General features: G+C 32.0%; 41 protein-coding genes and 1 rRNA gene (1 of these 42 running past the window's edge). 39 read left to right on the forward strand and 3 right to left on the reverse strand.

The features are described from left to right. Positions 1-263, reverse strand: the beginning of a protein-coding gene (locus UF10_RS08835) for a D-alanyl-D-alanine carboxypeptidase family protein (protein WP_106777433.1). 976 nt of this gene lie to the left of the window's left edge; only the first 263 of its 1,239 coding nucleotides appear in the window; it begins with the start codon at positions 261-263; its stop codon lies beyond the left edge, outside the window. A gap of 352 nt (positions 264-615) precedes the next feature. Between UF10_RS08835 and UF10_RS08840 the strand changes: the two genes are divergently transcribed. Then, positions 616-1,146: a DUF4364 family protein gene (locus UF10_RS08840; RefSeq protein ID WP_106777434.1), complete on the forward strand. Its 531-nt coding sequence runs from the start codon at positions 616-618 to the stop codon at positions 1,144-1,146. 276 nt (positions 1,147-1,422) lie between these two features. On the opposite strand, the gene hflX (UF10_RS08845) is transcribed toward UF10_RS08840, so the two are convergent. Continuing rightward, on the reverse strand, positions 1,423-2,715 hold the full coding sequence (gene hflX, locus UF10_RS08845) for a GTPase HflX (protein WP_106777435.1): 1,293 nt from the start codon (positions 2,713-2,715) through the stop codon (positions 1,423-1,425). A gap of 31 nt (positions 2,716-2,746) precedes the next feature. Further along, entirely contained in the window at positions 2,747-4,060 is a 1,314-nt protein-coding gene (gene hflX, locus UF10_RS08850; protein WP_106777436.1) for a GTPase HflX, read from the reverse strand. A 389-nt stretch (positions 4,061-4,449) separates the two neighbouring features. On the opposite strand from hflX (UF10_RS08850), the gene UF10_RS08855 reads away from it, so the two are divergent. The 38 genes from UF10_RS08855 to UF10_RS09040 all read left to right on the forward strand — a co-directional run. Next, positions 4,450-4,716 (forward strand): cysteine-rich small domain-containing protein, encoded by a 267-nt coding sequence (locus UF10_RS08855; RefSeq protein WP_106777437.1) that lies wholly within the window; start codon positions 4,450-4,452, stop codon positions 4,714-4,716. 37 nt (positions 4,717-4,753) lie between these two features. Next, positions 4,754-6,298, forward strand: coding sequence for a cardiolipin synthase (gene cls / locus UF10_RS08860; RefSeq protein ID WP_242969091.1), 1,545 nt, complete (start codon positions 4,754-4,756; stop codon positions 6,296-6,298). Positions 6,299-6,676: 378 nt separating this feature from the next. Continuing rightward, on the forward strand, positions 6,677-7,282 hold the full coding sequence (rpsD, locus tag UF10_RS08865) for a 30S ribosomal protein S4 (RefSeq protein ID WP_106777438.1): 606 nt from the start codon (positions 6,677-6,679) through the stop codon (positions 7,280-7,282). A 234-nt stretch (positions 7,283-7,516) separates the two neighbouring features. Further along, positions 7,517-8,194, forward strand: coding sequence for a HEAT repeat domain-containing protein (locus tag UF10_RS08870; protein ID WP_106777439.1), 678 nt, complete (start codon positions 7,517-7,519; stop codon positions 8,192-8,194). Positions 8,195-8,244: 50 nt separating this feature from the next. Then, the gene (locus tag UF10_RS08875) at positions 8,245-8,667 is read left to right on the forward strand and encodes an NUDIX domain-containing protein (RefSeq protein ID WP_106777440.1); all 423 of its coding nucleotides are present in this window, start codon (positions 8,245-8,247) and stop codon (positions 8,665-8,667) included. A 506-nt stretch (positions 8,668-9,173) separates the two neighbouring features. Further along, on the forward strand, positions 9,174-9,818 hold the full coding sequence (locus tag UF10_RS08880) for a YigZ family protein (RefSeq protein ID WP_106777441.1): 645 nt from the start codon (positions 9,174-9,176) through the stop codon (positions 9,816-9,818). 113 nt (positions 9,819-9,931) lie between these two features. Then, on the forward strand, positions 9,932-10,690 hold the full coding sequence (gene nadE, locus UF10_RS08885) for an NAD(+) synthase (protein WP_106777442.1): 759 nt from the start codon (positions 9,932-9,934) through the stop codon (positions 10,688-10,690). A gap of 343 nt (positions 10,691-11,033) precedes the next feature. Continuing rightward, positions 11,034-11,756 (forward strand): YebC/PmpR family DNA-binding transcriptional regulator, encoded by a 723-nt coding sequence (locus UF10_RS08890; protein WP_106777443.1) that lies wholly within the window; start codon positions 11,034-11,036, stop codon positions 11,754-11,756. A gap of 20 nt (positions 11,757-11,776) precedes the next feature. Beyond that, positions 11,777-12,031 carry a hypothetical protein gene (locus tag UF10_RS08895; RefSeq protein ID WP_106777444.1) on the forward strand — a complete coding sequence of 85 codons (255 nt, stop codon included), beginning with the start codon at positions 11,777-11,779 and terminating at the stop codon, positions 12,029-12,031. Between the two features lie 314 nt (positions 12,032-12,345). Beyond that, positions 12,346-12,750: a large-conductance mechanosensitive channel protein MscL gene (gene mscL / locus UF10_RS08900; RefSeq protein WP_106777445.1), complete on the forward strand. Its 405-nt coding sequence runs from the start codon at positions 12,346-12,348 to the stop codon at positions 12,748-12,750. Between the two features lie 74 nt (positions 12,751-12,824). Beyond that, entirely contained in the window at positions 12,825-13,289 is a 465-nt protein-coding gene (bcp, locus tag UF10_RS08905) for a thioredoxin-dependent thiol peroxidase (protein ID WP_106777446.1), read from the forward strand. Between the two features lie 141 nt (positions 13,290-13,430). Next, positions 13,431-15,503: an NAD-dependent DNA ligase LigA gene (gene ligA, locus UF10_RS08910; RefSeq protein ID WP_106777447.1), complete on the forward strand. Its 2,073-nt coding sequence runs from the start codon at positions 13,431-13,433 to the stop codon at positions 15,501-15,503. A gap of 26 nt (positions 15,504-15,529) precedes the next feature. Continuing rightward, positions 15,530-16,912 carry a ribonuclease PH gene (gene rph / locus UF10_RS08915; RefSeq protein ID WP_106777448.1) on the forward strand — a complete coding sequence of 461 codons (1,383 nt, stop codon included), beginning with the start codon at positions 15,530-15,532 and terminating at the stop codon, positions 16,910-16,912. 72 nt (positions 16,913-16,984) lie between these two features. After that, a complete protein-coding gene (locus UF10_RS08920; RefSeq protein ID WP_106777449.1) occupies positions 16,985-17,458 on the forward strand; it encodes a metallophosphoesterase family protein in 474 nt (157 codons plus the stop codon). A gap of 341 nt (positions 17,459-17,799) precedes the next feature. Next, complete coding sequence (gene tig, locus UF10_RS08925; protein WP_106777450.1) at positions 17,800-19,083, forward strand: trigger factor; 1,284 nt, start codon at positions 17,800-17,802, stop codon at positions 19,081-19,083. Between the two features lie 234 nt (positions 19,084-19,317). Next, a complete protein-coding gene (gene clpP, locus UF10_RS08930; RefSeq protein ID WP_106777483.1) occupies positions 19,318-19,902 on the forward strand; it encodes an ATP-dependent Clp endopeptidase proteolytic subunit ClpP in 585 nt (194 codons plus the stop codon). A gap of 105 nt (positions 19,903-20,007) precedes the next feature. Next, positions 20,008-21,270, forward strand: coding sequence for an ATP-dependent Clp protease ATP-binding subunit ClpX (gene clpX, locus UF10_RS08935; RefSeq protein WP_106777451.1), 1,263 nt, complete (start codon positions 20,008-20,010; stop codon positions 21,268-21,270). A gap of 504 nt (positions 21,271-21,774) precedes the next feature. Continuing rightward, the gene (lon, locus tag UF10_RS08940; RefSeq protein ID WP_242969096.1) at positions 21,775-24,087 is read left to right on the forward strand and encodes an endopeptidase La; all 2,313 of its coding nucleotides are present in this window, start codon (positions 21,775-21,777) and stop codon (positions 24,085-24,087) included. Positions 24,088-24,246: 159 nt separating this feature from the next. Beyond that, positions 24,247-24,900: a ribosome biogenesis GTP-binding protein YihA/YsxC gene (yihA, locus tag UF10_RS08945; protein ID WP_242969097.1), complete on the forward strand. Its 654-nt coding sequence runs from the start codon at positions 24,247-24,249 to the stop codon at positions 24,898-24,900. A 143-nt stretch (positions 24,901-25,043) separates the two neighbouring features. Further along, entirely contained in the window at positions 25,044-26,288 is a 1,245-nt protein-coding gene (locus tag UF10_RS08950) for a GspE/PulE family protein (protein WP_106777453.1), read from the forward strand. A 30-nt stretch (positions 26,289-26,318) separates the two neighbouring features. Continuing rightward, entirely contained in the window at positions 26,319-27,371 is a 1,053-nt protein-coding gene (locus UF10_RS08955) for a type II secretion system F family protein (RefSeq protein WP_106777454.1), read from the forward strand. Between the two features lie 198 nt (positions 27,372-27,569). Next, the gene (locus UF10_RS08960; protein WP_106777455.1) at positions 27,570-28,067 is read left to right on the forward strand and encodes a type II secretion system protein; all 498 of its coding nucleotides are present in this window, start codon (positions 27,570-27,572) and stop codon (positions 28,065-28,067) included. 261 nt (positions 28,068-28,328) lie between these two features. Then, on the forward strand, positions 28,329-30,203 hold the full coding sequence (locus UF10_RS08965) for a hypothetical protein (RefSeq protein ID WP_106777456.1): 1,875 nt from the start codon (positions 28,329-28,331) through the stop codon (positions 30,201-30,203). An 80-nt stretch (positions 30,204-30,283) separates the two neighbouring features. Next, entirely contained in the window at positions 30,284-30,796 is a 513-nt protein-coding gene (locus UF10_RS08970; RefSeq protein WP_106777457.1) for a hypothetical protein, read from the forward strand. 143 nt (positions 30,797-30,939) lie between these two features. Beyond that, positions 30,940-32,121, forward strand: a complete 1,182-nt coding sequence (locus UF10_RS08975; RefSeq protein WP_106777458.1) for an SEC-C domain-containing protein — start codon at positions 30,940-30,942, stop codon at positions 32,119-32,121. Between the two features lie 25 nt (positions 32,122-32,146). Then, positions 32,147-32,521 (forward strand): hypothetical protein, encoded by a 375-nt coding sequence (locus tag UF10_RS08980; RefSeq protein ID WP_106777459.1) that lies wholly within the window; start codon positions 32,147-32,149, stop codon positions 32,519-32,521. A 302-nt stretch (positions 32,522-32,823) separates the two neighbouring features. Further along, a complete protein-coding gene (locus tag UF10_RS08985) occupies positions 32,824-34,428 on the forward strand; it encodes an NAD(P)/FAD-dependent oxidoreductase (RefSeq protein WP_106777460.1) in 1,605 nt (534 codons plus the stop codon). A 255-nt stretch (positions 34,429-34,683) separates the two neighbouring features. Continuing rightward, entirely contained in the window at positions 34,684-36,030 is a 1,347-nt protein-coding gene (locus tag UF10_RS08990; protein ID WP_106777485.1) for a glucose-6-phosphate isomerase, read from the forward strand. Between the two features lie 425 nt (positions 36,031-36,455). Further along, positions 36,456-37,526, forward strand: a complete 1,071-nt coding sequence (locus tag UF10_RS08995) for a S1C family serine protease (protein WP_106777486.1) — start codon at positions 36,456-36,458, stop codon at positions 37,524-37,526. A 249-nt stretch (positions 37,527-37,775) separates the two neighbouring features. Further along, positions 37,776-37,997, forward strand: coding sequence for a DUF1659 domain-containing protein (locus UF10_RS09000; RefSeq protein ID WP_106777461.1), 222 nt, complete (start codon positions 37,776-37,778; stop codon positions 37,995-37,997). A gap of 289 nt (positions 37,998-38,286) precedes the next feature. Next, entirely contained in the window at positions 38,287-38,514 is a 228-nt protein-coding gene (locus UF10_RS09005) for a DUF2922 domain-containing protein (protein ID WP_106777462.1), read from the forward strand. A 91-nt stretch (positions 38,515-38,605) separates the two neighbouring features. Continuing rightward, positions 38,606-38,752 carry a YvrJ family protein gene (locus UF10_RS09010; protein WP_106777463.1) on the forward strand — a complete coding sequence of 49 codons (147 nt, stop codon included), beginning with the start codon at positions 38,606-38,608 and terminating at the stop codon, positions 38,750-38,752. Positions 38,753-38,813: 61 nt separating this feature from the next. Continuing rightward, the gene (locus tag UF10_RS09015) at positions 38,814-39,629 is read left to right on the forward strand and encodes a hypothetical protein (RefSeq protein ID WP_106777464.1); all 816 of its coding nucleotides are present in this window, start codon (positions 38,814-38,816) and stop codon (positions 39,627-39,629) included. A 367-nt stretch (positions 39,630-39,996) separates the two neighbouring features. Beyond that, positions 39,997-42,369 carry a cell wall-binding repeat-containing protein gene (locus tag UF10_RS09020; protein ID WP_170062474.1) on the forward strand — a complete coding sequence of 791 codons (2,373 nt, stop codon included), beginning with the start codon at positions 39,997-39,999 and terminating at the stop codon, positions 42,367-42,369. A 165-nt stretch (positions 42,370-42,534) separates the two neighbouring features. Next, complete coding sequence (locus UF10_RS09025) at positions 42,535-44,592, forward strand: cell wall-binding repeat-containing protein (RefSeq protein ID WP_106777466.1); 2,058 nt, start codon at positions 42,535-42,537, stop codon at positions 44,590-44,592. A 429-nt stretch (positions 44,593-45,021) separates the two neighbouring features. Further along, the gene (locus UF10_RS09030) at positions 45,022-45,663 is read left to right on the forward strand and encodes a glycoside hydrolase family 25 protein (RefSeq protein WP_170062475.1); all 642 of its coding nucleotides are present in this window, start codon (positions 45,022-45,024) and stop codon (positions 45,661-45,663) included. A gap of 443 nt (positions 45,664-46,106) precedes the next feature. Further along, entirely contained in the window at positions 46,107-46,319 is a 213-nt protein-coding gene (locus tag UF10_RS09035; protein WP_106777468.1) for a helix-turn-helix domain-containing protein, read from the forward strand. A gap of 836 nt (positions 46,320-47,155) precedes the next feature. Continuing rightward, a 16S ribosomal RNA gene (locus UF10_RS09040) occupies positions 47,156-47,579 on the forward strand; the annotation flags it as partial.

The following is a 47,579-nucleotide window of genomic DNA, read 5'->3' on the forward strand; positions in this document are numbered from 1 at the left end:
ACTACATCATTTGGGCTAACCTTTTTTTCTTTTATAGCATCAAATGTTAAAAGCAGGGTCATAATCTTTGTCATACTTGCCATAGCTGATTTTTCATCAGGGTTTTTCTCATAGATAACTCTTCCTGTATCAAAATCAGAAATAATAGAAGACTTAGAAAATCCATCACTAAATCTTTGGGAAGCTCCAAATGCCACATTTGGCAAGAGCATAACTATGGAAAGCCCTATAGCAGTTACCTTTTTTATAAATTTAATAATCATCGCAAATAACTCCTTAAATATAATATATTAAAATTTTAAATTAAAATTATCCTAGTAGTTCATATTTTAAGTGCATATTTAATTTTAATTTTTCTCAACGTCCACTCTTATTTTAGCACTTATTTATAAAACTTCAATTTATTTTGCGTTATTGTTATAATTTGTTAATGTTTATAAGTGAAAAATAATCTATTTGTCATAAATATGTATGAAAAAGATATATTATATCAAAAAATAATTTTAAAAACTTTGACATATTTGCAAATTTCATCTAAAATTATTATTAGAATATAAAATTTCTCACTTTGTGTTGGGGAAGATACATTGCTTATAGTATAGATAGGAGAAAGATATGTTTCAAAATAGTACAGATGATTTGATACTTGAAAAACTAGTTGTGTTATACACTTTAAACAATCTAGAAGAAGATGTTACAGATTCACAACTTACACAGATAATATTGGAAACAGATGTAATGAATTATTTTACTCTTATGGTATTGCTACCAAAGATGATAGAGTCAAAATTTATAATGAGATATAATAAAAATGATACAACGCTCTATGCAATAACTCAGAGTGGACTAGAGGTACTTATATACTTCCAAAATAGAATACCAGAGTTTTTTAGGGAAAAGATAGATGAGTATCTTAGAGAAAATAGCGATGAAATATTTTCTTCTGTAATAAAGAGACAGTCTAGCTATTCTGTTCAGGGGGATTCATCGTATGTAGTCACTTTAATTGTTATAAAGGGGCGTAAAAATATTATGACTCTAAATCTAAATGTAGATACAGAGATAGAGGCAAAAGAGTTGTGTAGAAAATGGAATTATTCTTATAAAGATAGATATTCCATGATATTAGATATACTTAACTCTTAAAACTATGTTATACTATATTATAAAATTAGTTGCAATAAATTCTATTATAGTTCTAATTTTTTAAAAATATAAGCTAGCAACTATAAATTAAGATATAAAACTATATTCTTAAATATAGATTAAAAGTGAGCTGATAGAGAAGTATTTATTTACTTTGTGGTATGAACAGGCTTGCTTATACCGCTATTTGCTGTGTTATCCAATAAAAATGTGATGGTCAAATTGACCATCACATTTTTATTTTATATTGAGTTTGATTATAAAAATAATCTTAGATTACTTTATAAAATTTTTGTACTTTTCAAATTCATCATTGTTTAAAACAATGTTAAGTTCTACACCGATATCATTTAAAGTAAAGTCTTCTATTTCAATTACTTTCTTTTCCTTTATTTCATTGAATATATCAAATTTTGAATATGGTATTAAAAGAGTAACTTCTTCTTCGTTTTCAAAAAGAGTTTGCTCAATAACATTTATAAGGTGATCAAAGTTATATCCTGTTTTTGCAGAAACATAGATTTTTCCATCAGTGCTTTCTGGAATATTTTCAATTTTATCTACCTTATTTAGTATACTAATATTTTTCTTTTTTGTAATTCCGATTCTTTGCATAGTGTAGTCCATAATATTTTTTTGAATATCCAAATCATATGAACTGGCATCATATACAGTAAGTATAAGGTCTGCATAGCTTAGTTCTTCAAATGTAGATCTAAATGCAGCTCTCATAATACCTGGTAGGTCGCTGACAAATCCAACAGTATCAACTAGCAAATATTCCTTGCCATTTGGTAGTGTAGATTTTCTTAAAGACATATCAAGGGTAGAAAGCATCTTATCTTTTACAATAACAGCACTTTCTTCTGTATGATCAGGGTCTAGCTCAAGAAGTTTATTCATAATGGAAGACTTGCCTGAATTTGTATAGCCAATGAAAGCCACTAAAGGAAGTTCGTTTCCAACCTTTTTTGATCTTTGTACAAATCTATTTTTAACAGTAATAGCAAGTTCAACTTCTAGTGAATCTAGCTTTTCTCTTATTTTTTCTTCATCTGTAAGCAGTCTTCTGCCATTAGGATTATTTACACAAATTCCATTACCGTACTTATATATTCCCTGAAAACCTTCAAGTCTAGTAAGACGGTATCTCAGCTGTGCCTTTTCTATTTCAAGCTTAGTTTCTCTTCTATTGGATCTAGTTGATAATATATCAAGAAGAAGCATAGTTCTATCAACTATTTTTTTACCAGTTAAATCTTCAAGATTTTTAATCTGCATTCCTGTTAGTTCGTCTATAAATACTAACATATTGACATCTAGATTTTTGATTTCAGTCATTAAGTAATCTAGAGCTTCTTTATCTAAATAATAGTCCTCATCAATCTTTTGGTGAAGTGTAATCTCAGCTTTTACTTCAGCACCTGCTGCTTGAACAAGTTCCTTTAGCTCTATCATAGAGTCCTCAACGCTTGTAGCATGAATTATTTCCCCTTCAGCCACGGCTATTGTTACTGCAATTTCATCAAAGCTATTTACATTTTTATTTGATATTATTAGTCCTTCCATATTAACCTCCTAAATAAACTGTACACCTATACTAAATTTCTTTAATGTATTTTTTATATATATTGTAGTCAACTTCATCAAGAGATACGACCAAATCAATTCCTTGGTCTGTATATTCAAATGTATCGATAGGATATTTATCCTTAATAGCACTAAATATATCTCCCTTATCAAAAGGTATTAATAGGTTGACTTCATAGCTGTCTTCCATAAGAAAGTTTTGAATTTGATTGACTAGCTTGTCCATATTGATTCCTTTTTTTGCGGAAACATATACAAGGTCATCTTGATTCTTTGGATAGACATCTAAGTTTAACTGATCGATTTTATTGTATACTGTAATTGTCTTTTTATCATCTGAATTCAGGTCTTTTAAAACGCTTTCAGTTGTCAGTTTCTGAATATCAGAGCTTTCGTTAGTAGCATCAATAACGTGAATTATTAAATCAGCATATTGAACCTCTTCTAAAGTTGCCTTAAAGGCTTCTATTAAATCGTGAGGTAGTTTACTAACAAAACCAACAGTATCAACTATCAAGAATTCTCTTTTATTTGGAAGTAGGGCCTTTCTTAGAGTTACATCAAGTGTTGCAAAAAGCATATCCTTAACGAAAACTTCCTTCTCATATTCATAGTCAGGATGAGTTTTTATCAGTTCATTTAGCAAAGTAGACTTACCAGCATTTGTATATCCTACCAAGGCTACTATTGGAATCTTATTTTTTTGTCTTTGTGCTCTTTGTACATCTCTATTTTTGGCAACTTCTTTTAATTCTTTTCTTATATTGTTTGCACGGCTTAAAATATGTCTTTTGTCTTTTTCTAGTTTTTGTTCACCTGGACCTCTTGTACCTATACCAGCTCCAGTTTTACTCATTTGCCCTCCCATACCGTACAATCTAGGGAGTCTATATTTCAGTTGAGCAAGCTCTACTTGTAGCTTACCTTCCTTACTTCTAGCTCTTTGCGCAAATATATCTAGAATTAAAGTTGTTCTATCGATTATTTTCTTACCGACAATATTCTCTATGTTTTTTATTTGAGCTCCAGATAGTTCATCGTTAAATACGACCATCGAAGCGTCTAATCCCTCGGCGTAGTTTTTTATTTCATCAATTTTACCACTACCCAGATAGGTAGCAGTATCTACAGATGAACGGTTTTGTACTATTTCACCCACAACTTGAGCACCAGCAGCTCTGACAAGCTCTTTTAATTCATCCATAGATTCCTCTATAGATATTCCTTCAGTGTCTCTGTTTGATGATGTAAGGTTAAGACCTACACAGAGTGCTTTTTCTTGAAGATTCATAAGATCTTCATTATTAATATTCAAATCACTCATTAAATTTTAAAATTTATTCTTATTATCAAGATAAAACCTACACCTATCTTAATATAGAATATCTCCTTTCCTAAATATTCTTTACTTTCTTTATACTATAATTATACCATATTTTTAATATTTTTATTAGCAATTAAATAAACATACTTTGACAAATAATAATCTAAAGTCAGTAAGACAGAAGCTTTTTATAGCCGGATTTGTATGGTATAATAAAATGATAAAAATAACATAATGAAATTGTTTTTAAAGAAAACAGAGCTTTTTTACTAAAAAATATATTTATTATAAAGTGATTATTTAATTTATTAAAAATAGAAACTTTGATATAAGTAATGAAGTTAAAGTTATGGAGTATTTTTTAACAAAGAAATGAAAGGAGTGCTTGTATGAGTGATAATTATAAGTTTTTTAGTCATAAAGAATGTGAGTATTTTCCATGTCACAAAGTAAAAGATACAGAGAGTTTCAATTGTTTGTTTTGCTATTGCCCCTTGTATGCTTTGGGAAATAAATGTGGAGGGAACTTCAGGTACAATGATAGAGGAATAAAAGACTGTACAGGCTGTATCCTTCCGCACAAAAAAGAGAATTATGAATATATTGTCGAAAAATTTGGTGAAATATCCAAAATAGCTAGACAGAATAAAGAATAAAGTGTTAGATTAGACAGTAGAAAAGGAGTGATTGTATTTGGAAGAAAGAAGCAAAAATAGCATTGGACGTGCTGCAATAGCCGCCCTTGGTTTTGTACTTCAAATAGTTTGGATTATGTTTCAGGTATATAAGATACAAGACTACTATCCTATTACTGCAGGTATAACTAAGGCAATAGCAATACTTGTAGTTCTTAGAATATACGGAAGACATACGAAATCAGATATAAAAATCCCTTGGATGGTTTTATTACTGGTATTCCCAGTAGCTGGATTAATTCTTTATATATTATTCCAAGGAGATGCATCTTTATACTTTACCAAAAGGAAATTTAGAAATATAGTTGGTAAAATAGGCAATAACTTAGAATCTGATAATGAACTACTTGATGAAATATCCAAGGAAGATCTGGGTTTGTATGGGCAGAGCTATTATATATCAAAAGTAGGAGGCTATCCTGCTTACAAAGGCTGTCAAATAGAGTATCATAAGGATGCAGATATAGGTATAGAAGCTCAAAAAAGAGAATTGAAAAAAGCAAAAAGTTTTATATTTATGGAGTATCATGCAATAGAAGATTCGGTATCTTTTAGAGATATAGAGGATATACTTGAAGAAAAAGTAAAAGAAGGCGTAGATGTAAGAATATTATATGATGATATAGGTAGTATAGGATTTATAGGTAAAAGCTTTCGTAAGAGACTTGCTGAAAAGGGAATTAAATGCTTAGTGTTTAACCCAATGCTTCCCTTGTTAAATGTTTTTATGAACAATAGAGATCATAGAAAAATAACTGTCATAGATGGTAAAGTTGCATTTACAGGTGGATATAATATAGCTGATAGATACTTTAATATAGGCAGTCCATATGGATATTGGAAAGACACAGGAGTAATGATTAGGGGTAGAGCTACCGACAGCTTTACTGTAATGTTTTTAAAGATGTGGTATGCTATTGAACCTAGCTACATGGAAAAAGAAGATATAAAAGATTATATAAATCTAGCAGATGAAAGCTACTCAGAAAACGGGGGAGTTGTACAACCCTATGGAGAAAATCCTCTAAAAGAAGAGTTGCTAGCAGAAAACGTATATTTAAATATGGCAAAAAATGCTAAAAAATATCTTTATATAATGACACCATACTTGCTAATAGATGATGCTACAAATGATGAATTGGTACTTGCTGCCAAGAGAGGTGTTGATGTTAGGATTATTACACCTGGAATCCCAGACAAGAAGCTAATATACAAGATGACTAGATCATATTACAATGCTTTAGCAAGAGGTGGAGTAAAAATATATGAATATACTCCTGGTTTTATGCATGCAAAGCAGTATGTATGTGATGATAGTGTTGCAGTAGTAGGAACAATAAATATGGATTATAGAAGTTTGTATCTTCATTTTGAAAATGGAGTACTTATGTATAATATGGGAGAAATATTTAAAATTAAGGAAGACTTTGATGAGGTACTTTCTGAAAGTGAGGAAGTAACTAATGATTATCTAAATGACAAAAGAAGTCTAACAAAGAGAGTTATTCAATGTCTACTTAGATTCTTTGCACCACTTTTATAGACTTATAAATTGATAATTTTAAATAGCGAAAATGGTGAAAACTAGAAAAATTTTAAGGGTTAAAAACAAGAGAGATTGAGTTATATTTAGTACTTAATAGCAATAAGCCAAGTATTATACATAGAGAAAAATATGAAGAAAACCATTAAAAACAAAAAAGGCTTTACAAAACGAAAAACAGATAGTATAATAGAACAGTCGTATAAACCCAATATGACAAAATCCTTTAAATGGACAATGTAGTAAAGCAAGGTATGTGTATAAATCAATTGACAGATTGTTTATACGGGTTGTTTGCTTCACACATCCATCTTAAAGCGGACAATGTACAAAATTGTACATCCACAAAATATTTTTAAATTAAAAAGGAGAAAAATTATGTCATCAATTACAAGAGGACCAAAGTTCAAGTTATCTAGAAGACTAGGACTAAACGTATGTGGCCATCCAAAGGCTATGGACAGAGCTGGAAGAGGAACTGCAAGAAGCGATAAGAAGCTTTCACCATACGGACAGCAGTTACTTGAAAAGCAGAGATTAAGAGCTTACTACGGTGTAGGCGAAAAGCAGATGAGAATCTACGTAAGAAAGGCTCAGAAGGCTCAGGGACCTACTGGTACAGCACTTGTTACTACTTTAGAATGTAGACTAGACAACCTAGTATACAGAATGGGACTAGCTAACTCAATAAGACAGGCTAGACAGATGGTAGGACACGGACACATTCATGTAAATGGAAAGAAAGTTAATATACCATCATTTATAGTAAGCGTTGGAGATGAAATATCTCTAAGAGAAAAGTACAGAACTAATGAACTTTTCAAGGCTAACTTTGAAGCAGCAGCTTTAAATGAACATTCTTATATAACTAAGAATCAGGATAACTTCTCAGCTGTATTAACAAGAATGCCTGAAAGAGAAGAAGTGCCAATCGAAATAAATGACGCACTAGTAGTCGAATTCTACTCTAAGTCATCTCTTTAATAAAAACTCTAATTTTAAAATTAGAACTAAAGAAGATTATAAACCACTGCAAATTTTGCAGTGGTTTTTTTATTATTTAATTATACTTTTCTCTAAAAAAGATGATTTTATACTTATAAAGTGATATAATAAGAATAAGAAGTACAAAAATTCAAAAAATTATTTATGGGTTTTGTATATAGCAAGTTTCTTTTAAATAAAAGCTTGCTATGACAATAGTTGTAGGGGGGAAAGATGGTAATAGGATGGGAAAATTTAGATAGCCTTGAAGATTATTTTATTACATATCTCCTTTATAAGAAGTCTCTTACAGTTCCACAAATATCAAGAATCAGAAATAAATCTATTGAGGATATAAATGATGACTTGATAAAAGCAAAATTATCGATAAGAAAGCACAATAGAGTTAGCCAGTCTGAGGAAAAGGATATTATGAAGTTATTTTTATCTTTAGCTAAAGAAGAAAGGCTAGTATTTTTAAATCAGTTGGGAGAAGGGTCTTTGACTGATTTTAAGAGAAAAATCTATAAAGCTATTCTTACTATGGAGAATGTAGATGATTTGATGGTTTTAGTTTGGGCAGCTGGAGAGTTGAAGGATAGTAGGTTTTTGAATATAATATATCCATTAACAGAGAGAGCCCACTCTAATCTGAGAAGAATTTCCTATTCAGCAATAGGTAAGATTGGATCAGAGGATAGCAGTCACATTCTTGAGCTTGGTCTTTCTGATCAAAACCCTCAAGTTAGGCAGTATTGTGCAAAATATCTTGGCAACATCGGTAGTAGGGAAAGTATAAGAATTCTTGAAAATCTTGTTAAGAACAAGGCTGGATTTGAGAAAGAGTATGTTATTAGAGCTTGTGAAGCTTCTATTGAAAAACTCTATTTAAAATTCAGTATCAACAAATAACTCGCGTAGGTGCGCAGAGAAGAGTATTTATGAAAATGGAGGGATTCTAAATGATAGTAAGACGTTGTTCTGGCGGTGTAGTATTTTATGCAAATAAGGTTTTATTAGTTAAGAATGATAGAGGTGAGTGGACTTTACCCAAGGGGAAAATAGTTGGTGACAGCCTTCCTCATGAGAGTGCGATTCAAAGGGTAAAACTCGAGACTGGATCTAATGCAAGGATACTGGATATTGCAGGTGATACTATATATGAATTCTTTTCAAGAAGTAGAAATCAGAGAGTTTGTAATGCTATCATGTGGTATGTAATGGAATCAGATTCTGACTTATCTGATATGAGTGGTGAATTTTTAGATGGCGGATTTTATAAGGTTTCTGAGGCTTTAGAAATGCTAACTCATAGTAAAGAAAAGTCTTTAGTAGATGTATCATACAAAAAATACAAAAACTATAAGATAGCTGATCAGGGTTAGTTAAAGAAGATATGAATTAAATTTATATACATGGTGCTATTTTAGCACCATGTTTTTTTATGAAAAATAAAGAAACTAAGAGTAGATAAAGAAGCTAAGAACATAAAAAAATAATATATTAATATAAAAAATAAGATATAAAGTAGCTAATATACTAAAGGATTTATAAGATATTAAAGAAAGGACAAAGAAAGTAAGCTATATAGAGCAAAAATATATTTATAAAAAGTAAAATATTGCTTATAGACAGTGAAATATCTGAGTTATAAGCAGTAAAAACTAAGCTTGTAAAAAATAAAATGCTAGATTATAAGTAATAAAAAAGTAAGTTATATAGAGTAAAAATATATTCTAGAATCTACTTTCAAGAATCAACTCCAAATACTGTATATTAATCTTAGTGATAAAGTTGCAAAGTTGTAGAGATATAATGTAAAATAATAATTGTAAAATATATTCAATAATAAATAATAAGTTGATATAAATAAAGAAATGGGGGTGAATTTGTGAAAGCATATAGAACACTCCATAAATATGGTATAGATGAATTCACAATAGAAAAATCGCTTTTTATAGGTCAGGCAAAGCCAGTAGAAACCGAAGAAGAGGCGAGGGAATTTATAGACGAGATGAAGTCCAAGTATAAGGATGCAACTCATAATGTCTGGGCTTATACTATTGGAGAAAATATGAATATCCAAAGATATAGTGATGATGGTGAACCTCAGGGAACAGCTGGAATACCAAGTTTGGAGCTTATAAAAAAAGAAGACCTAAGAAATGTAGTACTAGTAGTTACAAGATATTTTGGTGGTATAAAGTTGGGTGCAGGTGGACTAGTTAGAGCATACTCAAAGGGAGCGAAAATAGCCCTAGAAGCAGGTAAAATAGTTGAGAAAAGACCTTTTAAAGAGATTGATATATCTTTAGAATATACACTTTTAGGGAAAATGCAAAATGAATTAGCTAATAGATCTTATACTGTCAAAGACATAGAATATACGGATAATGTAAAAATAATAGTGTATTGTGAAGAAGAGAGGATAGAGGATCTGAAATCTTTGGCAACAGAATTTAGCAGTGGAAATGCAGAAATAGTAGAAGGGGAAGAATTTTACTTATCTGTTTTAGATGGTAATATATTAGCATAGAAGATAGTTCAAATCACAAATACTATGATATAATGCTAAGCATAGACGTGTCTTAATATTTGACATAGATAATAAATTAATTTAGTAATACAATTAAGAAAAGGGGAAACTAGATGTTGACTAGAAGAGAACAAATTGACAAGACTATAGAGTGGATAAAGGAGATGGTAGAAAAAGCTCACTGTAAGGGTGTAGCAGTAGGCGTATCTGGCGGTATAGATTCTGCAGTTGTTGCCTACTTGATAAAAGAAGCTTTTCCAGATAACTCTGTTGGAGTAATAATGAATATTAAGAGTAATCCACAAGATAAAGAAGATGGAATGAAAGTTATAGATGGCTGTAATATAGAGTATCTAGAACTAACATTAGATGAACCAGAAAAATTAATACTAGATCAAGTAACTGATCAGTTGAAAGAAAAAAATATATACAGTGAAGAAGCACTTAAAATGACAGATGCAAATCTGAGAGCTAGAGTAAGAATGGGAGCTTTATATGCAGTAGCAAATAATCTGGGGTACCTAGTAGCCGGAACTGATAATGCAGCTGAAATGTATACAGGATATTTCACAAAATACGGAGACGGTGGAGTAGATATGCTACCTATAGCAAATCTTCCAAAGAGCGAAGTATATGAATGGGCAAAAGAGCTAGGTATACATGAAGATTTAATCAATAAGGCACCTTCAGCAGGTCTATGGGAAGGTCAGACTGATGAAAATGAGATGGGAACAACATACAACTACATAGATATGGTAGTTTCAGGAAATAGAGAAGATGTTCCAGAGAAAGATTTAGAAATTATAGAAAGACTTCATAGAGTAAGTGAACATAAGAGAGTCCCAGTTCCAAAGCCTCCTATATTCAAGTAAATTATAGAGAATAAGATTTAAAATAGAGGCTAGATAGGTCTAATTTAATAGATCATATAAAATTTATAGATAGATTTATACTATCTAGGTAAGTGACTATTTTAAAGAAGTTTTAAAGTATGAAATAGAGTTTTGCTGAATTTCTTGAATATTTACTTATAAATAAATATATGATAAAATATACTGTTGTGACATCATAGATGGAGTTACATGGAGATTAGATACTAATTTTGAAAAAAATTATTTAGATAGTCTATATAAATATGTAGAATCTACATATATTATTAAATATTTAAGAAACAGTGCAAAGGCACTAAATGATTAAAATATAAGGAGTGAAAATATGGGTCGTATACACAATATTGAGGCAAGAAAAGGTAAGCAGGATGCAGCAAGAGCAAATGTCTTTACAAAACACGCAAGAGCTATTACAGTAGCAGCAAGAGAAGGTGGCGGAGATCCTGAATACAATGCAACACTTAAAACAGCTATAGCTAAGGCAAAGTCTGATAATATGCCTAATGATAACATTGATAGAGCTATCAAAAAGGGTGTTGGAGCAGGAGAAGGAGAGAATTACGAGTCAATAGTATATGAAGGATATGGACCAGGTGGGGTAGCAGTAATAGTTGATACTCTTACTGACAATAAAAATAGAACAGCTGGTAATATAAGATACTACTTTGATAAGAACAATGGTAACCTTGGAACTCAGGGCTGTGTTGCTTTTATGTTTGATAGAAAGGGTCAGATACTTATATCAAATGAAGGTGCAGAAGAAGAGGCGCTTATGGAAGCTGCACTAGAGCTAGGTGCGGAAGACTTTATACCAGATGAAGACGGTTTTGAAGTAATCACAACTCCAGAAGATTTCAATGATGTAAGAGACGGACTAGAAGAAAAGGGATACAAGTTTGTAGTAGCTGATGTTAAGTTGATACCTCAAACTACAACTGCCTTAGATGAAGAAGGACAAATAAAATCAATGGAAAAACTTCTTGACGTTTTAGAAGAAGATGACGACGTACAGAATGTTCATCACAATTGGGAAATGCCAGAAGCTTAATTTTGTAAAGTAGGTGTGAAATGGAAAACAGAATAGAAGTAAATGAATTTAACTTAAGTGGATACCAAATAGGTTCATTTATGTTTGTTTACAGACTGATTGAAGAAACAGAAGAAAAAGAAATAGAATTGGATGTTTATAAGGTAAGTGGTCCTGTGGTTCTTTATATTAAGACTTACAAGGCACCTTTTATACCAGAGGCAACTCCAGTAGATATGTGTGAAGCATTATATGAAGAGTTCTTTGCTAAGGAAGAAGATTCTTCAGAAGAATAGAAAGTTATATATGGATACTTTGAGATAGGCTTTTAAAAGCCTATCTTTTTATTATGCAATTGTATTGTCAACAAGCGAAATAGTATGTTATATTATATCTGAAATATAATATAGAAGAAATTTTCTAAAAATTATTAAAATAAAATGAAATTCATAAAACAAATCTATTTTTAATTCTAAATAAATATATGTATTTTCATAATAATATTGAAAATATAGAATTATTTTAATAAATAGGGGTATACAATCAATATAATTTATTTTAAAAACAAATAAGGAGAGGAGGATGTGGCGCATAGGTGTCACAAAGGTTTATGAAAAAATTTATTGAGGAATTTAAAGCATTTGCTATGCAGGGAAATGTTCTTGACTTGGCAGTCGGTGTTGTTATAGGTGGTGCTTTTTCAAAGATTGTAACATCTTTGGTTGAAAACATAATAACACCATTTATAGGAATTATTACAGGTGGTACAGACATATCAGGTTTGATGATCGAGTTTGGGAATGCTCAGTTCAAATACGGAGCTTTCTTACAGTCTATTATAGATTTTTTAATTATAGCACTGTCTATATTTGCATTTATTAAGCTTATAAATGGAATAAAGGGCAATATAGTAACAGAAGAAGAAGTAGTTGAGGAAGCTCCAGCACTTACTACATCTGAAGAACTTCTAGTTGAAATAAGAGATTTATTATCTAAAGAAAAAAAGGAATCATAAAATCAACTTTAAAATTTTAAATTACTTATATCTGGGTATAAAGATAACATAGAGAAATTTAAGGGAGGTAATTTATGAATATAGGAGATAAGGCACCAGATTTTACTCTTCAAGATAAAGATGGCAAGAGTGTCAGCTTATCAGATTACAAGGGTAAGAAGGTCATATTATACTTTTATCCAAAAGATAATACCCCAGGCTGCACTAAGCAGGCTTGTAACTTTAGGGACAATTACCCTCAGATAATTGAAAAGGGTGCAGAGGTCATTGGAATTAGTAAGGATGGAATAAAATCTCATACTAATTTTGCAAATAAGCATGAGTTACCATTTGTATTACTCTCTGATCCAGAGACTGAAGTAATCCAAAAGTATGGTATATGGAAAGAAAAAAAGATGTTTGGAAAGACTTATATGGGCGTAGTTAGAACAACTTTTTTAATTGATGAAGAGGGTAACATAGTCGATATAATGGACGGAAAGAAAATGAAAGCAACTACAAATGCAGATGATGTAATAAAATCTGGATTTTTAGAATAGACTATTCAAAACTAATATTTACTCAATAGAAATGCTGTTACTCTGTAACAGCATTTTTCGTTGCCTATAATGTAATAACTATGGAAAGGCAATGCTAAATTGTGATAAAATGAAATGTAAGACTATTTTTAGGAGATGATTATGAAAGAATTAAATTATGACGATATAATAAATGCAAAATTAGATGAAAAAGAAGCAAAGGAATTAATGGAAGTTATTATAGAAAAGTTGGATTATCACAGCAATCTCTATTACAATGAGGATAATCCTGAGATATCAGATTATGACTATGACAGAATAATGAAGTCTTTGATATATCTTGAAGAGAGCTTTCCAAAGCTTAAAAAGGCAGACTCACCATCTTCAAGAGTTGGCGGAGCAGTTCTTTCTAAATTTGAAAGCTATACACATAAAAATCCAATGTTGAGTCTTTCTAATGTATTTTCAGAGAGTGAAATTAGAGACTTTGACAAAAGAGTGAGATCAAACTGTTCTGGTGAAGTGCAGTATGTAGTTGAGTTTAAAATAGATGGATTGTCAGTAGGCTTGACATATGAAGACGGATACCTATCAGTAGGGGCGACTAGAGGGGATGGTTATATAGGAGAAAATGTTACGGAAAACATAAAAACTATAAAATCAATACCTATAAAGATAGATGAAAAAAGAGAGCTAATAGCTAGGGGAGAGGTATATATATCTAAGGAAAGTTTTGAGAAGATCAATAACTATCAAGAAGAACATGAGCTAGCAACATATGCAAACCCAAGAAATCTTGCGGCAGGCTCACTTAGACAGCTAGACTCAAAGCTTACGGCTAAGAGACCTTTAGATATATTTATTTTCAATCTAGAAAATATTGAAGATTTAGGGCTAGAGTATCATAGCCAGTCCTTTGAATATATGAAGTCCCTTGGATTTACTGTTAGTGAAGACTATAAAGTATGTAAGAAGATAGACGATGTGATAGAGCATATTAATTACTGGACTGAACACAGAGATAAGCTAGGATTTGATATAGATGGTATGGTTATCAAGGTAGATTCAATAGAACAAAGAGAAGAGCTAGGATTTACAGCTAAGAGTCCGAGATGGGCTACTGCATTTAAGTTCCCAGCAGAAAAGAAGAAGACAAAGTTAAAAGATATAGAAGTAGAGGTAGGCAGAACAGGAACTATCACACCTACAGCAATACTAGAACCTGTAAGATTGGCAGGAACAACTGTAGCTAGAGCGACTCTTCACAATGAGGACTATATCAATGAAAGAGATATAAGAATCGGTGATATGGTAATAGTTCAAAAGGCAGGAGAGATAATACCCCAAGTAGTAGAAGTTTCAAAAGAAGATAGAACTGGCGAGGAAAAAATATTCACTATGCCGACAACTTGTCCAGTGTGTGGTGAAGAAACAGTGAGAATAGAGGGTGAGTCTGCTGTAAAGTGTATAAATATATCTTGTCCTGCACAGATAAGAAGAGGTATAATACACTTTGTATCAAGGGATGCTATGGATATAGACGGTATGGGAGAGTCTATTATTACTATGCTTTTGGATAAAAAAATAATAGAAAAAATGGAAGATTTATACTATATGAATCCAGAGGAGCTAATTCCAATTAAGGGAATGGGAGAAAAATCCGTAGAAAACCTTATGAATTCTCTTGAAAAATCAAAGTCAAATGAACTTTGGAGACTAATCAATGGATTAGGAATTAAGTTTGTAGGAGTTAAGGGAGCTAAACAGTTAGCTGCCAGCTATAATAACTTAGATGAAATAATGAATTCCAAAAAAGAAGAACTAGTAAACATAGAAGATTTTGGAGAAGTGATGAGTGATAGTGTTGTTAAGTTTTTCCAAGAAAATAAAAATATAGAAACCATAGAAAAGTTACGCCAAGCAGGTCTTAACTTTGAAGCAAATCATAATAAATATGATGATATAGCTAAAATATTTGATAAGATGAAGATAGTTCTGACAGGAACGCTTCCAACTATGAAAAGAAATGAAGCAAAAGAGCTTATAGAAGCTAGAGGGGGAAAGGCAACTTCCAGTGTAAGTAAGTCTACAAGTTTTGTTTTGGCAGGCGAAGAGGCTGGCTCAAAGCTAGAAAAGGCAGAAAAACTAGGAGTGAGTGTAATAGATGAAGACACATTCAAGTCTATGCTTGATATGAATACTCAAGAAGAGATATTGGATATTCTTAATAAATAATTGAAAATGGGGTGTAGTATATAATAATGGGAAATAATAATTCAGTAAATAGTGTAAGACCTGATGGAAGAGAACTTGACGAAATTAGAGATGTAAAAATAACTAGAAACTTTACAAAATACTCTCAAGGGTCTGTGCTTATAGAAGTAGGAGAAACAAAAGTAATATGTACTGCTAGTGTAGAAGATGGAGTACCACCTTTTCTAAAGGGTACAGGAAGTGGTTGGATAAGTGCGGAATACTCAATGCTTCCAAGTGCAACTCAAAAGAGAAAAAGAAGAGATTCTAACAAGGGAAAAGTAGACGGTAGAAGCCAAGAAATCCAGCGTTTAATAGGACGTGCAATAAGATCGGTAGTAGACTTGAATTCTTTAGGTGAAAGAACTATTTGGATAGATTGTGATGTAATACAGGCTGATGGTGGAACTAGAACAGCATCTATCACTGGAGCTTACGTGGCACTTGCGGATGCTTTATACACTCTATACAAAAATAATGAAATTAAAAAAATGCCAATTCATTCAATGATGGCAGCTATCAGTGTTGGAGTTGTAGATGGTGATGTCAGACTAGATATTTGCTATGAAGAAGACTCAAACGCAGAGGTTGACACAAATGTAGTAATGAATAATAGAGGCGAATTTATTGAAATACAGGGAACTGGAGAAGAAAGACCCTTTACAAAAGATGAGCTAACTAAGATTTTAGAATACGCTGAAAAGGGTAATAAAGAGTTAATGAGAAAACAAAGAGAAATTCTAGCAGAAGTAGCAGATTCTATCATAGGGCGTGAATATGAAAGAGAAGCTGTAATAGCAACTGGAAATGCACATAAGCTTGAAGAAATCAAAAAACTTTTGTCTGACATTGATTTTGAAATCAAGTCTTTAAAAGATCTTGGTCTTGAAAATATAGAAATAATTGAAAATGGAAAGACTTTTGAGCACAATGCTCTTATAAAGGCTAGAAGAATAGCAAAAGAAACTGGAAAAATATCTATAGCAGACGATTCAGGTATAGAAGTTGATGCATTAGGCAAAAGACCTGGAGTGCACTCAGCTAGATACTCTGGAGAAAATGCAAGTGATGAAGAAAATAGAATTAAGATGTTTAAAGAATTAGAAGGTGTATCTATGGACAAGAGAACTGCTAGATTTGTATGTGTCATAGCAGTAGTATTTCCAGATGGTAAAGAAATCCTATCTCGTGGTGTAGTAGATGGTAGAATAGCTAAGGAAGAAAGAGGAAGCCATGGCTTTGGATATGACTGTATGTTTATTCCAGATGGATATGATAAAACATTTGGAGAGCTTCCTAGTGAGCTAAAAAATAGCTTTAGCCATAGATCTAGAGCCCTTGAAAAGATGAAGATACAGCTAGAAAACATAATAGATTCAAGAACTATATAGTATCAATAATTGGCTACTTTATAGTTAAAATCTAGAAATTGAGCAATAGTTAATTATGAAAGTAGGCAAAATATGAAAATATTAATATTATCAGATTCCCACGGTGTAAAAAAATATATGGATAAAATAGTTCCAATAATAGAAAAAGACATAGATTTGATAATTCACGCGGGGGATAACTTTAGAGATTCAATATATCTAAAGGAAAGAACAGAAAAACCTGTAATAGCAGTAGCTGGAAACTGTGACTTTGAAAATGTAGAAAGAGATATAGATTTTGAAGTTGAAGGAGTTAAAATATTTTTAACTCATGGTCATAAGTACGGCGTCAAGTATGGACTTGGAAATCTTGCGGATATAGCACATGAGAAATCTGCAAAAATAGCAATATTTGGTCATACTCATGTAAAAGAAGATAGAATGCTTATGGGAGTCCAAATGATTAATCCAGGAAGTCTGTCTCTTCCACGTGACGGAATAGATAAAAGCTATGTAATTATGGATATAGAAAATGGAAGTTTCACATATGAGTACAGGTTTTTGTAAAAAAGAGCTAAGACTTTTTAAATAACTTTTAAAAAAGCTTTGAAAGTGCTCAAAAAGTCAAACTTTATGGTAAGATAGAGTTACTAGTTAAAATTGTTATAAAATCTAACTAGTATTTATAAAAATTTATTTAAAAGCACAATATAAATGAAATATCATTATTGCGGAAGTTTATATGATTTAATATAGTATTTTGTAAAAAACAATTAATCAATGTGGACAAATTTGTAAAAGTGGGTGCAATTTCAAGTATTTTATAGTATAATTAAATGGTTGAATTGTGTTTTTATATAATGACAATCGAAGAATATTATAGAGATTAAACTTAGGAGGAAAATTTAATGAAATCTGAATTAATAAACAAAGAAGGTAATTCTGTAAAATTTGAAATATTTGTTGATGGTGCAGAATTTGAAAAGGCTATAGATAAGGCTTATAATAAGACTAAGTCTAGATACAATATACCAGGATTTAGAAAGGGTAAGGCTCCAAAGAAGATAATTGAAATGAACTACGGTAAGGGAGTATTTTTCAATGACGCTTTAGATATAATTTTACCAGAAGTATATCCTTCAGCAGTTGAAGAACTAGAACTAGACGTAGTAAGTCAGCCAAGCCTAGATATAAAGGAAATCAATGACGACGGATCATTAACTTTAATAGCTATAGTTGATACTAAGCCAGAAGTAACAGTTGAAAACTACAAGGGAATTGAAGTTGAAAATATAGAAAAAGAAGTAACAGAAGAAGAAATAACTAATGAATTAAACGCTCTTCTTGAAAAGAATTCAAGAATGGTAGACGTTGAAGGTCCAGTAGAAAATGGACTAATTGCAAACATAGATTTTGCAGGAACTTTAGACGGTGAAGCATTTGAAGGCGGAACTGCTGAAGGATACTCACTAGAAGTAGGTTCTGGATCATTTATACCAGGATTTGAAGATGAAATGATAGGAAAGCCAGTTGGAGAAGAATTTGACGTAAACGTTACTTTCCCAGAAGACTACCCAGCAGAAGAACTTGCAGGAAAGCCAGTAGTATTTAAGGTAGTTGTAAATGACCTTAAGAAAAAGGAACTTCCAGAATTAGATGATGCTTTTGCACAGGATACAACTGAATTTGAATCATTAGAAGAATTAAAGAATGATATCAAGGCTAAGCTTCAGGAAAAGGCTGATAAGGATGCTAAGGACGAATTAAAGAATGCAGTAGTAAACGCTGTTGCTGATGGTGTTGAAATAGACATACCAGCTTCAATGATTGAAACTCAGCTAGACAGACAGTTAGAAGAAATAAATATGCAGTTAAGCTATCAGGGATGGTCTCTTGAAAAGTTCGCTGAACTTTCAGGACAGACTATAGAAGATATAAGAGAAGCTAGAAGAGAAGAAGCTGAAAACATGGTTAAGAATACTCTAGTAATCGAAAAGATAGCTGAAATGGAAAACGTAGAAGTAACTGCAGAAGATCTTGAAAAGGATATGCAAAACTTTGCTACTATGTACAATATGGAAATAGAAAAGATCAAAGAAGCTATCGGTGATACTGAAATAGAAGGAATGAAAAATAGAATTAAAAATGATAAGACTGTAGAACTTTTATTAGACGCTGCAAAGATTAAGTAGTTAGTGATAAAATAAAATTACCGAGTTTATATAATAGCATAATCTAGCTAAAATGTTTTGGAATTTAAGTGTATTTTTAGCTGGTATTGATATAGTTTATTATAAAAAAATTATACATATAGCCAAAGAACGTTTAGTATAGGTTATATTTAGGTATAAAGAGTAATATATATAATGATAAAGACCACAAAGTTTTGTGGTCTTTATCTAAAATTGAGAAGTGGAGGTGCAGATATGGCATTAGTACCATATGTAGTAGAACAAGATGGTAGAGGAGAAAGATCATATGACATATATTCTAGACTTCTAAAAGATAGAATTATCTTCTTAGGAGATGAAGTTAATGATACAACTGCAAGCTTAATAGTAGCTCAGTTATTATTTCTAGAAGCAGATGATCCAGACAAAGATATACATCTATATATAAATTCTCCAGGAGGTAGTGTAACGGCTGGAATGGCAATTTATGACACTATGCAGTATATAAAGCCAGATGTAAGCACTATATGTGTTGGTATGGCTGCATCAATGGGTGCATTTTTACTAGCAGCGGGTGCTAAGGGCAAGAGATATGCTCTACCAAATAGTACAATTATGATTCACCAGCCACTTGGAGGTTCAAAGGGGCAGGCAACTGATGTAGAAATACATACAAAGTTCTTGTTGAATACCAAGAAGAAGTTAAATGATATTTTATCTGAGAGAACAGGACAGCCATTAGATATTGTAAAGCAAAACACTGAACGTGATAACTTTATGACATCAGAAGAAGCTAAGGACTTTGGTCTAATAGACGAAGTAATTTCTAGTGGTGTATAAAAATAGCAAGACTAGTGTTATAATGTAGTTATAGCTACAATATTGTAAGCTAGAGTTGAAATCATGAAATAAACAGGATTATTCACAGTGAAAGGAAGTGATAGAGTGCCTAAGCAAGATAACAACAAACAGTATAGATGTTCGTTTTGTGGTAAAAACCAAGACCAAGTAAAGAGAATAATAGCTGGTCCTGGTGTATATATTTGTGATGAATGTGTTGAATTATGCGGTGAGATCATCAAGGAAGAAATGGATGATTCAGAAGAAATCCTAGAAGGTAATCTTCCAAAGCCAAAAGAAATAATGGATATTTTGGATGATTATGTAATTGGGCAAAAGAGTGCAAAAAAGGCACTTTCAGTTGCAGTATACAATCACTACAAGAGAATATATAGTGGAAAAAAATCAGAAGATGTAGAAATTCAAAAGAGTAACATACTTTTACTAGGACCAACAGGTTCAGGTAAGACTTTGTTAGCACAGACTTTGGCAAAGATACTAAATGTACCATTTGCTATAGCAGATGCAACTTCTCTTACTGAAGCAGGTTATGTAGGTGAAGACGTTGAAAACATAGTGTTGAAACTAGTTCAAGCTGCTGACTTCGATATAGAAAAAGCACAAAAGGGAATAATCTACATAGATGAAATAGATAAGATATCAAGAAAGTCTGACAACCCTTCAATCACAAGAGATGTAAGTGGTGAAGGTGTACAGCAGGCACTTCTAAAGATTCTAGAAGGAACAGTAGCAAATGTTCCTCCAACAGGTGGAAGAAAACATCCGCACCAAGAATTTTTAAAGGTCGATACAACTGATGTTTTATTTATACTAGGTGGTGCATTTGACGGAATAGAAAAGATTGTCCAAAAGCGTAGTAATGAAAAAGTACTAGGTTTTGGTGCAAAAATAGAGAGTAAAACTGATATGGATCTTGGAAAGCTATATTCAAAGGTAATTCCAGATGACTTACTAAAGTTTGGTTTAATACCAGAGTTTGTAGGTAGAATACCAGTAATAGCAACACTAGATCTATTAGATGAAGAATCTTTAGTTAAAATTCTTACTGAACCAAAGAACTCACTAGTAAATCAGTATACAAAGTTATTTGATTATGATGATGCTGAGTTAGAATTCAATGAAGAAGCTCTTAAATCTATAGCTAAAAAAGCAATAGAAAGAAATACAGGGGCTAGAGGTCTTAGAAGTATTATAGAACATTCATTGATGGACACAATGTATGAAATACCGTCTATGGAAAATGTTGAAAAGGTAGTTGTAACAAAAGAGTGTATAGAAGATGGGGCAGATCCTCTTGTAGTTTACAAAGATATACATGATATTGTAAATGATGAACCTATTTCATAGGATAATAATTATTTGAATTTAGGAAGTGACTCTTTTGAGCCACTTCTTTATTTTTAAAAAAAAAGAAAATAAAGCATAATTTTAAAAGAGAATTTTATTAGTAAAACATATTATAATAGTCTATTTTTTGCAGGTAAATCTATATAAGAAGCATATTTTTACAAAAAAATACAATAATTTGCAAATTTTTGGTAGAAAGATGTTGAATTTAGGTATACACATATATATAATAGTTAATACACCTACTTGCTTATGTAAGTAAAAGGATTACATTTAAGAAATATTTAGACTGCTAATAATATACGACTTGCATATAGGATGCAACGGGAAGGAGAAATTATGGCGAATAAAAATGATGAAGATATAAAGAAATCATTGGACGATATGTTTGATGAAGTAGAAAACAATATAGAAATTGCAGAAGAAATAAATGAAGATGATAAGGCTTCAAAAGAAGTCTCAAGATCAGAAGATGGGGTAATTATCTACAAGGAAACTATAGAGATGCCTATGATACCATTGAGAGGAATTTCTATTTCTCCATGTATACTACAATCTTTTGATATAGGAAGATTAAACTCTATTGAGAGCTTTGAGCTATCTATGATAAATGACGAGAAGATTTTCCTAGTCAGTCAATTCGATTCTTCAATAGAAGATCCTGAATTAGAAGATGTATATAGCATAGGTACTATATGTAGTATAAAGCAGGTAATGAGAACATCTGATTCTTCAATTAGAGTATTAGTGGAAGGAATAGGAAGAGCTAGACTTGAATCTATGAAAATAGACGAAAATGATGCTTGGGTGGGAAAAATAACACCTATAGAATTTGATGAAGATAGATTTGATGAAGAAGATAACAATTACTTAGAAGCATATTCAAGAAGATTGATGAAGGGCTTTGAGGAATATATTAGTATAGCAGCAGATATACCATCAGATGCATCTATGGATCTTACTGATTCACAGGGATTCTCTATGACAACTGATATCATAGCATCAAGCTTATTTTTAAAGTTTACTGATAGACAAAAGATATTAGTTACTTTGGACATCAAAGAAAGAATGCAGATGCTTTATGAATATCTACTTCACGAGATAGACGTAATAAAAATCGACAAGAAGATAAGTTTAGATGTAAGAAAGCAAATGAATAAGGTTCAGAAGGATTACTATTTAAGAGAGCAGTTAAAGGCAATTCAAAAAGAACTGGGAGATACTGCAGAAGGTAGCGAAGTAAGTGAGTACAAGGAAAAGCTAGCAAAATTGAAGGTTCCAGCTGAAACTTATGAAAAGATAGAAAAGGAAATAGAAAAGTTTGAAAGAACTCCTCTAGGTACACCTGATTATAATGTATCAAAGAATTACTTGGATACAATATTCTCTCTACCTTGGAATAAGGAGTCTAGAAATAGATTTGATATTAAAAAGTCTGAAAAAATATTAAATGAAGATCACTATGCTCTAGATGATGTAAAGGAAAGAATACTTGAGTATCTGGCAGTTAGAAAGCTGTCTAGAAATCTAAAGTCACCTATTATATGTCTTGCAGGACCTCCAGGGGTAGGTAAAACATCAATAGCAAAGTCTGTTGCAAGATCTCTTGGAAGACCATTTGTAAGAATATCTTTGGGTGGTGTAAGAGATGAAGCTGAAATAAGAGGTCATAGAAGAACATATATAGGAGCTATTCCAGGTAGAATAATCAACTCTATCAAGGAAGCAAAGACAAAGAATCCTGTAATATTACTTGATGAGATTGACAAGATGTCAAATGACTTTAAGGGAGATCCAACTTCAGCTATGCTTGAAGTTTTAGATCCAGAACAGAACAAGTACTTTGTGGATCATTACTTAGAACTACCATTTGATTTATCAAAGGTAATGTTCATTACAACAGCAAATGATCTAAGACAGATACCTAGACCTCTATATGATAGAATGGAAGTAATAGATATAGAAGGTTACATAGAAGAAGAAAAGTTAGAGATTGTAAAGAGATATATATTAAAGAAGCAGCTAAAAGAAAATGGATTAGAAAAAGACTTTATAACAATGGATGATGACGCAATAAAGTTCTTAATAAGTAGATATACTAGAGAATCTGGTGTAAGGCAGTTAGAAAGAACAGTTGCCAAACTTTGTAGAAAAGTGGTAAAAGAAATGGCAGAAAATCCAGACCTTCAGCCAGTAAAGATGACTGAGGAGCTAATAGTTAAGTATCTTGGAGCTGAAAAGTTCAAGGAAGATCCACTTGATCTTAAGCCTCAGGTAGGTCTTGTAAATGGACTAGCTTGGACTGCAGTAGGTGGTGTAACTCTAGAAGTAGAAGTAAGTGCTCTTCCAGGAAAAGGCAATATAGTATTGACAGGTATGATGGGAGATGTAATGAAAGAATCTGCTAGAGCAGGTATTTCTTATATCAGATCAATTTCTGACCAATTAGGTATAGATGAAAACTTCTATAAAGAAAAGGATATACATATACATATTCCAGAAGGTGCAACTCCTAAGGATGGGCCTTCAGCAGGTATCACTATGACACTTGCAACTATATCAGCACTTACAAATAGACCAGTACCTGGAAATATTGCTATGACAGGTGAGATTACTCTAAGAGGTAGAGTACTTCCAGTTGGTGGAGTAAGAGAAAAGGTACTAGCGGCATACAGAATGGGAATAAGAAAGATAATCCTACCAAAGGATTGTGAATCTGACTTAGAGAAAATCCCTGAAAATGTAAGAGATGATATAGAATTTGTACTAGTAGAGAAGATGCAAGAAGTTCTTGATGTAGCTTTACTAGAGAAATAGGGTGAGATAGTGGCAAATAATAAAACTAAGAATACAGCAAAGAAACTAAAAGCAAAAAAGACTAAAAAAAGTGGAGATGCTCCATATCCATACACTAGAAAGAATAAAGAAAAAGAAGAAAGAGATCCTAAAGTTAAGGTGAAAAGCACAGAAATTACTATGAGTGCAGTCAATAGAAGTCAATATCCAGTTGATGGAATACCAGAAATTGCACTTGCAGGGAGATCAAATGTTGGAAAGTCATCATTGATAAATGGACTTTTGAATAGAAAGAGCTTTGCACGTACTTCCCAGACTCCTGGAAAGACTAGAACAATCAACTTTTATTTAATAAATAAGGAGTTTTTCTTTGTAGACTTACCAGGTTATGGATACGCAAAAGTAGCCAAGACAGAAAAGGGCAAATGGGGCGAGATTATGGAGATGTATCTATCAGGTAGAAATGAGCTTTGTGCGATTTTACTACTTGTGGATGTTAGACATGAGCCTACGGAAGATGATAAAATGATGTATGATTGGATAAAGTTCTTTGGATATAACTGCATAGTTGTAGCGACAAAGGCAGACAAAATATCTAAGGGACAGTATGACAAACACAGAAGTATCATCAGAAAGAAGTTGGATATGCAGGATGATGAAAAAATAATATTTACGTCATCATCTAAAAGATCTGGTATTTTGGATCTTTGGGATGAAATAGTATTCCAATATGAATCTCATGGATTTGAAATAACAACAGAAGAATCTTCAAAAGATACAAGTCAAGAAAAAATAGAATTTTTAGAAGATAATACAGAGTCTTCACAAGAATAATATATAAAATGAAAAGACAACATTGCCTTGCAGTGTTGTCTTTTTTATTTGCAAAATATAATTTGAAATAAGATTAGATATTTTTATAAAAAAGACTATATTACTGTAAGTGTATACACAGAATATAAATAAAGGAGAAAGATATGGATAAGCTTCTGTCAAATATAATTAATGTAGAATATGCATATTCAAACACCATATTTCCAGTAAGTATAAACGACAAGGAATTAACCGTTCAGATGAAGGCTTTTGATATAAATCTTATAAATAATCTGAGGATAATATCAAACAGAGAAATAATAGTTATCCAAAAAAGTGAGGAGGAGATACTTAAAAATATAGGCGAATATTATAAAAGAAGTGATAGAAATGATAAAAATTATGCTGAGTTGATGTTTGAAAATCTAATAGAAATAGCTGTAAAAAGGGGAGCAAGTGATATACATATTGAACCCTTTGATTCTTATGCTCGTGTGAGATACAGGATAGAGGGAGATCTTATAAATGTCAGCAGATATACCATAGAAGATTATATAGAACTGTCCACAATAATAAAGTTAAAAGCATCTTGTGATATAACAGAAAAAAGAATAGCTCAAGATGGAAGGTTTAGCTACTACAAGGAGGGCTTTGATGTAGATATTAGACTTGGCTGTATAGCGACTGTTTATGGAGAAAAGTTGGCACTTAGAATATTGGATAGAAATAACTTTATTCAGGATAGAAAAAGCCTTGGATTTTCAAGAGAAGCAATAGAAATAATGGATGAAATAATTACAATGAAATCTGGAATATTGCTGATTACTGGACCAACAGGAAGTGGCAAGTCATCAACTGTATATTCCATATTAAATGAAATAAAGAATCAGGATATAAATATTATGACAATAGAAGACCCTGTAGAGTACAAGATTGAAGGAGTAAATCAGATACAGGTCAACTTAAAGTCGGGAATAAGATTTGACAATGGATTAAGAGCTATCTTGAGACAAGATCCTGATGTAATTATTTTGGGGGAAATTCGAGATTATGAAACAGCCAAAATAGCAATTAGAGCAGCAATTACAGGACACCTTGTTATCAGTACGCTCCACACCAATGATGCTCTATCATCTATAGCAAGACTCAGGGATATGGGTATAGAGCCATATCTTATCAAGGCAAGCCTTTTGGGAGTAGTATCACAAAGGTTGGTAAAATCAAAAGGCAAGAATGAAAAATTAGTTTCAAGCAAAAATATATCAAGAAGAAAGCTTATATATGAGCTGCTTAAAATAAATAAGGAGATTCAAGAAGCAATAGTGTCAGACAAGGATATAGAATATATCAAGGAAGTTGCATTAAAAAGTGGAATGATTAGCTTTGAAGACTCCATAAAGGACTTTTAGTATAATTTCACTTTATTTAGAGGTGGTGATATGAAGATATTTGATAAGAAAAAACTAAAGGATAAGGAAATAAAAATAATGTGCAGGCAGATGTCCAGTATGTCTAGGTCTGGCTGTAATATAGTGAAGATATTTGAAACAATAATAGGATCCTCTTCTATAAATATGGCAAGAGCTTTAAATATAAGCAAGAAAAATATAGAGTCAGGAAAAAGTCTAGCCGAATCATTTGCAAATAGCAATCAGTTTTCCAAGTTTTTCGTTAATATGATTCACGCTGGGGAAATAAGTGGAAATATAGACTATATATTAGAGAGATTATCTATATATTATGAGCGTGAAGATAAATTAAGGTCTAAAATTATAAGTGTTTCAATATACCCAGTTATATTAATAATAGTTTCCATTATTGCACTAAATTTTGTGATGCTCTTTGTCATTCCAAACTTCGAGATGGCATTTTCTATAGAAAGTATGGAGCTTCCAAGTTCCACTAGAAGAGTATTTGCTATATCTAATTATCTAAGGAAAAATATAGTATATATATTCATAAGTGTAGTGGCTATCATTGGCTATATTATTAATTCAGTTAAAGGAGATTATAGATATAAGTTATGGATAGATGAAGCTCTCTTTAAAATACCCATAGTCAAGAAAATAAATGTCCTTATTATATCAGATAAATTTTCAAGAGTTTTGAGTATATTGCTAGATAGTGGAGTACATATTGTTGATGCACTAGATATATCAAGCAAAATATTAAACAATAGCTATGCAGAGGATAGACTCAAAATAGCTAAAAATAATATAGAAAAGGGCAACAATGTAACTGACTCCCTAGAACTATCAGGTATATTTCCTAGGATTTTTATATCAATGATAGAATCAGGTGAAGAGGCTGGTAGATTCAATGAAGCTTTGGATACTGTCGGAAAATATTATGAAGAGGAATTAGATATTGAACTAGAAAATTTTATCAAAATGTTTGAGCCAGTAATGATAGTTTTGATGGGAGTATTAATAGGAGCAACTATGATAGTGTTGCTATCTCCTATGTTTGATATTATATCGAGTATATCCTAGAATAAGGCAAGTTTTATATTTACTTACAGGGTCTAGAAAATATAAAAGTATTATTTACTGAAGTGTAAGATAGCAAATAACTAAAACTGCAAAAATAGAGTCAAAGTAAGGAGATTAACTTAAAAGGGCATATAAAAGACAAGCAGTGTTATTTGTAGAAGTATCAGAAAATAAAGTGCTTTTAGAAAGGTGGTAGTTATGTCAAAAAAGATTGGAAAATCAAATAGTAAGAAAGATATTAAAATCTTAGATTACAATAAAGTAAGTGAAAGACTAGGTCAGAAAACGGAAATAAACAATACTTTAAGGTCAAAATGTCAAAGAAGAAAGGGCTTTACACTGATAGAGATGATAGTAGTGGTAACAATTATAGGTATATTGTCTGGAATAGTAGCTATAAAATATAATGGTGCTCAGAAAATGGCAAAGGAAAATACTGATTATGCAAACGCATCTGTAATAGCCACAGCTGCCTATATGTCAAAAGAAAATGGAGACGGAGCAGAGGTATATAAAAATGTAACTCAACTAAAAGAAAAACATTACTTGAATAGAGTTCCCAAGCCTCAAAGTGAAAAGAAGGAGGAATTTAGTATATTGGAGGATGCTCAAGAAGGCGGAGATATACTGGTAAAGGTAGGAGAAAAAACATTTTACCCAAAACCTGATAAAAATAAGTCCTCATTAAATGACTAAAATTGATTAGTTAAAATATTTAAAAGTAATTTAAAATGACTTGATAATAATTAAAAATATTTTGTAAAACAAATAAGATAAATAAAAAGGAATTTAAAAGGCTTAAATTGATTAAAAAGACTTTGAAAAATGGCTAGAATAACTTAAAAATATTTAAAAAATAGGATAAGATAACAGTGACTTAAAAGAGTTTAAAAGTAATTAAAATGAGTTTTAAAAATTGATTAATATTAGTTTAAAGTAGTTAAAAAGGAGGATAGTATGAAGTTGAGCAGTTTATATGTAATATTTGAAACAAATGGATACAGTCTCTTAGTTGTAGACGGAAAAAAGGACAAGATAAATATAGTGCTTGACCGATACTACCCTTCTGAAATAAAAAATACCAGCTATAAGCTAAATCAACTTTGCTTTGAAATATGTGATAAAATAAGAGTATTAGAGCTTGAAAATAATATAAAAATTGCTGAATTAATATGTGTAGCTCAGAGCAGTGAAGTTCTACTGATGGATGTAGAACTCCTATCTAAGTCAAGCAAAAAAGAAGTGGAAAATTTAATAGATATAAAGTTGAGTCAGATCAAAGGTCTGGACTCTAAAAAATTTATAAAGCACTATGAAAAAATAGAAAAAATAAATGATGATTTCAGCAAATTTAGGATATGTATATTCCCAAGATATATTATTGAACTTATGAAAAATATAAGTAAACTATCCAAGAAAAAATGTAGAGAAATATATGCATCGTATGATATTGTAGACAGTATGGATATATCTGATGAGAATGAAGAAAAAACTATTCCTATCCTAGAATTTAGAAAGGAAGATATAGTTTTATATATAAAAGAAAAATCAAAAGTAGAAAGTATGATGACAATCAGTACTGAGTATATAGATTCATCTCTAATATCATATCTTTCTAGAAGCAAAAGCATACTTTGCTTTGGAAATAAGGAAAATCAAGGATATAAACTACTAGAAAAAGAAGTAACTTTCAAAAAGTATCTCGGGAAATATGCTCTTATAGAAAAGTTACAGACTAAGAAAAAAGATATCTGTAATTTTTATGAAAAAGAAGAATCAAAATCATTTTATATGAAAGTATTAAAATTACTTTTTTTGATTTTAATAATAACATCTATAAAAACTGTAAATGTATTGGCTAAAAACACAAGCCTTGAAAATGAAAAAGAAACGAAAAAAGAGACAGCTATAAATCAAAATAGAGAAGAAGGGTTGAGAAAGAATAAAAATTTTGAAAATATTTATGGTGTAGATATATGGAAAGTATATGATATCTCTTCAGTTTTATCGAAAAAAGTAAAAAATATAGATATAGATCAAGAAAAAATAGTATTTGAATTTCTTCTTTCAGATAAGTCACAAATTAAATCAATATTAAGAGAAAAAGCCTTAGAGGGTGCTGAGCTAGAATATATAAGGACAGAAGAGATTTCTCTTAATGAAGCAGAGCAGATATATGGTATAGGAGAAAATAATGAAGAAGGTAATCAAAAAAGCAGGGAAGAAAACAATAATCAAGGAAAACTCAAAGAGAAAGTTGATCAAGAAGATAAAGAAGAAGGCAGGCAAAAAAACAATCAAGAAAAAAGTAATCAAGGCAGGAAAGACTATACTGAAGAAAAAAACAGTAAAGAAGAAGCCAGAAAAAAAGATTTTGAAGAAAAAAATGGTCAAAAAAACTGCTGGGAAAAAACTAGTAAAAAAGAAAAAGAAAATATCTTAAAAAAATATAATAAATATCTATACTCCTATGCAGAAGAAAGTATTGAAAGTATAGAAGTGATAGAAGAAACAGAAAAAATAGCAGTAGAAAAAACTAGCCCAGATAGATATGATAATAACAACAGAGAAGATAGGCTAAAAAATAAGGAAGAAAATAATATAAATAATTATAAAAATGAAAGAGATAGGGAAAAATACAAAGAAGATAAAGCCTTAGAAAAAGAAGAAAGTAAAGATAAAGAAAAAAGTAAAGATCAAGAAGAAAAAGACGATAAAATAAGAAATAGAAGAAAAAATAAAGAAGAAAAAGATAAAAATGGCAAGGATAGTGATAGCAGTAATGGAGAAAAAATAAAAGTATATATAGTAAAAATGAGCATAAAAATATAAAAGTAAATCTAGCAAAAATCATAAATATAGAAGTAAGTATCAAAGAGAATACAAGATAGCAAAAGAAATAGGAGAAAATAATGGATAAGAAAAAATTTGCCATATCTATTATGCTTGTAACTACAATCTTTCTTCTTAATGCCTTGATTTTATCTCCATATACTCAAAAAAACACTGCCCTGAAAAGTGAAATCGAGTATATTGATAGTGGGAAGATAGATGATAAAACTAAAATAGCTCAGGCTGATAGTAGCGAGATAGATAGTTATGAAGAAAAGGACACGGATACTATAGGAAAAAGAGGGGAAAATCTAGATTTGGACAATAACGAAAAGTCTAAGCTAGAAAAAAATAGCAACAGAGACTTCTATCAAGAAGCTTCAATGGATCCTAATATAGTATCAATTGAAAAAGCTAGCCAAGAAAATGAAAATAAATATAGAATAATGCTCAGAGGTGAAAATAAAGACTTTATAAAATTTATAAATTACCTAGATAAACAAAACAAAAAAGTAAAAATAGATCAAATAATGTACAATAAGTATGAGAAAACTGGTGAATACACAATATTAGTTAACTTATTTCCTAAATAGGTATGTTTAGTATTTTCAATCCTTGATATATGTGATATAATAAAACCACTGTGTAAAAGCTAAATACACAGAAATAACTCGTATAATAATAGAGAAATCGTATTATTATGAGTAATACAATCTAATATTAGGGAGCAATAAAGATGTTAAAAAGGAATGATAAGTGTTACTGCGGAAGTGGAAAAAAATATAAAAACTGTTGTATGGATAAAGATAAGGTTGATAAGGTAGAAATACTAAATAACAAGGCTTTAGACAGCAAAAAGGAAAAAATTGATAAAAAGTATACTGAATCTATAGTAAAGTTAAGTGGATACTTAGAGGAGTTAATAAGAAAAGACGATAAAATAAGAAAGCATCAAGAAGAAGCTAAGGAAACATTTTTTGATGAAAATACAAAGGATGATGAAGCTGCGGCTAGATTTTTTGCGTCATACTTCTCATATGATTATGTAATTGGCAAGGATATGACTCCTGCTATATACATATTAAATAAGAAGAAGTTCAATAGCACAGAAAAGAGAATAATATCAAATTGTGTAAATTCTTACCCAAGCTTATTTGAAATAGATAGCGTTGATGGAAGAGAAGTAACAATTAAGGATTTATTTACAGGAAAGAAATATAATACTCTAGACTCAAAGATTTTGGGTGAATTTACTAAGGGTGACTATCTAATAGCAAGACCAGTATTAATTGATGATACATATATATTGATAGACCTTACTATAAGAATTCAAGCCGAAACTAAGGATGTAATATACAATAGTATTATGGAGGCTTATGAAAGCAGCAAGCCAAATCAGGTAAGTATGGAATACTTTGTAATGGTTAATACATTATTCTTCTATAAATATATAGTACAGCTATTACAGATGAGCGACTATGTTGAATCTGAAGATGATGATCAAGAATCAAAGGAATCAAGTAAAGAAGAGTCAGCCGAAAATATTGAAGAAACTCAAACAGAAGATCTAGCTGAAAATACAGAAGAAACTAAAGCAAAAGAAGAAACTGTAGAAGAAACTCAGCCAGCAGATGAAGTATCTAACTCACAAGAAGATGAGATGACTAAGATATTAAAGGAAAAGATAGAAGATTCATCTGTTCTTGAAGCTGTAATCAAGCTATGGAAAGATGTAGCAGGAAAGACTGAGATTACTGGTTCTGAAAATGGATGGGCATCAGGTCTTGAATATCACTATAGAAAATCAATAGGAGAAAGTGTAACTCAAACTGCTATAGCGAAGAACTATGGAGTAAGTGCAAGCACTCTAGCTAAGAGAAATAAAGAAATAACTTCTTTAGTATCTATAAGTGAATAATTAATATATTACCGTGGGAGGCAATATGAAGCTAAAAATAGGAAATAGTATACCTGTTGCAACTAGTTTTGTAAAATCCAATCCAGCAGTGCCAGTTTATAATGGCGAAGAAAGTATGGAAAATCTATATGCAGTTATATATCATATAGAGATAGGATATAACAAATCAGGAGAGCAAGAACTACTTCAGTATGTAATAGTGGATTATAAGAAATATTCATTGACTGAAGAAGAAAAGAAGAACATATTAGAAATAGCTCATAGTTACTGTGCAGATAAAGGTATAGAAAACGATAAAAACTTAGAAATAAAACTACTTGATAATGAAATTGCTGAGGACTTTGTAGAGAAGATATTCAACAACATGAAGGTAATCAGAGGAATGATTTCAAACGAGTAATATTGTAGGAGGCTATCTTTAGCCTCCTTTTAAATTTGCTAGATAATATAAGGGTCAAGTAGACTTGGATAAAGACTTGGAAAATCAATATATTGAATAATTTTTAGAAAATTCTTTCGATTTTGTTTTATGCCTTCTTATATGGTTATATAAGAAATACAGGATGATAATATAAAACATTATTAAAGGAGGAATACTATGAACTATTCTTATTATATTGAAATAATACAAAAATTAGTTGTTACAATATTACTTTTATTGGCATATACAGTTAATAAAAGCGTATATTAAGAGGAGAAGTTATGTTAAGAGTATCAAATATAAAGATAGATATAGACGATTCAATAGAGTTAGTTAGAAAAAAACTTTGTAAAAAGTTAAAGATAAGAGATGGCGAAATCAAGTATTACAGCATATATAAAGAATCAATAGATGCTAGAAAGAAAAATGAGAAAATCAGTCTAGTATATACAGTAGATGTAAAGGTGAATAATGAAAAGAGATTGATGAAGTTTAAGCCAAAGGACTGCGTAGAGATCAAGACTAATAAATATAGAGATATAAAGGTTGGTAGTGAAGAACTAGAGCATAGACCTGTAATAATTGGTTCTGGACCAGCAGGACTTTTTGCAGCTTTATTGTTGACACAGAGAGGTTACTCACCAATATTATTGGAAAGAGGAGCAGACGTAGATACAAGAACAAAGGATATCGATGACTTTTGGAAAAACTCTAAGCTAAAGGCAAATTCTAATGTACAGTTTGGAGAAGGTGGAGCAGGTACTTTTTCAGATGGAAAACTAACTACAAGACTAAAGGATATAAGATGTGAAAAAGTTTTATCTGAATTTATAAACTTTGGAGCTCCAGAAGATATCCAATACTCTCATAAGCCTCACGTTGGTACAGATATACTAAAGGGTGTTATCAAAAATATGAGAGAAGAAATGATAAATCTTGGTGCAGAAGTTAGATTTAATTCTCAGGTAACTGATATACAGATTGAAGATGGCAAGCTAGTAGCAGTAGTAATAAATGACAAGGAAGTACTTCCTACTCAGCACGTAATCCTAGCAATAGGACATAGTGCTAGAGATACATATAGAAGCCTATACAAAAATGGTGTTGAGATGGAGCAAAAACCTTTTGCAATGGGAGCGAGAATAGAACATCCTCAGGAAATGATAAACAAAACTCAGTATGGAAAGTTTGCAGATCATCCAAAGCTAGGTGCTGCAGACTATAGATTGACAGCTCATGCAGATAATGGAAGAAGTGTATATACTTTCTGTATGTGTCCAGGAGGAAGTGTAATAGCCTCTGCAAGTAGTGAAGGTCATCTAGTAACAAACGGTATGAGTGAACACGCGAGAGATTTAGAAAATGCAAATAGTGGACTATTGGTAAATATTGAAACATCAGACTTTGAGTCAGATAGCCCTCTAGCAGGTATAGAGTATCAGGAAAAATACGAAAAGTTAGCATATGAATTGGGTGGAAAAAACTACAATGCACCAGCTCAGTTAGTGGGAGATTTCCTAGAAGGAAAGGCATCTACATCTATCAAAAGTGTTAAAGGATCATATCAGCCAGGGCTAACTATGACAGATCTATCAAATTGCCTACCAGATTTTGTAGTGGAAGCTATGAGAGATGGTATTGTAAAGTTAGATCATAAGCTTCACGGATTTGCAATGGAAGATGCAGTACTTACAGGTATAGAGACTAGATCTTCTTCACCAATCAGAATTAAGAGAGATTCTGAAACACTAGAATCAGTAAATACAAAAAATCTATATCCTTGTGGAGAAGGTGCTGGATATGCTGGTGGTATAGTAACAGCAGCAGTTGACGGTATTAAGTGTGCCGAAAAAATAATAGAAAAGTTTTCTCCAAGAAATATTTAATAATACTGACAATTACCAAAAAGCTCCAAAAAATATCAAAAAACACAGAAATTACAAATAAAACTTCAAAAAAGTGTTATAATATATCATAGATGGTATTTGATAGTGATATATATACACTTTATAGCCAAGTATTTGCAATATAGTGAATATATCAATAAAGACCGTTGATGATGGGTAACTATAAGAAAGAAGACAATTTTAATGCTATGTGATTATGGCAAGATAGAAATCGATATGAGTAAGGAGAGTATTATGAGTAATTTAAGATTTGATTTTAGTAAGGCAGAAACATTTGTTGAAAAGAGAGAAATTGAAGCAATGCAGCCATTTGTAAGTGTGGCACATAATTTACTTCATGAAGGCAAAGTTTTGGGAAGTGATTTTTTGGGGTGGATAAATCTTCCTGTTGATTATGACAAGAAAGAATTTGCAAGAATCAAAAAGTCAGCAGAAAAGATTAAGTCAGATTCAGACGTATTAGTAGTAATAGGTATAGGTGGCTCTTACCTAGGAGCAAAGGCAGCTTTAGAGATGTTTGGAAGTGCATTTAAGAACAATCTAAAGAAGGAAGATAGAAATGCTCCAGAAGTATACTTTGCAGGTAACAGTATTAGCTCATCATATCTGTTAGACCTGATAGATCTAATAGGAGATAGAGATTATTCAGTAAATATAATATCCAAGTCAGGTACTACAACAGAGCCTGCACTTGCATTTAGAATATTTAAGGAAAATCTAGAGGCAAAATACGGCAAGGAAGAAGCTGCAAAGAGAATATATGCAACAACAGATGCATCCAAGGGTGCACTGAGAACTCTTGCAGATACAGAAGGATATGAAACATTTGTAATACCTGATGATGTTGGGGGAAGATTTTCAGTTCTTACAGCAGTAGGACTACTTCCAATAGCAGCAGCGGGCTTTGATATTGATGCTATGATGAAAGGTGCTGCAGATGCAAGAGAGAACTACTCTACAGACGACCTATCAAAGAACGAAGCATATCAGTATGCAGTAGCTAGAACTATCCTACAGAGAAAAGGAAAAGAAACTGAACTAATGGTCAATTATGAGCCACAGCTTCAGTACTTCTCAGAATGGTGGAAACAGCTATTTGGAGAGAGTGAAGGAAAGGACAATAGGGGAATATTCCCTGCATCTGTCAACTTCTCTACTGACCTACATTCTATGGGACAATATATACAAGATGGAAGAAGATTTATATTTGAAACAGTAATCAATGTTGAAAATCCTAGAAGAGACCTTGAAATCAAAGTGGACAAAGACGACCTAGATGGACTAAACTATCTAGCAGGCAAGACTGTCGATTATGTAAACCACAAGGCATTTGAAGGAACACTACTAGCACATACTGATGGAGAAGTTCCAAACCTAGTGCTAAATGTGAAAAAACTAGATGAATATACATTTGGTCAGATGGTCTACTTCTTCGAGATAGCTTGTGGATTGAGCGGCTGTATGCTAGGAGTAAATCCTTTCAACCAACCAGGAGTAGAAGCCTATAAGAAAAATATGTTTGCCCTACTAGGAAAGCCAGGATATGAAGAAGAAAAGGCAAAACTAGAGGCAAGACTGTAAATATAGAAAACACTAGAAGTATTAATCTTATAGACAATAGTTTTATAGAGATAGTATAAAATATTATAGCTTTGAAGATATAGAGTAGATAGCTATATCTAAGCTTGTAAAATCTTAAGTTTAAAGCTTGTAAAATCTTAAGTCTAGAAAATACAATAGTATAAGAATTAGAGATAATTAGTTAAATATAGGGACCTATGAAATTCATAGGTCTCTTTTTATGTAGATATACACTAGTTAAAAGAGAAGAATATACTTTAAAGTACAAAATAATAAATATTCTCATTCACTCAAGAAAAAATGCTAGAATCCTAGCAATAGCCTTAATTTATCCTAAATGTTTTTTTAAGTTTATTTTAAGAAAATGCTTATATAATCTAGATAATACAAAAAAGAGAAAACATATAAATGAAAGGATGAATTTAATGAAAACAAAAAGTATAATAAGCGTGATAGTAGTAGCCTTAATATCATCAATATCAAGCAGTGTTCTTACATTTAATATGATGAAGGATAAATCTTCAGATCTAAAAGCACAGCAAAACAATGTGAAGATAGTAAACTCAGGCGAAACAAAAAATCAAAACGTATATCAAGCAGTAGCTGAGAAGGCATCGCCGTCTGTGGTCGGAATAATATCAGAGACAATACAAGAAAGCAACTTCTTCAATGTAAAACAGACAGTACAGGGAAGCGGAACAGGCTTTGTAGTAGACAAGAGAGGGTACATACTGACAAACGCTCACGTGGTCGGTGACGGTGTAGCAAAGAACGTGAAGGTAATCTATGAAGAAGGCAAATCAACGATGGGAGACGTCATCTGGTACGATACAACACTAGATCTTGCAGTAGTAAAGGTCGACAAGAAGGATTTAGTGCCAGCAGAACTAGGAAATAGCGATGAAGTCAAAGTAGGAGATATAGCAATAGCAATAGGAAACCCACTAGGAACAGACCTTATGACAACAGTTACTCAAGGTATAGTCAGCGGTCTAAACAGAGATGTATCTACAGAAAATACCAATATGTCTGGACTAATACAGACAGATGCAAGTATCAACCCTGGAAACAGCGGAGGACCTCTACTAAATCAAGAAGGTCAGGTAATAGGTATCAACACAGTAAAGGCAAATGCAGACAACCTAGGCTTCTCTATACCTATCAACACAGCTAAGACAATAGTTCAGAAGGTAATAGAAGACAAAAACTACAAAAAACCAGTACTAGGTATTACAGGACTAGACGTTAAGAGCTATGTATCATATACGGGACAGAACCTAGGAGTAGACAACGGAGTAGTAGTCAAGTCAGTACAGAGCGGATCAGTAGCAGAAAAGGCAGGAATCAAGCCAGGAGATATAGTAGTCAGCATAGATGGCAAGGACATCAAGAACATGGGAGATGTAAGCAAGAAGATGTATGAGTATACAAAGGATAAGAACTTCAACATACAGGTAATAAGAGAATCCAAGAAGGTAAATCTCAAAACATCATAATTAAATGCTAGAGTGATTAAAATCGCCCACATAGTATGGCGAATACTAACAAATAAATAGAAAAATAATTTTAAAAAACAAGTATTTTAAACATTTGAGAAGCTAAATAATATTATTTAGCTTCTTTTTTATTTCCACACAACTCGGTAATAGATAGCCTCAAAAGTAACTATAATAGTAATTGTAAGAAGGGTATCTTACAGTCAAATAAAAGCTGCAGCGAGATAAAATTACAAGGAGGTAATAAGTATGGCAAAGTTAGAAGATAAGGAAATCACTCTAAAGATGGTATTTAGCAAGGGAGAAACAAACACAGGAAAGAAAAAGTTGATGAGTCTATCAATCAAAAACATTAACAAAGGGGCAAGTGATGATGATATATATCAGCTAGCAAATGAACTAGCATCCCTACAAAGTTTACCACTACTAGGAATACACAGACTACAAAGCGAAATAGTAGTAGATGAGTAAAAGTAAGCAGAAAATATCAAAGTAAGTAAAAAGTAGCAAAAGAAATAAAAGATAGAAAATAAGTAAAAGATAGCTTAGCTAGTTTGCAAGAAAGAAGTAAAGTAATAAAATAGCTAGAGCAATAAAAGAAGTAAAGCGATAAAAGGAGTAAAGCAATAAAAAAAGTAAAGTAAGTAGTAATAGTAAAAAGTAGCAAAAGTAGTAAGAAGTAAAAAAATAATAAAAAATTGTTTAAAAAAAGTAATGGATTTTTTAAAAATTGCATATATTAATAAGAGAGGACAAAAAAATGGAAAATACAAAGAAGTTACAGTTAAAGTTCAAGAGAATCGATCAGAAGAGTTATAATTTAGTACTTAAAAATCCACGTGAAGACCTTACAGAAGAGGAAATAAAGAAAGTTATGGACATAATAGTGGAAAAAAATATCATCAATCCAGCAGGAATGAAGATAGAAGCAGTAGAAGATGCAAGCATAATAGATACTTCTGTAAAAAAGTTTGATCTAGGAATATAGAGAATATAGGCACTCAGTCCGTAGCTCAATAAAAGTAGCGAAGATAATAAAAATCAACTCGCAAATAAAAAAGGAGACAAAATAGCAGAATATGGATGGTAAGACTATAATATCTATAATACAAAATGTGGGATTTCCGATAACGATATCTGTTTACCTACTGGTGAGAATGGAGATGAAGATAGATCAACTAACAACATGCATATCTGAATTGGCAAGAATAATTGAGGCTAAATAATATAAACAAAATAATTTCTGGGAAGGAAACTTCCCAGAAATTAAATATTAGGAGGTAGAGTATGACTTTAGAAAAGAACACCTTAGATAATGAAATAGGAAAAGAAAGAGATGAAAGCAGAGAAGATAAGTTTATGGCAAAAGATTCAATAGCTCAGATAGTAGGAGATATGGACATATTAAGAATAATGATGGCGATAAATCTCTTGGGTGGAAAGGTCAGAAAAAACTACAAAAACATATCATCTAAAGATCCAGAAGTAGTATTTAGAGATATGCTCAATTCAGAAGCACTGCTATCATTAAAAGAAAGCGACAGTAAAAAACTACTCAAAGAAGCAAAGAAACACTTAGGAAACCTAGAGATAATAGTATTATCTGTCATTAGATTCTCCAACCCATCATTAGAAGAGCTGGCAGGAATAATAATAGGAGTGCTTAAAGAATTTCAAGGGGGGAGAATATATATAGAGAGCCAGAGACAAATAAGACAAAATATATGTATACATACAGCAGGAATGCTGAGTGAAAAGTATAGTATGACAGACAAGGAAATATCCGAACTAATAGAGAAGTGTCCAGAACAAATCAGAAGATACATCAGCGACGTAAAAGATAACCATGACCACTCATATCTAAGATTGTTTGCACAACTAGCAAAAACAATTGACGATCACCACAAAGAACTACTAGCAAAACAAGGAAATAAATTATTTATAAGAAAAAAGAAGAACTCAAAAACCTATATAGTCATAGATTTGGACAAGAAAAAAGGAGAAAAATCTAGGGAATATACTATGAGAGAAGAAGAAGTAGAGAAATACCTAATAAAATGTAAAAAAGAAAGAGAAAAAGAGCTTGCCGATAAGGAAAAGTAAAGTCTGTCAAAGGATAAAAAGCTTAGAATTTGAATTGTAATCAGGAATAAATTTCAATTTAAGTTTAGAAAAAAAATAAAAATTATGCTATCTCTAAAAATATTGCCAGAGATAGCATTTTTTTTGCGTAAAATGTTGAAATATTAATAATAGTAATGTATAATAAAGTACGGTTGAAGAAAAATATTGATAAAAAAAAGGCTAAAATACATGAAAAAGCACAATTTTTTCGAAAACCACTTGAAATTATTACAGTTTTGTAATAATATTAGAGTGTGAGAAGTGTAAAGATTATTTTGTCATTGGTACAGGATAATTAACGCGATTGAAATGTAATTGAATAATATGTTTGGGAGGAATGATAAAAATGAAGAAACAAATAGCTGTTTTAATGGCTGCTGCAACTGCAGTAACAACTGTTGCACCAGCAATAGCAAATGCCGATGTGACTAATCACAAGGACGTTTCAGTAAACGAAGCGGTAGAAAAGGCAAGAAAGGCACTAAATGACAAGTATGACAATGAGAAGGCTAATGGTATAACTATACCAACTGGCTCATCACTAGCAAAGGATTACTTAAACTCTAAGTACATAGTACTAGTAAATAAGCCTGGTCAAGGATTTAAGGAGTATAGTGCAAGTGCATACAAAGATTTCCAAGAGTTTAATGCAGATGTTACAGATACTGTAAAGATAGTGAATGGAGCAATAGAAGGTGATGGATGGTATGTAGTTGATAATGCTACTAAGCTAGGAACTCTACTAGAATCTTATAGTAATTCAGAAGAAAAGCCAGTAGTAGCAATAATAGATAAGGGTTCTAAGGATGGTTCATCTACAAAAAAGACTGATCAGAAGCACTATGTTAAATCAATTGAGAATGACGGAAAATGGATATTTGAAAATAATCAGGAAGTTTCGCTTACAAAGACTGCCAAGTATTTAGTTGCCTATGTAAATGAAGCAAATAGAGTAGCTGAAGGAAAAGAAAAAGATGAAACTTTTGTTGAATCTTTAAAGATTTGGTCAAATGATTATAAAAATGGCGAATATGTTATAAATAATAAGGAAGCTGTAGCAGGAAAAACTATAGCTGAAATTACTAAGATGGAAGTAGAATTAACTGGTGGAAAGAAGATTACATTAGAATTAGGTGACGATGCACTAGACTTCACTGAAACAAAAGATGGTGTCGTTTTATTTGCAGTTAATAAAGATGGAGATATTGAGATAAATAATAACTATGGTGAAGAATTCATGAAATCTATAGAAGAGTTTGACACTATAGAAAATGAAGGTGACAATAAGTCAGTAGTAATTGATATAAAGAATGGAGATACTGAGGTTTACACTGTAGACTCAAATGCTGTAGAAGAGTCTCTAGGACTAGAAAATATCTACACTAGAGAAGATGGATATACTTCTGAAGGTAAGGATTTTGTTAATGGAATAATAAATGCAAAGAAGGAACCTTGGAGATTTAATTTCCGTGGCTCTAACTATGAACTTCTTAATAAAAATGAAAGTAATATCAAGTTAGGTGATGCTAAGATAGACAAGTCTGGAGACGGATACAAGCTTACATTTAATGTTGATGTTAAAGATGCAAATGATGAGGATGTAACTAAGACTCTTAAGTTTGTAGTAAAGGGTGATAGTCAGAGAGACCTATACGATGTACTTCGTGACCTTAAGGGTAACGTAGAAGTAGTATCAGGACACTTCACTAAGCTAGCAGGATCTAATAGATATGCTACAGCTATAGCTGTTTCTGAAGAACAATTCAAGCCAGACACTGCTAAATCAGTAGTAATAGTAGGTGGAAAGGCTCAGCTAGATGGTCTAGCAGCAGCTCCTCTAGCTTCAGCTAAGAACGCTCCTATATTACTAGCAGATCCAAACACTGGATTAAATAGAGATACTATCAAGGAAATAGATAGAGCTTGTGAGTCACTTAAGAACAAGACTGTATACATAGTAGGTGGAGAACAGTCTGTACCAGCTAAGGTTGTTAAGCAGTTAGAAGATGAATTCGGCGCTGTTGTACAGAGACTAGCTGGTTCAAATAGAAAGACTACTTCTCTAGAAGTTGCTAAGAGACTTAAGTATGATGGTTTAAAGAACAAAAGAGCTTTCATAGTTGGAAGTGAAGGCGCGGCAGATGCTATGTCAGTTTCATCTATTGCATCTATGAAGAATAATATAGGTATGTATCAGCCAGGTGAAAATGATACTGAAGTAAGCCCAATACTTGTTGTTGATAAGAATGGTATAGATAGAGAAACTAGAGAGTTCATTAAAACAAAATTGGAAACTAATAATGCATACCTAATAGGTGGGGAACAAAGTCTAAGTACTCAGGTTCTTAGAGACTTGGGAACTGCAGAGGTTGCAACAAGAAAGAGAATATCTGGAGATAATAGATATGATACAAATGTTGAAGTTATAAAGGAATTCTATGTAAACTCTAAGAGTACAGACACTTCAAAGGTATCAGTAAATGGTGCAATCTTCGCATCAGGAGAAAATGACTACTTAGTAGATGCTCAGACTGCTGGTTCTTTTGCAGCTGCTCAGAGATCACCAATAGTTCTATCTGGTAATAAGCTAACTAAGGATCAGGTAGACCTAATGAAGGATGGCGGAGTTCTTGATAATCAGAGAGCTAACATCTATCAGGTAGGTGGAGTTGTATCTTCTGACGTTATGAAGGTTGTTGTTGATAAGCTAGACTTATAAGATTTACAATCTAATAGATTAGATATATACAATTAATAGATAAATTGGAGAGTGGGAGGTTTCTCACTCTCTTTTTTTAGAGAAAATTAATTGGATTTAATAACTATTGAAAGGCATATATCAATTAGATATAATTAATACACAAACTACTATGGAGGTAATACAATGAAAATTAAAAATCTTAATAAAAAAATAGCTGCCATTTTATTGAGTTCTACTTTTATATTGGCTTCTATTCCTATGTATTCGTCATTTGCAGAAGGTGAAACAAAGCCGGAAACAGCTATCTTGGATACTTCTACTAAGGGAGATGATCAAGGAACAGGCGATAAGACAGATAAAGAAAATCCCAATAGTGACAATAAATCTGAAGATGATAAAGTTCAGGATGATACTGACAAAGGTGATACTATAGCTGATGAAATATCAGTAAAGGCAAATGTTGGATATGATACAAAGGTAAACATGCCAAAGTCTAAGAACTTAAAGGTAAATGTTAGCACTCCTTTTTCAGGCAAGGGATATCTGATGATAGACCTAAGTGAAAAGGCTTTTGATAATGACAAGGACAAAGAGCCACTAATAGTAACTTTAAATGGAGCCAAGACATATCTATTGAAAAATTACGGACGTTATAGTGTTGAGTATAGCTCTGACAAGACAATGTACAGATATTATATTCCTTGTGAAAATTTGGGATCTAAGATAGAGTTATCAATAAAAGATAGCAATAAGGATGCCGTATATAAAGATGAATTTAATATGAGAGTATATGCTGGACTTATGGGAGAAAATACTATGAGTCCAACTACAAAGCTAGATAGTGATCAGCGCAATTTAGATACTATTTTAGGTGAAAATAAAATATATGCTACTTCTACTTATGAAGATGAAAAGAAGTATGAAGGCTTTATATTAGGAAATTTTGGTGATAAGGAAGTAGATAGCTTTATATTTAGACCTGATGCTAGATCTGCTAGAATAACATTAAAGATAGGTGCTATGAGTGATAGAAGTTTTTACTATGATAATAGTAGAAAAAACGATAAATTTGTAATTAAATATTACAATACAGAAGATACATTCAAGAAGGCAAAGAGAAATGGTGATAAGGACAAGGATGGTAAATCTAAGTTTAAAGATGATGAATATGTAAAAAAAGAGATTAGTGTTAGAAATTCAAACTCTGTATCTCTTCCTTGGTTCCCTGATCACGGTATTATAGAGATTACTTTGAAGCAACCAAACAATTTCTTACAGAGAATAAGTGTAGTAGAAGAACGTGACTCTATTAATCTTCCAGATGGTAATACAGACAAGCCAGATACTGATAAGCCTGATACAGACAAGCCGATAGATTCTAAGGTTACTAGATACAGTGACGGCAACAGATATTCTACTGCTATCAAGCTAAGCAAAAAGGCATATGATAAGTCTGATATAGCTGTAGTAGCTAGTGGTGAAAACTTTGCAGATGCTCTATCAGGTGGGGCTCTTGCAGCTATTCACGAGGCACCTCTTTTATTGGTAAATGAAGGTTCAACTGCTGATGATGTCAAGGCTGAGCTAGATAGATTGAAAGTTGACAAGCTTTATATACTGGGTGGTACTAAGAGTATATCAAACAAGATAGAGTTCAAGTTATCTAAGAATAAGGACGACAAAAACAGAGAAGTAATCAGATTGAGCGGTTCAGATAGATACAAGACTTCTATGGAAGTATACAAGGAAGTCACTAGAGCTAGTGGAAGCAACGAAGCTCCAGTATTAGTAAACGGAAAGCAGTTTGCTGATGCTTTATCTGCTGGTCCTATTGCAGCCAAGGATAAGAGAGCTATTGTTCTAACGGATGGACACAATGTTGATTCTAGAATAGACAAAAAGAGCGACAAGAATATAATAGTTGGTGGACATACTTCTATGGACAATTCTTTTGCTGGATATAGATATTCTGGTCGTGATAGATATGAGACTTCTGCCAAGATTGCAAAGCATTTCAATAATCCTAAGAATGCTCTTCTTGCAAGTGGTGAGAAGTATCCAGATGGTCTAGCTGCTATTACATTATACAACAAGTATGAGGGACCACTACTATTGACTCGTAAGGATAGCCTACCAAAGGATATCAAGAGCTATATATCTTCTAGTGATATAGAAAATGTATATATAATCGGTGGTACTAGCAGTGTATCAGAAAAGGTTGAGAGTACATTTAAGAAGTAGTATTTAGATTTTTCAAGATAGATATCTTATAATTTGAATATATTTAAGGGAGTGTCATATGGCACTCTCTTTTTTTATTGTTAATATCTGTGTGTTATTAATATCTGTGTGTTGTTAATATCTGTATGTTGTTAATATCTATGTGTTGTTAATATCTATGAGTTGTTAATATCTGTGTATTGTTAGTATCTGTATATTTGTATTAGCTATATGTTTCCTAGATGCTGAGAGATGTTTTATAGAGTTCTCTGCTAGGTCTTTCTATTTTATTGTATGGAAATCTTATTTTTACTTTATTTTCAAAATATTTAGCTAGTTTCCACATTTTCCACATACTACGGTAAGATATTGTGGACAAAAAATATATAATGACCTTATCAAAAGTATTTTATGTGTATAAGTTTTACTTTAATTTTGGGAGGTAATGATATGGAAAGACTTGGCGTGGATGTTAGTAAGTACAATGGTATCTGTAATTTTGAATTGGCAAAGAAAAATGGTCTTGATTTTGTTATTATCAAGGCAGGTTCGGGCTATACTGGGGAAGATCCTAACTGGGTGAGAAATTACAACTCGGCTGTGAGGGCAAATTTAAATGTTGGTGCCTACTGGTATTGTTATGCATCTAATGTTTCTGAGGCTATCAAGGAGGCGGATATGTTTCTTTATTCTTTGGAGGGGATGAAGTTTTCTTATCCTGTTTATCTTGATTTGGAGAATTTTAGGTGTCAGGGAAGTTTGACTAATGGGCAAAGGACAGATATTGCTGTGGCATTTCTGGATAGGCTGGAGAGGGCTGGCTACTATGTTGGTCTGTACACTATGAAGTACTGGCTAGATTCCAAGCTGGATATGTCTAGGCTTTCTAGATACGATCTGTGGATAGCTAGGTGGGAGTCCAAGTCTCACGCTTACAAGGGACTGGGCAATGTCTATGTCTGGCAGTACACAAACAAGGGAAAGATAGCAGGTATACCATCAACTAGTGAAGGTGGCGTGGATATGAATATATCTTACATAGATTACCCAGAGATAATAGTCAAGAAGGGATTTAATGGCAATAGTAAATAGTAGTGGACTAGCTTTGGGATGTATTGGGAGTGAGTGGTTGAGTTTATAGAGTGAGTGCTTTGAAAGATTTATATTTTTGTTGCTAGTAGCGGGTTTGCTGTGATCTAGTATGGCAAGTTTCTAGTTTTTATAAATTATATGATTGATTAATAATAGCTGTTTGAAAGATTTGAAAGCAAGGTGATTTATAATTAATATGCTCAATGGTTTTAAGATTGACTGTTGGGCATATATTATTTTTTGACTTTAGTTTTGGGAGTTTTACTCAAGCTATTTTTGTATTTCATTATGTTTTGCATAAAATATATTACTTAATATTGAATTAATTTATCAAAATAGAATTTATTATCTAGAAAGTGATATATAAAGTGATATATAAAGCTTTCTAGATAGAATGATAACGAGGTATTGGATAAAAATAAGAGATGTTAGGGGGCAGGGAGATGTCTATAGTGGTAAATTTAGATGTTATGCTGGCTAAAAGAAAAAAGACTTTGAAGGAGCTCTCGGAAGCGATAGGAATCAGCAGTACGAATCTATCAATACTAAAAACTGGAAAATCTAAGGGAGTTAGGTTCTCTACTTTGAATAGCATTTGTAAATATCTTGAGTGTAGTCCGGGTGATATTTTAGAGTATTGTGAAGATGAAGAGTAGTGAAAGAACAATTAAAATAAAAGGCTAGCTAGGAAAAAGTTTATGCAGGGCTATTGAATAGAAATTGCGTACGGCTGTTGAATAGGAAATAAAGATATAGTATAAAGTCAGCAAGTGTAGGAAAATCTATGTGGGTTATCAAACAGATAGTATGGACACAGTAAAAATTAGTAAATGTAGGAAAATCTATGTTGGGTTATCAAACGTAAAACAATGATACAGTAGAAAATCAGTAAATATGATACAATCTGCTATAAGTTAGTGAGCAGAAATCAAGAATATTATAAAGCTATAGAGTTATGAGTGTTATAAAAATATATTCATAGTGTGGGAAAATCGTTATACAGTAGTACCCAAAAAGTATAGGAGAATTAGAGGATGGAGATTTTTACAATAATATTTTCATATATGGTATAAGCTTCTTAAATAGCTTATTTAAAGCTTTTTTAGTGTGTTGACTTTCTATTAAGGTCTTATAAATTGATCTATTTTATAAAAAATCAAACTAAAATATAGAAAAAGCATTGACAATATAATTATAAGGTGGTATATTATTACTTGTCCTTAAGAAAAGGGCGCTAACAATTTTAAAAAGATTAAATACTTAATAAAAATAAAATTTAAAAAAAGTATTGACAAAAGCTTTTAAAAATGTTACTATAATTAAGTCGTCGAAACACGACACACAATGAACTTTGAAAATTGAACAGCAGGTTAATTCAATAAAGCTTTTTAAATAAAGCATTTGAAATTAACTGTTTAAACAAGCAAACTTGTTTAAACCACAAACAAACCAAGCCAGATATTTCGAGATAATTATCTGAGCAGACAAATTTTTTAACGAGAGTTTGATCCTGGCTCAGGATGAACGCTGGCGGCGTGCTTAACACATGCAAGTCGAGCGCGGTCCCTTTGGTGCTTGCACCAGAGAAGACTGAGCGGCGGACGGGTGAGTAACGCGTGGGTAACCTGCCCTATACACATGGATAACATGCTGAAAAGCATACTAATACATGATAACGTACACTGATGGCATCTTCGGTGTATCAAAGCGTTAGCGGTATAGGATGGACCCGCGTCTGATTAGCTAGTTGGTGGGGTAAAAGCCTACCAAGGCCACGATCAGTAGCCGACCTGAGAGGGTGATCGGCCACATTGGAACTGAGACACGGTCCAAACTCCTACGGGAGGCAGCAGTGGGGAATATTGCACAATGGGCGAAAGCCTGATGCAGCAACGCCGCGTGAACGATGAAGGTCT

It is taken from the genome of Peptostreptococcus russellii (assembly GCF_003012055.1).
Lineage (GTDB): Bacteria > Bacillota > Clostridia > Peptostreptococcales > Peptostreptococcaceae > Peptostreptococcus > Peptostreptococcus russellii.

What these genes read in the sequence shown, in the direction of transcription:
- UF10_RS08955 (WP_106777454.1), top strand. Translation starts at nt 26,319, where the DNA reads ATGAAGATATTTGATAAGAAAAAACTAAAGGATAAGGAAATAAAAATA.
- nadE (WP_106777442.1), top strand. Translation starts at nt 9,932, where the DNA reads ATGTTGACTAGAAGAGAACAAATTGACAAGACTATAGAGTGGATAAAG.
- UF10_RS08960 (WP_106777455.1), top strand. Translation starts at nt 27,570, where the DNA reads ATGTCAAAAAAGATTGGAAAATCAAATAGTAAGAAAGATATTAAAATC.
- UF10_RS08995 (WP_106777486.1), top strand. Translation starts at nt 36,456, where the DNA reads ATGAAAACAAAAAGTATAATAAGCGTGATAGTAGTAGCCTTAATATCA.
- ligA (WP_106777447.1), top strand. Translation starts at nt 13,431, where the DNA reads ATGAAAGAATTAAATTATGACGATATAATAAATGCAAAATTAGATGAA.
- UF10_RS09020 (WP_170062474.1), top strand. Translation starts at nt 39,997, where the DNA reads ATGAAGAAACAAATAGCTGTTTTAATGGCTGCTGCAACTGCAGTAACA.
- UF10_RS09005 (WP_106777462.1), top strand. Translation starts at nt 38,287, where the DNA reads ATGGAAAATACAAAGAAGTTACAGTTAAAGTTCAAGAGAATCGATCAG.
- clpP (WP_106777483.1), top strand. Translation starts at nt 19,318, where the DNA reads ATGGCATTAGTACCATATGTAGTAGAACAAGATGGTAGAGGAGAAAGA.
- hflX (WP_106777435.1), bottom strand. Translation starts at nt 2,715, where the DNA reads ATGGAAGGACTAATAATATCAAATAAAAATGTAAATAGCTTTGATGAA.
- UF10_RS08965 (WP_106777456.1), top strand. Translation starts at nt 28,329, where the DNA reads ATGAAGTTGAGCAGTTTATATGTAATATTTGAAACAAATGGATACAGT.
- UF10_RS08975 (WP_106777458.1), top strand. Translation starts at nt 30,940, where the DNA reads ATGTTAAAAAGGAATGATAAGTGTTACTGCGGAAGTGGAAAAAAATAT.
- UF10_RS09015 (WP_106777464.1), top strand. Translation starts at nt 38,814, where the DNA reads ATGACTTTAGAAAAGAACACCTTAGATAATGAAATAGGAAAAGAAAGA.
- UF10_RS09025 (WP_106777466.1), top strand. Translation starts at nt 42,535, where the DNA reads ATGAAAATTAAAAATCTTAATAAAAAAATAGCTGCCATTTTATTGAGT.
- UF10_RS08980 (WP_106777459.1), top strand. Translation starts at nt 32,147, where the DNA reads ATGAAGCTAAAAATAGGAAATAGTATACCTGTTGCAACTAGTTTTGTA.
- UF10_RS09030 (WP_170062475.1), top strand. Translation starts at nt 45,022, where the DNA reads ATGGAAAGACTTGGCGTGGATGTTAGTAAGTACAATGGTATCTGTAAT.
- bcp (WP_106777446.1), top strand. Translation starts at nt 12,825, where the DNA reads ATGAATATAGGAGATAAGGCACCAGATTTTACTCTTCAAGATAAAGAT.
- UF10_RS08970 (WP_106777457.1), top strand. Translation starts at nt 30,284, where the DNA reads ATGGATAAGAAAAAATTTGCCATATCTATTATGCTTGTAACTACAATC.
- UF10_RS08840 (WP_106777434.1), top strand. Translation starts at nt 616, where the DNA reads ATGTTTCAAAATAGTACAGATGATTTGATACTTGAAAAACTAGTTGTG.
- UF10_RS09035 (WP_106777468.1), top strand. Translation starts at nt 46,107, where the DNA reads ATGTCTATAGTGGTAAATTTAGATGTTATGCTGGCTAAAAGAAAAAAG.
- rph (WP_106777448.1), top strand. Translation starts at nt 15,530, where the DNA reads ATGGGAAATAATAATTCAGTAAATAGTGTAAGACCTGATGGAAGAGAA.
- tig (WP_106777450.1), top strand. Translation starts at nt 17,800, where the DNA reads ATGAAATCTGAATTAATAAACAAAGAAGGTAATTCTGTAAAATTTGAA.
- lon (WP_242969096.1), top strand. Translation starts at nt 21,775, where the DNA reads ATGCCTATGATACCATTGAGAGGAATTTCTATTTCTCCATGTATACTA.
- mscL (WP_106777445.1), top strand. Translation starts at nt 12,346, where the DNA reads ATGAAAAAATTTATTGAGGAATTTAAAGCATTTGCTATGCAGGGAAAT.
- UF10_RS09010 (WP_106777463.1), top strand. Translation starts at nt 38,606, where the DNA reads ATGGATGGTAAGACTATAATATCTATAATACAAAATGTGGGATTTCCG.
- UF10_RS09000 (WP_106777461.1), top strand. Translation starts at nt 37,776, where the DNA reads ATGGCAAAGTTAGAAGATAAGGAAATCACTCTAAAGATGGTATTTAGC.
- UF10_RS08855 (WP_106777437.1), top strand. Translation starts at nt 4,450, where the DNA reads ATGAGTGATAATTATAAGTTTTTTAGTCATAAAGAATGTGAGTATTTT.
- UF10_RS08920 (WP_106777449.1), top strand. Translation starts at nt 16,985, where the DNA reads ATGAAAATATTAATATTATCAGATTCCCACGGTGTAAAAAAATATATG.
- rpsD (WP_106777438.1), top strand. Translation starts at nt 6,677, where the DNA reads ATGTCATCAATTACAAGAGGACCAAAGTTCAAGTTATCTAGAAGACTA.
- yihA (WP_242969097.1), top strand. Translation starts at nt 24,247, where the DNA reads ATGAGTGCAGTCAATAGAAGTCAATATCCAGTTGATGGAATACCAGAA.
- UF10_RS08985 (WP_106777460.1), top strand. Translation starts at nt 32,824, where the DNA reads ATGTTAAGAGTATCAAATATAAAGATAGATATAGACGATTCAATAGAG.
- UF10_RS08990 (WP_106777485.1), top strand. Translation starts at nt 34,684, where the DNA reads ATGAGTAATTTAAGATTTGATTTTAGTAAGGCAGAAACATTTGTTGAA.
- UF10_RS08895 (WP_106777444.1), top strand. Translation starts at nt 11,777, where the DNA reads ATGGAAAACAGAATAGAAGTAAATGAATTTAACTTAAGTGGATACCAA.
- UF10_RS08890 (WP_106777443.1), top strand. Translation starts at nt 11,034, where the DNA reads ATGGGTCGTATACACAATATTGAGGCAAGAAAAGGTAAGCAGGATGCA.
- UF10_RS08875 (WP_106777440.1), top strand. Translation starts at nt 8,245, where the DNA reads ATGATAGTAAGACGTTGTTCTGGCGGTGTAGTATTTTATGCAAATAAG.
- UF10_RS08870 (WP_106777439.1), top strand. Translation starts at nt 7,517, where the DNA reads ATGGTAATAGGATGGGAAAATTTAGATAGCCTTGAAGATTATTTTATT.
- UF10_RS08950 (WP_106777453.1), top strand. Translation starts at nt 25,044, where the DNA reads ATGGATAAGCTTCTGTCAAATATAATTAATGTAGAATATGCATATTCA.
- hflX (WP_106777436.1), bottom strand. Translation starts at nt 4,060, where the DNA reads ATGAGTGATTTGAATATTAATAATGAAGATCTTATGAATCTTCAAGAA.